This is a genomic window from Kineosporia sp. NBRC 101731, from assembly GCF_030269305.1.
GTDB lineage: Bacteria > Actinomycetota > Actinomycetes > Actinomycetales > Kineosporiaceae > Kineosporia.
The window spans coordinates 57672-114456 of record NZ_BSTC01000017.1 but is presented as its reverse complement, the minus strand read 5'-3'; the positions used below and the strand labels follow the sequence as shown (position 1 = coordinate 114456).

The window sequence follows — 56785 nt, the reverse complement described above, 5'->3', positions numbered from 1 at the left end:
GCGTGAGGGCGGGCGACCGGCGGTTCGAGGAGACGGAAGAGGCCTTCATCCGGGGGCTGGACCGGCTCGGGCTGCCGGTGATGCTGGTACTCACCCAGGTGCCGATGCGCGACGGCCGTCACCACCCCGACGCCCTGGCCCTGCGCGACGTGATCGCCGAGCGCGACCTGCCTCTGGCCGCGCAGCCGATCTTCCTGACCAACGCCAAGTCCGACGACTTCGCCGGGCTCGAGGCCCACGGGCTGCAGGAACTGCTGGATGCCACGTTTCTCGTTGCCCCGGCAGGAGTTCAGGAAGCGCTCGTGGCTGCGCAGAAGATCGACCTGAAGCGCAAGCGTGAGCTCGCGGACAAGGCGATCCGCGCCGCGGTCGGAGCGGCCGCGGCGGCCGGAGCCACCCCCATTCCGTTCGCCGACGCCGCGGTGCTGGTACCCATCCAGCTCACGATGATGGCCACGATCTCGCACATCTACGGTGTCGGGGTAGACCGCGCCACGGCCGCCGCCCTCGCAGCCACGGCAGCCGCCACGGCGGGTGGCCGGTCCCTGGTCACCAGCCTGATCAAGACGGTGCCGGGGGCCGGAACCCTGGTGGGCGGCGGCATTGCGGCCGTGGTCGCCTCCGGCGTCACCTGGGCCGTCGGTCAGGCCTGGACCACGGTCTGCTCGCGCCTGTCCCAGGGCAAGCTCACCGGTGTGTCCGGTGCCCTCGACAGCGACGCGATCCGGGAGCTCTTCCTCGACGAGTTCCGCGGCAACATGCGCAAGAAGCTGCCGGGCGGTTTCAAGACCTTGGACAAGTAGGCGCAGATCACGCCCAGTTCTGCAGAGCAAGAAAGCGGTTCAGGGTCGGCAGATACAGCTGCCGCCGAGCTCGAGGTCGTCTCGTCGGCGTGGGCGAGGAACGTCGTCAGGGGCCTCTGATCCCGGGCATCGATCCGCGCTGCAGAGGCTGCAGAGTATGCAACCGGACGATGTCAGCGATCTGTGGTGATGGGCGGCACAACAGAAACGGCCCGGATGTCCGAGGACGCGGGCCGCTTCTGTTCGTTCAGCCCAACCACGGTTGTTCTCCTGCGGGACGCGGTCGAGCGATTCCATCTCATCCGTTCAGTTCTTGCGCCTCCACCATGCCTGCTCGGGCTCGGAGATCGGCACCCGTGAACCGGGCGCGGTCGCCTTCTGCGTGAGCTTGCGCTCGGACGGCGCGAAGATGATCTGGGAGATCTGCTGGTAGTGCAGGTCGGAGTCGGGGATGTAGTTGATGGTGCTCAACGCCTGGTCCTGACCGGCGGACTCCATCACGAACTTGCCGTATCCGAACAGCTGGCCCGTCACCGTGCGGTCGTACCGCATGTCGGTGACCTTGGACATCGGCATGATGTCGACCTGGCGGGTGACGATGCCGTGCACCAGCATCAGCCGGCGGTCGGTGGCGATGAACAGCTCGTCGTACCACTCCCAGGCCTTGAGCAGCAGCCGTGCGAGCAGCAGCAGCCAGAGCACCGTGAGGATCTGGACGAAGAGGCCGCTGGTGTGGTTGCTCACCCAGGCCAGGATGATCAGGCCGAGGACGCCCGTGGCGGTCGGCTCGGCGAGCACCACCCAGTGCCGGCGCAGCATGAAGATGATCTGCTCGCTCGGGATGAGGTAACGGTCCAGTTCCTTCGGAACACCCGGGCCGAAACGTTCTGAATGCCCCACCATGCGGACCACTCTAGGCGAGCGGCGAGCAATTGTCGGGCTTCAACTCGGGAAAGTCTTGTCTCGTTATTCCCAGGAAGTGACTGCTGCCACTGCCGTGACGCCGCACCGGCTGGCAGGGGCGCTGCGAATGCGGTCGGGAGGCCCCACGAACGGGTTTCTATGCTGGTGACGGAACCATCGCTACCAGGAGGCAGTCATCAGTACGTCACCCGCCGACCGACTCGCAGCACTGGAACGCGCACTGCCCGGGGCCAAGCTGGTGGTGGACGTCGATGTGCTCGCCGGCCTGAGTCATGACGACGCGGAATGGGCTCCGGTGGGGATGCCGCTCGCGGCCCTGCGCGCGCAGTCGACGGATGAGGTCAGCCGGGCGGTCGCGGTCTGCGCCGAGCTGAACGTGCCCGTGGTGAGCCGGGGCGCGGGCACCGGGCTGTCGGGCGGCGCGAACGCGGTCGACGGCTGCCTGGTGATCGACCTGTCACAGATGAACAAGGTGCTCGAGATCGACGTGGACAACATGATCTGCGTGGTGCAGCCGGGCGTGATCAACGACGACCTGAAGGCCGCGGTGGCCGAGCACGGGCTCTGGTACCCGCCGGACCCGGCCAGCGCCCCGTGGTCGACGATCGGCGGCAACGTCAGCACCAACGCGGGTGGTCTGTGTTGCCTGAAGTACGGCGTCACCCGCGACTACGTGCTCGGTCTGGAGGTCGTGGTGGGCGGCCCGGCCGGGGAGTACGGCACGGTCACGCGGCTGGGCCGGCGCACCACCAAGGGGGTGGCCGGGTACGACCTGACCGGGCTGTTCGTCGGTTCGGAGGGCACGTTCGGCGTGGTCACCGAGGTCACGCTGCGACTGCGCCCGGCCCGCCGGGAGGCCCCGCGGACCGTGGTCGGCGCCTTCCCGAGCCTGGTCGCCGCGGGTGACGCGGTCGCCGCGGTGACACGGGCCGGCCTGCTGCCGACCGCCCTGGAACTGCTCGACCGCGCCTGTCTGCAGGCCGTCGAGGACTGGAAGCACCTGGGTCTGGAGGCCGACGCCGAGGCGCTGCTGCTGGCCCAGATCGACACCCCGGGGGAGTCCGGGCAGGTCGAGGCCGCGACGATGGCCGAGGTGTTCGAGAAGGCCGGCGCGCTGTGGGCGGCCGTCTCCACCGACGAGCAGGAGGCCGAGGCCCTGTTCGCCGCCCGTCGCCTGGCCTATCCCGCGCTGGAGCGGCTCGGCCCGGTGCTGACCGAAGACGTCTGCGTGCCCCGCTCGAAGGTGCCGGACATGCTCGGTGCGGTCGTCGGGATCGCCCAGCGGCATGGTGTCTCCATCGCCACGATCGCCCATGCAGGCGACGGCAACCTGCATCCGCTGATCCTGGTGCCGGCCGGCGACGACGCGGCCAGGGTCGCGGCCCAGGCCGCCTTCGAGGAGATCCTCGACGCGGCGATCGGGATGGGCGGCACGGTCAGCGGGGAGCACGGCATCGGGCTGCTGAAGCGGGAGGGCCTGCGCAAGGAACTCCCGGCGCCGGTGCAGGCCATGCAGGCCGCGATCAAACAGACTCTCGACCCGCTCCATCTCTTCAACCCGGGCAAAGCCGTCTGAGAACTCTTCCGTGACCCACGTCACCCGCGTGACACTGAGGGACATGCGGAGTTTCGTGGTCACCGGCGGTGGACGAGGTGTCGGGCGGGCGGTTGTCGAGCGACTGCTGGCGGACGGTCAGGCGGTGGTCGCGATCGAACTGGATGCCCGGGCCCTGGCCTGGGTCGCCGGTCATCCGGCGGGGGCGCGGGTCGTGGCGGTGCGTGGCGACGCCGCCCTGGAAGACGTCGCCGAGCACGCCGCGAAGCTGGCCGCCGCGATCGCACCACTGAGCGGCTGGGTCAACAACGCCGCGCTCTTCCGTGACGCCTCGCTCGACACCGACGACGCGGCAACCATTCTCGATCTGATCACGTCGAACGTCGCGGCCGCGGTGACCGGCTGTGCGGTGGCGGTCAAGCACTATCTCGCGACCGGCCGCGGCGGGGCGATCGTCAATGTCTCGAGCCACCAGGCCCAGCGTCCGGTGCGGGGCGCACTGCCCTACGCCACGGCCAAGGCCGCGATCGAGGGTCTGACGCGGGCCGCGGCCGTCGACCACGGCCCGGCCGGGATCCGGGTCAACGCGGTGGCCCTGGGCTCGATCAACACCGAGCGCTACGCGGCGTTCCTGGCCGGGCGGGACACCCAGGAAGTGGCGGCGGTGACGCAGCAGATGGCCGAACTGCACCCGCTGGGACGCGTCGGGCTGACCGCCGAGGTCGCCGACGCCGTGGTGTACCTGCTCTCCGACGCCGCGTCGTTCGTCACCGGCGCCGTGCTCCCGGTCGACGGGGGGCGGGCGGTCCGGGGGCCCGATCCGGAAGAAAACTGACCCTGGGTACGGCATCGGTCACGCCCGGTGGTTTAGGATCGCCGCGTAACGGGTGACCAGCCCGATAAACCGCATACCGGACGCTGTCCAGGGGGAGAGCAACCGTCATGAGCGCAGATTCGACCGTGGGACCGGACCTGACCGTCGACACTACGAGCGCCGATGCCCGGCTCGAGGCCGTGCACAAGTACACCGATGAGCTCGGCGCCCCGGAAGACGGTGCCTTCGACCGCATCGCGCAGATGGCGGCCAAGATCTTCGGCACGCCGATCGCGACCGTGAGCATCGTGGACGACGACCGGGTCTGGTTCGCCGCCACGCAGGGGCTGGACGGTGTGCGTCAGGTCGGCACCGAGCCCGGGCTCTGCGCGTCGGTCGTGCACCAGGCGGGGCCGTACGTCGTGCAGGACGCCGAGAACGACCCGCGCACCGCGGATCATCCCCTGGTGACGGGCGATCTCGGACTGCGTTTCTACGCCGCGGCCCCGATCGAGGTGGAAGGGCACGCGCTGGGCACGGTCAACGTGATCGATCAGGTCAGCCGTCCGCAGCTCGACCCGATGCAGATCAGCCTTCTCGTCGACCTCGCCGCCACCGTGGCGCAGCTGATGGAGATCCGCCTGGTCGCCCTCACCGCGATGAAGGAACGCAAGGTCGTCCAGGTCTGAAATCACCCGAATTTCGGGGCCGTCTGACGGGCGAGTGTTAAGAGCCCGTCAGGCGGCATATATAAAGTCTCCATATGAATTGACCGCGGCGGTCGGGCGGTATTACATGAGCACCGGGTCCGCTGGTAAGCGGTCGATCAGTGGGTTCCGCAGCCTCGGAATTCCACTGTTTCCGGCCGGTTTCATCGCGACTCACGATGCCGGCGGCGTGGCCCGGTCCGCGCGACGACCCTGACCGTCTCGTGTGCGGGAGGCGTCGCCGGCATCACCACGACGTCCCGGCCGGTTCAGTACTCGTCTTCAGTACTCGTCGGGTTCGCGGCGCTCGAAGGCGCTTTCGCGCTGGGCCCGGGTGAGGTCGACGATCAGGCCCAGCCCCTGGGCCTGATCCGGGGCCGCGCTCCGGCCGAACGCCGTGTGCAGCACCGACCCCGGGTCGCCCTCGCCCGCCCGCCGGGACACGCTCAGCCCGTCGGTACCCACCCCGTTCGGCCCCCGGCGCAGGTTGCTGAAGATCTGCGGCAGCACGCCCGGCCCGGTGTAGCGGATCAGCTGCCGCAGGATCGCGATGCGCCAGATGTCCTGATGTCCGGTGTCGTCGCGCAGCCGGCCGAAGAGGGCATCGAAAAGTGCCAGCAGCTCGGCGAACCGGTCGGTGTCGAGACCCTGACCGTGCTGCCGCGGCAGGAACGCCACCGCACTCTCGATCCTCGTCCTCAATTCGTCGTCCGTCATCCGGCGGGCCTGCGGCAGCAGCGCGTGCGCGAGATCCGCGACCTGGTCGCGCGCGTCCTGCTGGCCGGCGTGCGAACGCATCAGCAGCGCCCGGTTCAGGATCTCGAACTCCGAAGGACAGTCCGGATCGAGAAAGGCGTACGAGGACAACGGCAGCAGCCGTCGGGCCAGCCGGGCCACCAGCAGTCGCGGGCGGCGCCCGGGGTCGTGGGCGAGCAGGTACAGCAACAGCCCGAAACCCCCGACCACGGCCGCGGCCGGCGCGTAGGGAAGCCAGCCCAGCGGGGCGAGAGCTCCCGGCCCGGTACCCCGTGAGGAGCGCAGCCACCACAGCGCGGTGCTGGTCAGCACGGCCAGGACGGCGATCCAGGCGAGCAGGTCGAGCACGATGACCGCATAGCCGCGGCGGCCGCGTCGCACGTGACGCTCGCTGATCACCTCACCGGCCAGGGCGGCCCCGGGGTCGAGGTCGGCCAGCCGGTAGGGCCGGATCACGGTCCCGACCGCGTCGGCGGCCAGGGCCCGGCACAGCCGCCCGATCCCGAAGGTGCACACCGCGAAGACCGGCAGGGCACAGGCGGGCACGAGCCCCAGCCAGATCGTTCCGCCGGCCGTCAGGTGCCCAGCCAGGTCGCTGAGGAGATTCGCCAGGCCGGTGAGCTGGGTGGGCATGGTGAGCTGGGTGGGCATCGTCAGGTCGCCACATAGGAGTAGCAGACCCGGTCGCCGCGCAGGTGGCTCCGGATCCGGCCGGCCTGCTGCAGCACGATCAGCGCGTGCGCCACGTCATCGCGGTCGAACTGGGTGCCCAGGATGATGTCGACGACGTCCAGCTGCAGCCAGGGACGGCGGGCCAGATAGGTCATCACCTCGCGGGCCGTGTCCACCCGGTCCTGGCTGGGCACGAAACCCCGGGCCGCGACCATGGGCCGACGCTGCGCCTGACGGCGCAACTGGGTTCCCCCGAACGGTGTCCGCCCGGGTTTCGGGGCCGCCTTACGGGCGGGGGTCGGCGGGGGCGTCAATGAGGGACGAGGTGCCTGGCGCTGCGTCGGGATCGGCCCGGTGAACGGCGTCTGGGTCGCCGAGAACGTCGGGCGGTTCGCCGGTGGGGGAGTCCAGGCGCGGGGGCGCTTCGCGGTGGTGGCCGGGATCTCGCCGGGGTTTCCAGCCGGGGACGACGCAACCGGCGCGGCTGTCTGCGTCGGCTGGAACCGGTGGTCGGGCGAAGAAGACCGGGAGGACCGGACCGGCTGGAGCGATGCGGCCGGGGCCGACCGGGCGATGTCGTCACTCATCCCGTTCAGGGCATAAGCCTGCTGGGCGGTACTGCGCCGCCCGGTCTGCAGACCGGGGTCGTAACCGGTGGCCCGGACCGGGTCCGGCTCGTCCTGCAGGTCGTCCTCCAGATCGTCCTCGGGTTCGTCGTCGAGGGCGTCGAACTCCTCGAACTCGCCGTCCCCGAAGTCTTCGCCGAAGTCGTCCTCGTCGAAATCCTCGAAGTCCCCCGGATCCTCCTCGTACCCGGCGCCGGCCACCGGACTGTCCGCCCGGTCCGGCTGACCCGGTTGATCCGGCCCGTTCTGGCCACGCTGCACCGTGCGCCGGAAGTCGGCCTGGTACGCCGCCCGCTCGTCCTCGCGCAAGCTGTACGAGCCGTAGGCGTCGTACAGCACCTCTTCGTCGCCGGTCTGGGCGTTCCCGGTGGGTGCGTACCCGGTGTGGGCGTCGGGTTCCACGGTGGGCCACGGATAGGCGTACTGCGGCTGAGGATCCTCGTACGTCCCGTACTGCTGGGCGTATCCCTGGTCCAGCACCTCGGCCGGGGCGGCACCGTAGGCGCCCGGGGCCGGGTCGAAGGCGACCGGGTCGAAGGCGACCGGGTGGAAGGCGACCTGATTGAAGGTGACCTGATCGTCGGCGACCGGGTCGACGTGGTGCCCGTACGCGTCCTCAATTCCCGCGCCGGAGGCGACAACACCGTCCGTCCCGGGCGCCGGCTCCGGACGACGAAGGGCACGACGGTCCCGGCGGCGCTGATAGGGCGGACCCGAAGCGGGCGCGGGGTACTCCGACACGCCGCGACTATAGCTCTGGGTATTTCAATCGTGGCGTTGTGTGTTCGCGACACAGCTACAGGTTTTCTGTGCACCCGTCGAAAAGGCCGGTACTACTCGACGCTCACGGGAGGACATTCGGTGCTGGCCGGCCGTCGTGCCTCGTATCTCGTCGTCGTGGTCGGCGTCGTTCTCACGGGTATCTATGCGCTGGACCTGGGTTCCGGCGTGAACAGCCGGATCAGCGGCGTGATGGGCTTCGGCACGGTCGCCGCGCAGATCGTGGGGGTGTGGCGCAACCGCCCCTCCGACCGGCTGCCCTGGATCTGCCTCATCCTGTCCAGTCTCAGCTTCTGCACCGGAATGGGCGTGCGCGGCTGGGCCACCCGGCAGAGCGGCCTGGCCACCTTCACCGGCGACATCTTCTCGATCGGCGGGTACCTGCTGGCCGGTCTGGGGATCAGCGTCATCCTGCGCCGGCGGGTGGGCGCGCAGCGGCACGCCGTGGTCGACGGCATCATCGTCGCGCTCGGGGCCGGACTGGTCGCCACCGAGTTCTTCGCGCTGCCGGCCGTCCGGATCGGCGACCGCCCCCAGCTGGTCTCGCTGCTGGCCGGCCTCTACCCGCTGTGGGACATCGTTCTCCTGCTGCTCGTGCTCAATCTGGGCTTCTCCACCGCGTCGGGTCTGGCGAGCTTCCGGTTCATCGCCCTGTCGATGACCGGCCTGCTGGTCGGCGACATCGGCTACGCGATCATCGGCGCCCAGGGCGACCTGGTCGGCCCAACCCTGCTCGATCTGCCGTTCCTGCTCGGTTTCACCGCGCTCGCGGCCGCCGCCCTGCACCCGTCGATGACCGAGATGAGCTCGGTGCGGCCCCGCCCGGTGCAGTCCTGGTCGGCGACGCGTCTCAGCCTGATCGTGCCCGCCCTGGCCACCCCCGTCGCGGTCCTGCTCGCCACCGGCGGCACCGCCCACAACAACGTCCCGCTCGCCCTCACCACCGCCGGCCTGATCGGGTCGCTGGTGTTCCGCTCGGTCTCGGCCGTGCGCAGCAACGCCGAGATCCAGCGTGGCCTGCTCTACCGCGCCACCCACGACCCGCTCACCGGTCTGCCCAACCGCGATGCGCTCACCCAGCACATGGCCGAGATGATGTCGTCCCGGCGGGCGGACGGCGTCTGGGTGGTCTACCTCGACCTGGACGGCTTCAAGCTGGTCAACGACCACTGGGGGCACGAGGCCGGCGACCTGTTGCTGGTCGAGGTGGCCAAGCGGCTGGGCCGGCTGACCCGGGACAGCGCGATGTTCGCCCGGATCTCCGGTGACGAGTTCGCGGTGGCCGACAGCGGGCAGGCCATTCACGCCTCGGCCCTGGCCGAGCGCATCCAGGCGGAGTTGAGCCGGCCGATCGAACTGCCCGGCATCGAGCTGATGACCGTCGCCTCCATCGGTATCGCCCCGCTCACCGATCAGCGTGACGCCGAATCCCTGCTACGTGACGCCGATCTGGCGATGTACCGGGCCAAGGCCGAGGGCCGGGTCCGGGTGTTCGACTCCGGAATGCGCCAGACCGTGAACGAGCGGGTCGAGATCGAGCTCGCCCTGCGTCAGGCCGTGCAGCGCAACGAACTCTGGGTCTCTTACCAGCCGATCGTCGACACCTGCACCGGCCGGGCGATGGGCGCCGAGGCGCTGGTGCGCTGGACGCACCCGGTGCGGGGGCCGATCTCGCCGGTCGAGTTCATCCCGGTCGCCGAGGAGACCGGCCTGATCGAGCAGATCGGCACCTTCGTGCTCGAGGAGGCGCTGCGGCAGATGGCCCTCTGGCGGGACGAGGGCCTGCTGCCCGAGAGCTTCTACATGTCGGTGAACGCCTCGGCCCGGCAACTGCGCGACCACAGCCTGCGCCGCACGATCTCGGACGGTCTGCGGGTGTACCGCCTGGGTGGCGACCGGCTCACGATGGAGATCACCGAGTCGATCCTGATGGGCGATCACCAGCAGGTCATCGAGGTGCTCACCGGCCTGCGCGGCCTGGGCATCGGCCTGTCGGTCGACGACTTCGGCACCGGGTACTCGTCGTTGAGCTACCTCAGCCGCTTCCCGGTGACCACGGTGAAGGTGGACCGGGCCTTCGTCACCGGGCTCGGCGTGGACCCGGGTGACGAGGCGATCGTGCGGGCCATCGTCGCGATGTCGACCGCGCTGCACCTGAACGTGATCGCCGAGGGCGTGGAGACCGAGCAGCAGCGTGACGTCCTGGCCGGTCTCGACGTCACCCGTTGCCAGGGCTGGTTGTGGGGAAAGGCCGTGGCCCACGACGAGTTCGCGACCAGGCACCTGAGGACGATCGTCCAGGGGGCCCAGGAGCCGGCTGTCCCGGCGCCCCGGGTCGGCTGATGCGATGACCATGCGGGCCGGCCCCCTCGTCCGTCCGTGATCATGCAGTTCCCCAGCCTCCCCGCTTCCCGGGGAAGGTCTGCCTGATCACGAACGAAGGAGGGGGGACGACGAGCGCCGCACCCGGGGTCAGACGGCGAACAGCGGGGGCAGGGTCAGCATCATGATGGCCGACCAGGTCACGTGCGTCGCGATCGGGGCCAGGATGCCGCCGCTGGCCCGGCGTTCCAGCCCCAGCGCGGCGCCGAGCAGGAAGGCCGCGAACACCAGCATCGGGTTGCGGGTGGCGATCGTGGCCACGGCGTAGACGACCGTCGAGATCAGCACCGGGTGCCGCCGGCCGATGGCCGCGTACAGGGCGCCGCGGAAGAACACTTCCTCGGCCAGGCCGTTCAGCAAGGTCACCACAGCGATGAGCCAGGCCGACCCCTCCGTCTGGTGGGCCAGCACATGCGTCACGAAGTCGCGCAGCGGGGGGATCTCGCGCACGATCAGTGCCCCGGCCACGAAGATCGCCCCGGCGACCAGCCCGAGCGCGACCCCGTGCAGCAGAGGGCGTCGCAGAGCTCCCCGGTACGACGTCCAGCCCAGGTGGAGAGGGCCGGAGGCGAGGCCACCGGCAATCCAGACCGCCGCCACGAGCAGCGTGAGCGGATAGAACACGGTGGCACCCGGTTCGACCGACAGCGAGATGCCGAGCAGCGCGGCGCCGAGCACCAGCGTGACAGCGGTGACCACGCGACGACGCCGGAACCGGTCGTCGGACTCGGTGTGGTCGCGTGGCACCTGTTCGATCAGCGTCGAGCGCAGCAGGTCCTCCACCGCCCGTCCGGTCGCGGTGCGGCGCAGGGTCGACGCGGCGAAGCGTTCCAGCCGTCGGCTGGCCCGGGCCTCGAGAGCGGTCCTGGTGGGGCGTTCGGTCATCGGATCAGTGGACGGGGTGCTCGCCGGCGTCGGGAGCCACCGCTTGCGCGGCACTCTCCTCCTCGGCCCGTTCCCGATCGGCCAGGGCCAGACGCACCGAGTCGTCGTACCCGATCGTCGGGCCGGGCACGACCTCCTCGATCGAGTGGTCGTGCACGACCACCTCGTTGATCATCGAGTCCACCAGGTTGCGGGCGGTGGCGGTGTCCACGTCGGTGACCAGGGCCAGCCAGTGGGACGACAGGCCGGGGGTGAGCAGCGGGACGGTGAAGTTCGGCAGTCGCTTGCCCATCACCGCGGCCGCCCGGGCCAGCATGTCCTTGTAGCGCAGCACCTCGGGCCCGCCGATTTCGAACACCCGGCCTCGGGCGGCCTCGGGCTCCAGCACGCCCTCGAGGTAGCGGATCACGTCGGGCAGGGCGATCGGCTGCGTGCGGGTGCTGACCCAGTGCGGCGTCACCATGGCCGGCAAATGGTCGACGAGCTGGCGGGTGATCTCCCAGCTGATGCCGCCGTGGCCGATCACCACGGCCGCGCGCAGCACGGTCACCGGCACCCCGGCCAGTGGCAGCAGCTGCTCGACCTGGCGCCGGGAGCGCAGGTGGGGAGAGAGGCTCTCGACATCCTCGCCCAGGCCACCCAGATAGATGATGCGCTCGAGGCCGGCCCGGTGCGCCGCCTCCCCGAAGTTCAGGGCGGCCTCGGCGTCCTTCTCCTCGAAGTCGTCCGACTCCAGCGAGTGCACGAGGTAGTACGCGGCGTCGCAGCCGGCCATCGCGGTGGCCAGACTCTCGACGTCCGAGACGTCACCGAAGACCGGTTCGCCCGCTCCCGCATAACGTTCCGGGTGCCGAGTCATCGCTCTGACGGTGTGCCCCTGGCGCACCAGACGCTGCGCGAGATGGGAACCGATGAAACCGGAAGCGCCTGTGACCAGGACTGTTCTCGCCATGGTCCCAGTGTCGCCGGGTTGGGCGCAGGCGCCAGCCGGGGTTCCCACCTCGTCCGCCGTTGACCCGAAAGGTCCCGGAACCACAAAGACTGGTGAGCTTGGTGCGGGCTGTGAGGCACAATAGTTCGCTCACCGGACATACCTCGTTCACCGTGCCGCCACGGATGGTGTTTGCGTTGAACATGAGGCGTGACCTGGCCCGATGCTGCCCCTGCCCTCTTACGGAGCTCAGTTCAATGACGACAGTGATCACCTTCGGCACCTTCGATGTCCTGCACATCGGTCACCTGCGCATCCTCGAGCGGGCGAAGGCGCACGGCGACCGGCTGGTCGTCGGGGTGTCGTCGGACGCGCTGAACATGAGCAAGAAGGGCCGTAACCCGATCTTCAGTGAGAACGAGCGCACCGCCCTGATCCAGGCGCTCGAGGTCGTGGACGAGGTCTTCATCGAGGAATCGCTGGAGCTGAAGGCCGACTACGTGAAGAAGTTCGGTGCCGACATCCTGGTGATGGGCGACGACTGGACCGGTCGCTTCGACTGGATCAAGGAGCACTGCGAGGTCGTCTACCTGCCCCGCACGCCCTCCATCTCCACCACTGCGGTCATCGAGAAGATCTCCAAGCTGCCCTCGGCCTGACGAGTTCAGCCGCATCGAACCGGCTCGAACCAGCTCGAACCTGATCGGCCGGCATCGGGCACGGAGTGTGGGCCAGCCACTCCGTGCCCGATTTTCTCGTTTGCGACGTATTTATAGCCGTTGAGGTGGACGCCGGTGGGGGCCGGGCGTAGATTTCAGGGACAGCGAAAAGGCGCGGCGCGGGGGCGTGTACAGGGGGTTGTGGCCGGGCGTCAGCGCTGTTCGACGGGTTTCTCCGTGGGCGTGGCGAGGGCTGATTCGGCTTCATCCAGCCTGGTTCCTACAAGCCCTCGGGCGGTGCTCCGACCCCTCCCGGAGCACCGCCCGAGTCTGTGCCCACGAACTGAACCCTCAGGACCGGGCGAGGACGACGTCCACCGTCTCGGTCTACGTATTCGGAAGACGGCGGCCCACCAGGTGCTGCCAGACCCAGCTCTCGGGCATCCGGATGCCGGTCACCACGTACTGCGCGGTGCCCTCGCTGAGCAGGATGGTCTGCAGCTCACGCTGGGCCACCCGGGTACCGGCGACCAGGAGCTCGTCGTCGAGGTGCAGCTCGGTGTCGTCGGGCGGGGCGATCGTCGCCGCCCCGTCGCGCAGCAGCATCAGGGGCACCACCGGCAGGCGCTCGTCACGGTCGTCGGGATCGCGGAACAGGTTGCCGATGGTGAGGGGCACCCGGCCGGTCTGCCCGGCGTGGCGGCGCTGACGTTGCCGTGGCGACACCGACCCGGGATCCAGGTAGCCGGCCAGCGCCGGGGCCTGCCAGGCCGTCAGCTCGACGTTCCAGACGTCTTTCATGTACTGGCCGCATCGGTCCTGGATGCGGTGGACGAGGGCGATGGCCTCTTCCTCGCCGCGCTGGGGCATCTCCTCGAGGAAGCGCCAGAGCAGCGGCGTGGAGAGCCGGGCGTAGGCCTCCCGGGCCACGATGTCGGCGGGTACGAGCAGCATGTCCAGGTGCATCGCGGCGAACAGCGAGCGATTGGTGGGCAGGTTCTGGCGCCCGGCTGCGTAGAGGTCGGGGTTGCGACGCCGGGCGGCGGCGATCAGCGACAGGTTGGTGGTGTCGTTGTCGGTGCCGGCCACGAAGCCGACGGCCTGCTCGATGCGGGCCTCGTCGAGCACCTCCGGTTCGGACCCCTCACCGTGGATCACCCGGGGGAGCTGCTCGACCGGCAGGCCCAGTTCGGCGGCGAGGAATGCGTCCGAGGGCGGGTCCGGCTCGATCACCACCACGTCGAGCCCTTCGGCGAGCAGGTCACCCACCACCTCCTGCCCGAACCGGCCGTACCCGCAGACCACCCACAGCCCTTTGGCCGGGGGCGAGCCGGGCGGCGGCTGCTCCGAGCCCGGCCCGGCCTCCAGCCAGGAGTAGAGCCGGAACGAGGCGGGGGAGCGCAGGGCCATGCGCAGGTGGTCGCCGAACCGGTCGAACGGGTTGATCACGGTCGGCGTGCCCCAGGCCAGCATCAGGTCTTCCACCGGTGCCGAGATGGTGCGGGCGATCACCGGCAGGTCGGGCCGCAACAGGGCCGCGGACATCGTGATGGCCAGGTTCACGTCGTCGTCGTCCGTCAGCGCCAGCACGGCCTGGCAGTGCGGGTTCTTCAGCCCGGCGAGCTTGAGGTTGAACGGGTTGGACGCGTCGGCGGTCAGGCCCGGCGGGTCGGCGAAGTACTGGTCCACCTCGAGCGACTCGATCTGGGAGGGCTCGATGTCGAGGGCCACGAAGTTGCGGCCCAGGTGGTCCCAGGCCCGGCCGAGGCGCTGGCCGGTGTGCCCGTAGCCGGCGATCAGCAGGAACGGGTCGCGCAGCCGCTCCACCCGGCGGGTGAAGCGGCGCATGTCCAGGGCGTTGCGGAAGCCGCGGTCCTGCAGCAGCGAGAGCAACGTACCGAGCGCGTACGCCCAGCCGATGACGGTCAGGTAGATGCTGACCGTCATCCACATCCGCTGTGCGGCGGTGAACGGGAACGGGATCTCGCCGAAACCGATGGTGCTGGCGGTGTAGCTCATCACGTAGAAGGCGTTGAACAGGCCCATCCGGTGCGGTTCGCCCTCGGGCGTCTCGCCGGGGGCCAGCGCCAGCCCGAGCGTGGTGATCGCGAAGATGATGATGAGCACGATCAGCGGCGTGCGCATGCGCCGCATGATCAGGAAGATCGGGGCCGAGCCGGTGTCCGCCCCGCGGGAGCTGAGGGGGCCGCCCTCCGGGCCGGGCACGTCGCCGGCCTGCCGGAACCGGGAGACCGCGGCCCAGCGGTGCTCACCGGTGATGAGCGCGTTCGTGGCGGCCGGGTCCTGCCCGGTGAGCTGGGGGTCGAGCGGTTCACCGGGCTTGCGGATGCGGGTGGCGGCCCGGCCCTGGCCGTGCCGCCGCCCCGGATGCCGTTCGTGCCACTGCTCCTGGTCGGAGCGGGATCGCTCGGGCGGATGCATCAGCGGCGGTGGAAGGACACGGTCTCGATCACGAGGAGCACCACCGAGACCAGGTTGGCCAGCAGGGCTCCACCGGACAGCGACACGATGCTCGACATCGCGTGCTCGTCCAGACCGGAGCTGGACACGTAGTCGGCGTAGACCCAGACGATCGTGGCCGCGATCAGCTGCAGGTCGGCGACCAGGCTGGTGGCCAGGTGCACGGCGCCGATCTGGGTGCGGTCGCCGAACTTGAGCACGGTGGTGATCAGGCTGACCACCACGGCCGCGTAGAGCTCGTACTCGCTGTGCAGGTTGGCGTCGGAGATGTCACCGATGAAGAACCCGAAGTTCATCGTGGCGGCCAGCAGGACGAAGAAGCCGAAGATCACTTTCTCGAGGTTCATCGACCCCTCCGGTCGGTGGCACTGCTCTGAGTACTGCTCTGGGGTGCTGGACCCCAGCATCCTGCACCCTCACGGGTCTACGACGCTCGGTGCCCCGTCGGAGTGCCCGATTCGCGCCCCCGATCGCCGTCAGCGCGATCATTCCCGCGAGGACGGGTACCGGCACGTTCCCGGTGCCGGCCGCGGGCCACTGAACCGGCAGATTCATCGGACGAATTGGCCGGTTGGTCGCCCCCGGGACACCGCGTCGTAGTCTTCGGTCATGCCCGTGAGTCCCCGATGACCTACCTGCACCCCAGCTGGGAGTTGTCTGCGACCTGCGCCGTGCTCCTGGCCCTGCTCTGGGGCGCCCTGTCGCTGGCCCCGCGGGCCGGCCTGGTCGAGCTGGTGCGGTCGTTCGCCCGTGAGTTCGCCGTGGTGATGACGCTGCTGGGGGTCTGGCAGTACGTCGGCCGGTTCGTGCGCACCCACGTCGAGGGTGCCTACTCGCACGCGGTCCGGGTGCAGAACGCCCAGGCCTGGCTGCACCTGCCGGACGAGCTGGAACTGCAGCACCTCGTCCTGCCGCACGAGTGGCTGGTGCGCTCGATGAATTCCTACTACGCCTTCGCCCACCTCAACGGCATGGCGCTGTTCCTGATCTGGGTCTGGTGGCGGCGCCGCTCCTCGTTCCGCTCCGTGCGCAACACGGTCGTCGGCACCACCCTGATCTGCCTCCTGGTGCAGAGCGTCCCGGTCGCCCCGCCACGTCTGCTGCCGAACTCCGGTTACGTCGACACCGCCCTGCTCTACGGCCAGTCGGTCTACGGCGAATACGCCACCGGGGTCGCGTCGCAGCTCACGGCCATGCCCTCCGTGCACGTGGCCTGGGCGGCGATCGTCGGCTGGTACGTCACGAAGCTCGGGCGCGGTCCGCTGCGCGTGATCGGCGCCGTGCACCTGGTGCTCACGGTGCTCGTGGTCGCGGCGACCGCCAACCACTGGTGGCTCGACGGCATCGTGGCGACGGCGATCATGCTGGTCGTCATCGGTGGTCAGTGGCTGGTGGGGCGGTGGTGGGCCTCGCGGTCGATGGTGGACGTCGGTGAGCCCCTCCCGGGGCGGGCGGCGGTCCCCGAGACCTCAACCCACTGAGCCGAGCAGCGCCCGGCTCCCTGGCCTCCCCATCCCTTCTTCATGATCAGGCAAAATGTCCCCGGTGTTCTAGAACGACGGGGACACTTCGCCTGATCACGGAAGGTTGTAGAGGTCCTTGGCGAGGGTGGTCAGGGCCCGCGTCAGTGCGGGAGCCTCGTCCTTCCACCAGGCCAGCCACACCGGTAGCCGGGGAGCGTCGCGCACCGGGCGGTAGACGACTCCGGGCCGGGGGTACTGGGCGACCGTGGCCTCGGCGGTCATGCCGATCGCCTGACCCGCGGCGATCATCGTGAGCCAGTCGTCCACCGAGTTCGAGTCGACGAACCTCTCCGGCCCGGTGCCGGCCGGCCAGAGGCCGGGCGTGGTGGTGCCGGTGCGGTGATCGATCGAGACGGTGCGCCCGGCGAAGTCCGCCAGGCGCACGAAACGGCGGCGGGCCCAGGGGTCGTCGGCGGGCACCGCGGCGTAGCGGGCCTCGGTGGCGATCTGCTCGGTGGCGAACCGGGTGTCGTGCAGAGGACGCCGCACCACGGCGAGGTCGGCGGCGCCCTCGCTGAGCCCGGCCGTCGGGGTGTTGGACTGGATCAGCAGCAGGCGGGTGGTGGGATGGTCACGGGCCCAGGTGCGCTGCAGGGCGGTGGTGTGCCGGCCCAGGGCCGACCAGGCATAGCCCAGGCGCAGTTCCGAGCGGGTCTCGTCGACGGCCCGGCGCAGCTCCGCCACCTCGGCCAGGATCCGCCGCGCGCGGGTGATCACCGCGGCCCCGGCCGGGGACACGTCGACCCGGCGGGTGGTGCGCCGCAGCAGCGTGACCCCGAGCTCGGCCTCCAGGGCGGCGACGGAGCGGGACACGGCGGCCTGTGACACCCCCAGCTCGATCGCGGCGTCGGTGAACGTGCCGCCATCGGCCACGGCGACCAGGCAGCGCAGCTGACGCAGCTCCAGACTCATGAGCAGATCGTATGAATCCTCCGGGCGTCGCATTTCCCGGATCACCGATCGGCGTCGCACATTGACCCGTATGACGACGCTCGAGGCACGTCCGCAGGCCCGCCCGACCGGGTTCCCGGCCTCGATCGCCACCATGCTCTTCAGCGGTACGAGCACCCAGGTGGGCGCGGCGGTGGGCGCTCACGCGTTCGGGACGATCGGGCCGGTCGGGGTGGTCGCGGTGCGTCAGCTGGTGGCGGCCTGCGTGCTGCTGCCCGTGGCCCGGCCGCCGATGCACCGCTTCACCTGGCGGCAGTGGTGGCCCACGCTGCTGCTCGGCCTGGTGTTCGCGGTGATGAACCTCGGGCTCTACACGGCCGTCGACCGGCTCGGGCTGGCCCTGGCCGTCACCCTGGAGTTCCTCGGGCCTCTGGGCGTGGCGCTGGTGCGCTCGCGCACCCGGCTGGACGCGGTCTGCGCGGTGTTCGCCGGGGCCGGGGTGGTGGTGCTGATGGCCCCGGGACCGAGCACCGACTGGCCCGGGATCGCGGCGGGGCTGGTCGGGGCAGCCTGCTGGGCCGCGTACATCCTGCTCAACGCCGAGGTGGGCGCCCGGATCCCCGGACTCCAGGCGCCGGCCGCCGCGTCCACCGTCTCGGTCGTGCTCTGTCTGCCGGTGCTGATCGCGCTGGGCGTGCAGGGCCGGTTCTCCACCACCGCACTCGCGGCCGCGATCGGTGCGGGCATCTGCTCGTCGGTGGTGCCCTACGCCTGCGACGTGATGATGCTCCGGCGCGTGCCGGCACAGTTCTTCGGGGTCTTCATGAGTGTCAATCCGGTGCTGGCGTCACTCGTGGGCATCGTGGTGCTCGGGGAGGTGCTCGAGGCCCGCGAATGGCTGGGGGTGGTGATGGTGATCGCGGCCAACGTGGTCACGACGAGCCGGACGGCGATCGGCGCCCGAACGTAGTCGGGGCCACCCGTACGGCCCAGCCGGGCTCACCGACCGGGGTGACGCTGAACAGGTCGGTCCACCGAGCGTGCCCGGATCCCTCAGGACCGCACCGGTTCCGGCCGATGAAAACCTCTGGCAGCTCCGGTGCGCTCCTGTACACGGGTCGGGCCGGCGGCGGTGTGCGGCGAGTGAGCGAAAGGCAACTCAGGTGGTGGATTCGCGACGAGACGGAGAAGCAGACTTCGTCACCGCTGCCCGAGGCGTTCTTGCGGACCTTCAGGGCTGGATCGGACTGGAGTCGTGGGCGATCCTGCGCAAGGACGACGAGGAACTGGTCGTCATGCTCACGAACGACGAGACATTCGGCATGCACGACGGTCTGACGCTCCCCTGGGCGGACTCGTACTGTTCCCAGGTGGTGGAGTGGGGCCGCCCGGAAGTGGTCTCCGACTCCAAGGACTCCTTCATGCTGACGCGCGGTGCCGAGAGCCTGATCTCCGGGGTGCGCGCCGTGATCATGGTGCCGCTGCGGTCACCGGACGGGAAGAAGCACCTCGGCGCGCTCACCGGGGTGCACTCCGAACCGGTGCCCGACCTGGAACGTCATCTGCCCGCGATCCGCCGTCAGGCCGCCCTGCTCGGTGCCCTGCTCGGCCACGAACTGTCCGTCCAGCGGGACGACCGCCGCGAACAGACCCCGGAGGCCGAGTTCACCGACGTGCTCACCGGCCTGGCCAACCGTCGCGCCTGGGACGACGCGCTGCGCTCGGAGGACGCCCGGGCCGCCCGCTACGCCAGCTCGGCCGCCGTGCTGGTGCTCGACATCGACGGCCTGCGCCGGGTCAACGCCGGGGCCGGGCACACCATCGGCGACGACCTGCTGATCACCACCGCGGCCGTGCTCTCCGGCCGGATGCGCTCGGTGGACTTCATCGCCCGGATCGGCGGGGACGAGTTCGGGGTGCTGATGCCCGAGACCACCGCCGAGGAGGCCGGCACCGTCATGGGCGACCTGCGCAAGCAACTCACCTCGGCGGGCATCTCGGCCTCGTTCGGCATCGGCCAGCGCCGCAGCAACACCGGGCTGCCGGCTGCCTGGCGGGCCGCGGACGTCGAGATGTACGCGGACAAACTGCAGGCCGCGGGCCGCCGGATCCCGCGTCAGACCTCGGTTCCGGTGGACGGCGAGGAACGTCCGGCCCCGGCCGACCAGAAGGACCGGGAGCCGTACAACGGTCCCGAGCGGCGCAAGGGCCGTCCCCGTCGCGACGGGGACCTGATGGGACCCGAGGAGATCGAGGCCGCGGTCACCGAGCTGACCGACGCGGAGGCCGAGTTCCTCGACCCGCAGGCCAAGACCGTCAACGTCGAGGCGCAGGACGAGAAGGAGGGCAAGGAGGCCGTGGTCGCCGCGGCGGCCGTGCTCGGCCGCCGGCTCACCAGCGTCGACGCCCTGCTGCAACTGGCCAAGGACCAGCTCGGCATGCAGGTCGCCTTCCTCAGCACGTTCGAGGGCACCACCGGCCAGCAACGGGTACGCAACCTGATCGCCTCGATCTCCGTGCCCCTCACCGTGGGCCAGCTGCAGTCCGTCGACGACACCTACGGCAAGGCCATCACCGACGGACGCATGCCGGCTGTCATCCCCGACACCACCAAGGACCCGCACGCCCGGGCCATGCAGGTCACCCGCGACCTGAACATCGGCTCGCACGTGGGGGTCCCGCTGCACCGCCGGGACGGGCGCCTCTACGGCACCCTCTGCACCTGGTCGCCCGGCGCCGACGAGGCCCTGCGGGACCGCGACGCCGACGTGTTGCGCGCCATCGGCAACGTGGTGATGGACCTCGTCGACATGGAGGACCGCACCGAGCGTGACCGGCACAAGATGCTCGACCGGATGGACCGGCTGATGGCCAACGGCGGGCCGGGCGTGGTGTTCCAGGCCGTGCACTCGCTGGACGGCCTGGCCACGGTCGGGGTCGAGGCGCTGAGTCGCTTCCCCGTCGGCAGCGGCCGCCCCGACGAGTGGTTCACCTCCGCCACCCGGGCCGGTGTCGGCCTGGAGCTGGAGCTGGCCGCGGTGCGCAACGCCCTCACCATCCTGCCCGCGCTGCGTGGTTTCCTCGGCATCAACGTCTCGCCGCGCACGCTGGTCTCGCCCGCGTTCGGCCGCCTGGTCACCTCCCTGCCGCTCAAGAGCATCGTCATCGAGGTCACCGAGCACGAGGCCGTCGACGACTACGACGCGCTCAACGAGGTGCTGCGGCCCTGGCGCGAGCGGGGCATGCGGATCGCGGTGGACGACGCCGGCGCCGGTTTTGCCAGTATGCGGCACGTGCTCACCCTGGTGCCGGACTTCATCAAGCTCGACATCTCGCTGGTGCGCGGCGTCGACACCGATCCGGCCAAGCGTGCCCTGGCCGGAGCCCTCGCGGCCTTCGCCCAGAAGATCGGCAGCAGCGTCATCGCCGAGGGCATCGAGACCGCGGCCGAGCTGAGTGTGCTGCGGGGCCTCAAGGTCGAGTTCGGCCAGGGATACCACCTGAGCCTGCCCGGTCCGCTGGCCAACGAGATGCGTAAGGACGACGAGGTCGTCCCCGAACCCGCCTGAGTGTCGTCCCGCGACCTTCGTGGTCCGGTCGTGCCCCCGCCTCGGGGAGGGTTTGCATGATCACGGCAGGTTGGCCGGGGTGCGGCGAACCAGCTATGGACAATCTCTATCGAATAGGTAGAGTAATTGCCATGGAACGGTGGGTCGCGTCGGCGGGGCCGGGGAAGCTTGGCCTGATCACGGACAGGGTGAAGGGTAGTGCCGCACCGTTACCGGCCCACCCGTGAGGAAATTCGATGCATCCCCTGATCACCGTCGACGAGCTGCTCGCCCTGGAGAACCCCCGCCTGCTCGACGTGCGCTGGAAGCTGGGCGGCCCGCCCGGGGCCCAGGAGTTCCGGGCCGGGCACCTGCCCGGCGCCGTGTATGTCGACCTGGACGAGCAGCTCGCCGCCCCCGGCGGGCCGGAGCTCGGGCGGCACCCGTTGCCGGACGCCACGAAGTTCCAGCAGGACGCCCGTGGCTGGGGCCTGAACGACGGTGACACGGTCGTGGCCTACGACGACTCCGGGCTGCTGTCGGCCGCCCGGGTGTGGTGGCTGCTGCGCTGGGCCGGGTTCGACGGCGAGGTGAAGCTGCTGGACGGTGGCCTGCGGGCCTGGAAGGAATCCGGGCGGCCGCTGGACGAGGGTGACGCGCCGGCCCCGACCCCGGGGAACGTGGCGCTCGGCGAGGGACATCTGCCGACGATCGACGTGGACGACGTGCTGACGTTCGTGGCCGACGGCGGACTGCTGCTCGATGCCCGCCCGGCCGGCCGGTACACCGGCGAGGTGGCGTCGGTCGACCCGCGACCCGGGCACATTCCCGGTGCGGTGAGCGCCCCGGCACCCGGAAACCTCGGTGAGGATGGGCGTTTCGCCCCGGCGGCCGAGCTGGCCGAGAAGTTCGGGAGTCTGGGCGCGGACGGCGCCAGGCCACTGGGCGTCTACTGCGGGTCGGGGGTCACGGCCACCCACGATCTGCTGGCCCTGGCGGTCGCGGGCATCGACCCCGACCGGGTGGTCCTGTATCCCGGTTCGTACTCGCAGTGGGCGTCCCGGTCGGGCACCCCGGTCGTCGCGGGCAGCGAACCAGGCTGACCAGTAAAAAGTTTCACGAACCCACAAGGAGAGATGATGAGTGAGACCGGGCCCGGTGCCCCCCTGGTGGACGCGGCGCAGGCACGTGAGCGCGTGGCGGCGGGGGCGGTGCTGCTGGACACCCGCAGCCCGGGTGGCCGGGAGAAGAGCGGGCCGATCGACGGCGCGATCATCGTCGACCGCGACAACCTCGACGCCGAGTTCGGTTTCGACTCGCCGGGGCGGCATGCCGAGGTGACGTCGCTGGACACGCCGATCGTGGTGATCTGCGGTTCGATCGCCGGGTCCGGCCCGGTCGCGGCGAACCTGATCGCGCGCGGTTTCACCGACGTGGTCCACGTCGAGGGCGGGGCACCGGCCTGGCACGAGCTGGACCGGTAGCGAGATGCCGACGATCACGCCGATGCGCCCGGCGGAGCTGGGACGGCGGCTGGATGCGGGGGAGTGGGTCTTCGACGTCCGTGACCCGCGGTCCTTCGCCGAGGAGCATCTGTACGGAACGGTGAACGTCACCGTGCCACAGCTGACCCATCTGGTCGGGGTGCTCCCCGCGGGCGCGACGTTCTCGGTGATCGGCGGCACCGTGCCCGAGCTGGACGAGGCGCTGGACCGGCTGGCGGTGCTCGGGCGGGCACCCCGGGAGACCGCCGTCGGCCGGCCCGCCGACCTCGGCCCGGCACTGGCCACCTACCCCCGGGTGACGTTCCGTGATCTGGTCCGGGCCCGCCGTGAGACGAACCGTCCGGATCCGGCCGGCCGGGGATGGGACGACGAGCCGGTCCGGCGCGCCGTGGTGGTCGACGTCCGGGACCCGGCCGAGTACGCCCGCGGTCATCTGCGCGGAGCCGTCCACGGATCGCTGCCGATCGAGGCATCCATGATCAGAGAAGGTCTTCCGGGCAGAATTCGCCGTCCGCTCAGGAAGACCTTGCCGCCGCCCACCGCCGGGGTCCGGCTCTGGGTGCACTGCGCGGATGGCACCCGGGCATCGGTGGCGGCCGGCCTGCTGGAACGCGCCGGGCACGAAGTGGCCTGGCTGGACGATGATCTCGAAGCCGCTTGCCGGAACGGCGTGGTGCGACTGACCTCGCTCTTCTGACCCGGAGCGATGCTTCGTGCGCTCACCGTCGCGCACGTCGAAAGGCGGTGCATAGGGTCCTTCGGCACCATGGGGGATCATGACGAGCACTGCCGGGTGGACCACTCGTACCGAGGGCGGCGTTCGTGGCCGCACGTCCGCACCCTCCCGGCCCGGATCGGGCCAGCGGGCGGACATTCAGGGGCTGCGGGCGGTCGCCGTGGTGCTCGTTGTCGTCTACCACGCGAATTTGCCGTTGCCGGCGGGCTTTGCCGGTGTCGACGTGTTCTTCGTGATCTCCGGATTCGTGATCACCGGGCAGCTCGGGCGGTTGCGTGAGACCGGCACCTTCTCGTTCGCCGGCTTCTACGCGCGCCGCATCCGGCGCCTGCTGCCGGCCATGGTCGTCATGCTGCTGGTCGTCCTGCTCCTGGCTTTCCTTCTCCAGTCACCGATCGGCGCGCAGTCCTCCACGGCCGGCACGGCCCGCGCCGCGATCCTGCTGGTCGGGAACGTCGACATCCTCAGCACCTCGGGCGACTACTTCGCGGCCGGCGCGGTGATGAATCCGCTGCTGCACGTCTGGTCGCTGAGCGTCGAGGAGCAGTTCTACCTGGTCTTCCCCCTGCTGATCGCCCTGGCCTGGAAATTCGGCGGCCGGGCCCCGGCGATCGGGCTGGGCCTGCTCACCGCGGCCAGCTTCGCGGCGTCGATGTGGTTGTCGTTCGGCCTGTTCCGCGTCCACAGCTATCCCTCCGCCGACGTGGCGTTCTACTCCTCGCCGACCCGGGCTTGGGAATTCGGCGCCGGGGCGCTGCTCGCGATCTGGGTCGCTTCCCGCGCGAAGCGTGAAAACACCTCTTCCACCTGGCTTCCCACCGCACTGGGGGCCGCGGGACTGAGCCTCCTCGTCGTCCTCAATCTGACCGTGGACAGCACCACCATCTGGCCCGGCGCCGCCGCACTGATCCCGGTGGCCGCCACGACACTGCTCATCCTGGCCGGAAGCCTGGGCAGCGGGCCGATTCAGCGGCTGCTCTCCTCGAAACCCTTCGTGGTGACGGGAGATCTGTCGTACAGCATCTACCTGTGGCACTGGCCGCTCATCGTGATGGCCACCCTGCTGTGGCCCGGCACCTGGACACCGGTTCTCGCCGCGCTGTTCTCGTTGGTCCCGGCCTACCTGAGCTACCGCTACGTGGAGCAGCCGCTGCGCCACGGCACGGTGCGCCTGCCCCGGGTCTACCTGGGCGGTGCGGTCTCGGCCGCGGTGGTCGTGCTGCTGGCGGTGACCCTGCAGGTGGCCGGTCCGTGGGCGATTCCGAACGCCGCCGCGTACGCCGGTCAGCGGGGTGAGCTCACCTACGGCCGGGAGAACGGCTGCCTGGTGCGCAACCGCGCGTTCGACGAGTCCGACCTGGCCAAGTGCACTGTCACGGTGCCCGACGCCAAGGGCTGGGTGATGCTCGCCGGTGACTCACACGCCGAGGCCCTCTCGACCGGCCTGATCGAGGCCGACAAGGAGCTCGGCTACAGCACGATGGCCCTGACCGGAGCCAGCTGCCCGTTCATGCGCACCGCCGCGGCCAGCCGGGAGGTCTCCAACTGCGGTCCGCTGGCCTCGGCCCTGCTCGACCGCGCGACCAGCGGTGACGACCCGCCCTCGCTCGTGGTGATCGCCGAGTGGGCCCTGCCCCGGTACGACACCGACGGCCAGTGGCCCGCGCAGCTGAAGCCCGCGCTCAAGGAACTCACCGACGCCGGGATCCCGGTCATCTACGCCATGGACGTGCCCAACTACGCCACGCAGGACATGAACCGCCAGACCGCGTGCAGCGGCGGATTCCTGAACTTCGTCTGCGACAAGAGCGAGAAGGACATCCTCGACTACCAGGCGGACTCCCGGCAGGCCGAGTACGACGTGGTCAGCAGCGTGCCGGGCGTCACGATCTACGACCCCTGGGACCGCTTCTGCACCGGCAACACCTGCAGCCCGCTGATCGACGGTCAGCTGGCTTACTGGGACTTCAACCATCTGAACCGCATCGGTTCGCAGGCCCTGACCTCCGACCTCAAGGAAGCCGCAGGCCAGGTTCTCAGCCATCGCGGGTGACGTCGCTCTGCGTCGATCGGGCATTGCGCCGAACGGTGGTCGCCGGGCCCGGACCACTCAACTGGGCGTCCGGTCCGGCGATGAACCTCACTGTCAGCTACATCGCTCCACGGCAGAACTGAGGGTTTGCGGATGGCACGGGTGCTCGTTGTCGAGGACGACCCGGACAACAGACTGCTCCTCGAGCTGAGGCTGCAGCGCATGGGTCACGACGTGCAGAGCGTGGCCACCGCGGGTGAGGCCCTGGCCCTGATCGGGATGCACGGCGTGCCCGACCTGGCGCTGCTCGACATCGTCATGGAAGGCATCGACGGTCTGGATCTGCTGACGATCCTGCGCCGGATGCCGATCACCGTGCGGATGCCGGCGATCATGCTCACCGCCCGGCAGATGGCGGGCGATCAGGAGACCGCACAGGAGCTCAACGCTGCATACCTGCTCAAGCCGGTGGTCACGGCCGACCTCAACCGGGTGGTCGACCGGGCGCTGGCTCTGGCGCGGTGAGCTGCGGGCGTGATCAGCTCGCCAGGATCTCGCCCAGATGGGCCATCGGATCATCGGCCGGGCGGGGAGAGCTCGCCTCCGCGGGATCCAGCACGTCTTGCATCCAGATCCGCAGGGCCGCCAGCCCCTGGGCGACGAGCAGGCGGGTGCGCCAGTCCGGCTCCCGCATCTGACCGCCCGGTGACATCGCCCGGTTGACCAGGTCGGTCGCCAGCCGGCGCTCGCGGTCGGCCAGCCGCAGGTGCGGACTGACCCGGGAGGCCTGGACCGCGGCGTCCTGCAGCACGACGAGCTGCTCGCGGTGCTCGAGCACGTAGTCACCGAGGTCGCGCAGCGCCAGGGAGAGTACCGCGGCGTCGTCGAGCTCCAGCGGCGCGACGGCGAAGATCTCCCGGATGCGCGCGGCCATCACCCGCGCCGGCTCGGCCAGCAGCTCTTCCTTGGTGGCGAAGTACCGGAAGAACGTGCGGGGCGCGATGTCGGCGGCGGTGCAGATATCGGCCACCGTGACGTTCTCGTAGCCGTGCTCGGCGAACAACCGCAGGGCCGCCTCCACGGTGAACGCCCGGGAGGCCGCACGCTTCCGCTCGCGTAGTCCCTGGCCAGTCGCCACCGCTCGTCCTCACTCCCGATCGTCGTCCCGTCGTGGGTGCACGACGGATCGAAGGGTGAAACGAGTTGGAGGGGTTTGTCGTCCCCAGGCTGTTTGTGACGGCGGTCACGTCACGGGCTACTGGGTGGCCTCGGTCAGCAGGTCTTTGATCACTCCCACACCCATCAGGTCGCCGGTGTATTTCAGGTTCGCTCCCGCCGCGCGGTTGTAGAGCCACAGCTCCAGGTCTGGTGCCGGTCCCTGGATCACGGTGGCGGCCCGGCCCTCGTCGCTGACCCGCAGACTCCCGGGCTCGAAGTGGACGAACCAGGAGCGGGTGGGGGAGCGCAACTCGATGTCGGGGCGGCCGATCTGGTACTCGTGCGGCTCGATGTCGGCCACCAGCATGACCGCGAGCAACTCGTCCAGGCCGTCCTCGGCGAGTTCGGCCCCGATCTCACTCGCGTCGTTCACGGCCAGCTCGGCGTCGACGCGGTGCACGGCGGTCTCGTGGGCCATGCGCCGGATCCAGAAGCCGACGCTCTGGTCGGGAGCGAACCAGGTCCAGGCGGCGTCCTGCGGCTGATGCTCGTCGAAAGTCTGGTTCAGCAGCGCGAACCCACGCTCGAGCACGTCGAGGGGGCCCAGGCCCGCCAGGTCCGGCTCCTGGGTGGGGCGGGCGTTCAGGCGGATGCAGTCCACCTTGTGCAGATACACCTCGCCGACGTGCTGCACCAGGTCGGCGAGCGACCACTCCGGGCAGGACGGCACGGTGATCCCGGTCAGGTCCGGGGCGTCCGGGATCACCGACCGCAGGCGGGCGTACTCGGCGTCGAGATGGCGCCGTAGCTCGGAAGTCTCCATGGAGGACGATCCTGGCAGCCGACCGGGGTGCGAGCACCCCATTATTCGTTCGTGATCATGCGGAGTGTCCCCGGGAGTGAGAGAACTCCGGGGACACTCCGCATGATCACGGAAAGGTTTGCGGGGGTCAGCGCGGGAGGCCGACCAGGCCGTCCTCGATGCGAATGCTGTTCAGGTTGCTCGTGAACCAGCGGTAGGTGCTCTCCACGCCGTCGCGCAGCGAGACCTCCGGCGCCCAGCCCATGCCGCGCAGACGCGACACGTCGAGCAGCTTGCGCGGGGTGCCGTCGGGCTTGGAGGTGTCGAACCTCAGGTTGCCCTGCCAGCCCACGACATCGGCGATGGTCTCGGCCAGTTCGCGGATGGTGACGTCGGTGCCGGTGCCCACGTTGACGGTGTCGGGCGAGTCGTAGTTCTCCAGCAGGAAGACCAGGGCCGAGGCCAGGTCGTCGACGTGTAGGAACTCGCGCCGGGGCGTGCCCGATCCCCAGATGGTGACCTCTTGTGCGCCGGTCAGTTTCGCCTCGTGGAAACGGCGGATCAGGGCCGGCATCACGTGCGAGTTGGTGGCGTCGAAGTTGTCGCCCTGGCCGTAGAGGTTGGTCGGCATGGCGCTGATGTAGGGCAGGCCGAATTGCTTGCGGATCGACTGCACCTGCAGGATGCCGGCGATCTTGGCGATGGCGTAGGCGTCGTTCGTCGGCTCCAGGGCGCCGGTGAGCAGCGACGACTCCTTGATCGGCTGCTCGGCGAACTTGGGGTAGATGCACGAGGAACCGAGGAACAGCAGACGCTGCACGCCGAACTGCCGGGCGGCGTCCATCAGGTTGACCTGGATCCGCAGGTTGTCGCTGAGGAAATCGGCCGGGTAGGTGTCGTTGGCCAGGATTCCGCCGACCCGGGCCGCGGCGACGACCATCACGTCGGGCCGGTTCGCGGAGACGAAGTCCATCGTCGCGGCCCGGTCGCGCAGGTCCACCTCGGAGGAGGCGGCGCCGATCAGGCCGGTGAATCCACGCTTGCTCAGCGCGCGCCAGACGGCGGAGCCGGCCAGGCCGCGGTGGCCGGCGACATAGACGCTCAGATCGGGGGTGAGGCGCGCGGGGGCGTGCTCGACCGAGAGGTCCGCCGAGGTGGGGGAGGACGGAAGCGTGGTCATGACGCGGAACGGTACTGCAGAACGAGCACCTTGCGTGCCCGTTCGATCACTAACGGTGCATCTCGTCCTTGCGGATCGCCTCGCATCGGGCAAACGCCGGAGGTTGCCGGAACCTGTCGGCAATGCCCCTCCGTGATCGTCCCATCACGCTACGGTACGGACTGAATCGGCTACTGAGCGAGTCCGGCGCATTGCCGTCAGTGACGACGGTAGGGGCGGTCTTGCGTCCACCATCTCTGGGGGCGGCACGTTGCAGACACCTAAGAAGGCCCTGATCACCGGGATCACCGGTCAGGACGGTTCGTACCTGGCCGAGCTCCTGCTGGAGAAGGGCTACGAGGTGCACGGCATCGTGCGCCGGTCGTCCCAGTTCAACACCGGCCGGATCGACCATCTCTACGTCGATTCCCACGACCCGCGGGCGCGTCTGTTCCTGCACTACGGCGACCTGACCGACGGTTCGCGTCTGGTCACGTTGCTGGAGAAGGTGCAGCCGGCCGAGGTGTACAACCTGGCCGCGCAGTCGCACGTGCGGGTCTCGTTCGACGAGCCGGAGTTCACCGGTCTCTCGACGGGGGTGGGTAGTACGCGTCTGCTCGAGGCGATCCGGATGATCGGCCTGGAGTGCCGCTATTACCAGGCCTCCAGTTCGGAGATGTTCGGTGCGACCCCGCCGCCGCAGAACGAGGCCACGCCGTTCTGGCCGCGCAGCCCGTACGGCGCCGCGAAGGTGTATGCGTACTGGATGACGCGTAACTATCGTGAGGCGTACGGGATGTTCGCCACCAACGGCATCCTGTTCAACCATGAGAGTCCGCGCCGGGGTGAGACGTTCGTGACCCGGAAGATCTCGATGGCGGTCGCGAACATCGTGGCGGGCAAGCAGGACTACCTCTACATGGGCAACCTCGACGCGGTGCGCGACTGGGGGTACGCCAAGGACTACGTCGAGGCGATGTGGATGATGCTCCAGGCCGACCAGGCCGAGGACTTCGTCGTGGCGACCGGAACCGCTTACACGGTGAAGGATTTCCTGCAGTTCGCCTTCGAGCACGTGAATCTGGACTGGGAGAAGTACGTTCGCTTCGACGAGCGGTACCTGCGCCCGACCGAGGTGGACTCGCTGATCGGTGACGCCTCCAAGGCCCGTGACGTGCTCGGCTGGACCCCGAAGGTGCTGCCCCCGGAGCTGGCGAAGCTGATGGTGGACGCCGACATGAGCACCATCGACCTGCGCACGAAGCTGCCCGCGCAACTGTGACCGGACCGGCCGTTCAGGGCACGTCACTGACGGCCGGGGAGGCGACCGTTCAAGACCGGGCCCGCCGGGCGCTGGGGGTCGAGAACCTGTGGCCGGTCCGCGTGATCGACGAACGCGGGCCGGCCCGGCTCTCTTCCCGTATCCGATTGTCGCCCAGGCTGTTCCGGCGTCTGACCGATTCCCTGCGGCCGGTGGTGGAAGCCCGGCCCGATCTTCGCGAGGTACCCCCGCGCACGGTGCTGATGATTCGCACCGACGAGGTCGGCGACCTGATGATGACCCTGCCGTTGCTGACAGCGATGCGCGTGGCCTGGCCGCAGGCCCGCGTCACCCTGGTCACCCGGGGTCTGCGGGGAGAGGTCATGCGGGGTGGGTCAATGGTGGACGACGTGGTCACCTGGCCCGCGAAACCCTGGCGGGAGTCGCTGGCCGGGCAGTTGCGGTGCTGGCGGTTCGCCCGTCGGCTGCTGCGCCGGTCACGTCCTGCCCAGGGCCGGTACGACCTGGCCGTGCTGCCGCGCCGCGACGCCGAGCACTTCGGCTCCCGGTACGTCGCCGCCGCGGCCGCCGACCGGGTGATCGCCTTCGACCCCGCCGACCGGCTGGGCCCGATCGGGCCGATCGATCAGGAGAGTGAACGCGATCTCGTCTCCGACCTGGTCTGTGCCGGCGAACCGCTGACTCATGTTCTGCGGCAGGGGGAACGGCTCGCCGCGGCGCTGGGGGTGACGATCACGCCGGATGCCTACGACGCTCCCGGTCTGGCCCTGATCGGCCCGGCCGACCATGCGGCGGCCCGCACGCTGCTCTCGCCCTTGAACGCTCTGGCCACTCTGAACCCTCTGACCTCGGTGCCCGCTCCGCTGGTTGCGGTGATGCTGAACAGCCCGCACGCCCGGGGAGCCTGGCCCGGCTATGCCGAGGCCGTCAACCAGGTGCACCAGCGTCTCGGGATTCGCGTGGTGCTGCTGGGCGGTCCGGACGACGAGCTCCTCGCCGACGACTTCGTGCGCACCCTGAATCCGTCGGTGCCGATCGTGAGTGCCGTCGGCCGGGCTCCATTGCGAACCACCCTGGCCCTGCTGGCCACCAGCGACCTCTATCTCGGGGGCGTCTGCGACGCGATGCACCTGGCCTGCGCGGTGGCGACCCCGTGCGTGGCCGTGACCTGTCATCCGGCCGGCGGCAACCCGGCGGACGACGACGCCCCGAACCGGATCGGCCCGTGGTCGGCCGATTCCCGGGTCGTGGGACCGGCCCGGCCGGCGTCGGGGTGTCAGGACACATGTGTCTCGGACGTCGCGCACTGCATCACCGGGGTCGGTACGGCGCTGGTGGCCCGGACCGTCACCGACGTGCTGCTCGGCACGGCCTCCCGGGCGGTGGTTCCGTCGGCGGCCCAGGTGCCTCAGCAGACTCGCCACGCCGAGCAGGCCGGGTTCGCGACCGCCTGAGGTGCGTGGACGCGTCCTCACTTCGAGCCGCTCCCCATCGGCCGGGTGATGAGCGAACTTGAGCACGGCGCGTCACCCTTCACCCGAACGGCGGTCGCCCGCCCGGGGGTCGCCGGGTGAACCTTGGCCGGACAGCACGACGACGGCAAGAGGGGTGAGGACTTCGATGGGGGCACGACAGTGCGTCGTCATCCCGGTCATCGAGCGTCCCAACGGGATGATCATGACTCCGTCCTCGACGGACGGTGGGTACTTCCCGCGGGTCATCGTCGAGGGGCAGGTGCGGTACTCGCGCCTCGTCGTCGACGGGACCGACGAGGTCTGGGGTCCGACCCTGGCCGACGCCCAGGAGCGCGCGGCCGCCCAGAATTCCGCCTGGGGTCTGAGCAGTGACGACGTCCTGCAGATCCTGCTCGGCTGGCAGGTGGCTCGCGACCAGGAGGATGCCCGGGTGTTCTGCCCGTCCTGCCATCGTCAGTACGACTGGGGTTCCGGCGACTCGTGCCGCGCCTGCGGGGGCGACGGGCCGGTCTCTAGGTAGCAGCTAATTTTCCTGGCGTTTTCCTTCCGTAACCGGATCAGCGCGTAGGGTGGGCGGCCTGCCAAGTTGGAGGGACTTGTCGTGGGTGCTCTGATGGTGTCCGAAGGTCGATGGGTGAAGATCGCGCTGATCGCTGCCATGGCCATCGTGATCGGCTCGACCATGCTGGTGACGTCGCACCGGGCCAGAACCGGGGCCGTCGACTTCGACCAGCAGTCGGACCAGTGCGCACTGCCGATCGAAGAACGCGTCGGCGGCTGGGTGTGCCCGGCCGACTGATCGTTCCAGCAGGTCAGGGCGTGGGCACGCAGAACCCGAAAGGTAGCTCCAGCCGGTATTTCGCCAGCTGGTCCGCGTCTGCGAGCAGCTGCGCGGTCGGTGCGTCGGCCTGGATGCGGTGGTCGGCCAGCACCACCGAGCGTGGGCACAGCTGCAGCGCGTAGGGCAGGTCGTGGGTGATCATCAGGATGGTCACGTCCAGGCTCAGCAGCACCTCGGCGAGCTCGCGGCGGGCGGCCGGGTCGAGGTTGCTGGAGGGCTCGTCGAGCACCAGGATGTCGGGGTCCATCGCCAGCACGGTCGCCACCGCGGCCCGGCGGCGCTGCCCGAACGACAGGTGGTGCGGCGGGCGGTCCGCGACGTCGTGCAGACGCACCTGGGCGAGGGCCTGGTCGACCCGCCGCGCGACCTCGGTCTTGCCCAGGCCGAGATTGCGGGGTCCGAAGGCCACGTCGTCGCGCACGGTAGGCATGAACAGCTGGTCGTCAGGATCCTGGAACACGATCCCGACCCGGCGCCGGATCTCCGCGAGATTGCGCTTTTCCACGGGCATTCCGCTGATCTCGACGGATCCGGAGGTGGCGGTGTGGATGCCGTTCAGATGCAGGGCCAGGGTGGTCTTGCCGGCGCCGTTCGGGCCGAGCAGGGCCACTCGCTCACCCGCCCTCACGGTCAGGTTCACGCCGTCCAGGGCCAGGTGGCCGTCGGGGTAGCTGAAGCTCAGGCCTTGCAGCCGTAAGGCGTCGCTCATGTCCGGGCTGCTGTCAGGGCTGCGGTCAGGCTCACAGCAGCGAAGAGTACCGGCAGGCTGAGTGCCAGGCTCCAGGTGGCCATCGTGGCGCCGTCGCCCTCGGGCTGGGGCATCCGGCCGGTGTACCCGCGCGACAGCATGGCCAGGTGCACCCGCTCGCCACGCTCGAAGCAGCGTACGAACAAGGCGCCGGCGCTGCGGCCCAGCACCGGCCAGTGACGGATGTTGCTCGCCACGAAACCTCTTGATTCCCGGGCGATCCGCATCCGTCGTAGCTCGTCGGCGACGACGTCGGCATAGCGAATCATGAAGCTCATGATCTGCACGATCAGGGTGGGCATCCGCAGCCGTTCCAGGCCGGTCAGTACCTCGCGCAGGGGAGTGGTGGAGGCCAGCAGGATCGAGACCGAGACGCCGAGTGTGGCCGTGGCCAGCAGTTCCCAGGCGCCCCAGAGGCCGTCGGTGCTCAGCTGCAGCCCGAGCACGTCGGTGCGCTCACCCCGCGCCACGAAGGGCAGCAGGAGGGCGAAACCAATGAAGGGGATCTCGATCAGGAGGCGCCGGGCCATCACGAGCAAGGGAATGCCCGCAGTCACCGCCAGAATCACGATGACGACCGCGAAAACCCCGAAGGCCCAGAATTGCTCACGGGGAGCGGCGACGATCGCCAGCACCGCCAGCACTGCGGCCACGAGTTTCACCTGAGCCGGAAGACGATGCAGGACCGACGTCCCCGGCAGGTAGAGCGTGTGGTGTGTGTGCCCGCCACTCACGGGCGGGGAGCAGAGGACGACACGGTCGTGTCGGTGTGGTCGCTCGTCTCGGGTTCAGGCTCGGTACCGGGCTCGGTATCGGCTTTCGGTGCGGTGAGGTCGAGGGACGCGCGGCGACGGGTCACGAGCACGAGCGAGGAGGCGGCCACGAACACCACGGCGACACCGATCACACCCGCCAGGCCACCGGACAGCCGGGCGTTGTCCACGCCGCTGACCCCGTAACCGGCCAGGGGCGAATCGTCGAGGTCGTGGTCCTGGGCGTTGTCCGCGATGCCGTGGTCCTGGGTGACCTTCTCCAGGCCGTCGGGAGAACTGCTGGCGTAGTAGCTGACCACGCCGGCGAAGAGCAGGCTGACCACGAACAGGCCGATCAAGAGGTTCCGGGTGCGCATACCGGTCAGAGCTCCCGGATCATCGAGACGGGCTGTGGCACTTCCGGCGCCAGGGCGGCCGAAGGGGTCTTCCGCTTGCGGAAGCGGTTGAGATACACCAGGTCCGGCCGGGCCGAGGCGATCGCCGCGACCGTCATCCCGGTGATCAGCCCTTCACCGATGCCGATCAGCGCGTGCGTGCCGACCATGGCCGCCGCCACCGTGCCGAGCGCGACGTCGGTGGTGCCGCCCAGGGCGTAGAAACCGACGAAGGCCAGCGACGCGGTCACCACCGAGATCCCGGCCGCGACCCCCGCCGCGATCGGGGTGGCCAGACGGGACCGGTTCAGCAGCCGCAGCAGGAGCCGGGCCAGGGGATATCCGACGAGCACGGTGGCCAGCGCCATGGTCGAGATGTTCACACCCAGGGCGGTCAGCCCACCGTCGGCGAACAGCAGACCTTGGACGAGGAGCACCACCGCTACGCATAACGCCCCGGTATAGGGCCCGACCAGCACCGCGGCCAGGGTGCCACCGAGCAGGTGGCCGCTGGTACCGGCGGCGACGGGGAAATTCAGCATCTGCACGGCGAACACGTAGACCGCGACGAGCCCGGCCAGCGGGGCGGTGCGGTCGTCGAGCTCGCGGCGGGCGCCCCGCAGGCACAGGGCCAGACCGCCGGCCGCGACGACACCGGCCGCGACGGAGACCGGGGCATCGATGAAGCCGTCAGGTGCATGCATGAAGGACAGGTTCGCTCAATTGCAGACTCTTGGCAATAACAGCCGGGCGCAACCCCCTGTTCGTGATCATGCAAAACCTCCCCAGCGTTCTAGAACTCCCGGGTGCACAGTTCTAGAACTCCGGGGAGGTTTTGCATGATCACGGAAGGTTTGGGGGTTTCGGGGTGGCCTGGGCGTGCTTGCGGAAGGCCGTCACCAGACGGCTGTTGTCGCCGGCGCGGGTGGCGAGGACCACGTGGCTGGGCGGGGCGTCGCTCAGGGCGCCACGAAGTACCGCACGAGGCGCAGGTCGAGATCGGTCATGTCCGGAAGAGTAACTCCAGGTGGTGGCCGAACAGCCAAGATGGGCCTGCTGGCCTGCAGTGATGCCTGATCTACATGTCGCCATGAGAAACCGGCCTTGGACCCCGGGCCGACGCCGAACCCACAGTGAAGGCACCTAACCAGAAGGAGCATCATGCGCGTCTTCGTCACCGGGGCCACCGGTTTCATCGGCAGCCACGTCGCCCGTGAACTGCTGGCCCACGGTCACCAGGTGCTCGGTCTGACCCGATCCGACGCCGGGGCGGCGAAGCTCGAGGCCGCCGGCATCGAGCCCTATCGCGGCACCATCGACGACCCGGACGGTCTGCGGGAGGGCGCCCTTCAGAGCGACGGCGTCATCCACACCGCCTTCGACCACAGCAACCTGGCCGACCTGCCCGCCGCGGCCGTCAAGGACCTGGCCGTGGTGCAGGCGCTGGGCGAGGAACTGGCCGGCAAGCCGTTCGTCACCACCTACGGCACCACGGCGCTGAACCCCGGGCACCTGCTCACCGAGGACTTCCTCCCGACTCCGCCCCAGGCCCGGGGGATCGTCGAGGCCCACACCCGGCAGCTGGCCGAGAAGGACGTGCGCGCGGTGTCGGTGCGGCCCTCGACCGTGGTGCACGGTTTCGGCAACGCGGGTTTCGTCTCGATCCTCATCGGCCTGGCCCGGGAGAAGGGTATGTCGGGATATCCCGGCGACGGGTCGAGCCGCTGGCCGGCCGTGCACGTGCTGGATGCCGCGGTGCTCTACCGCCTGGCGCTCGAGAAGGCCCCGGCCGGAAGCGTTCTGCACGCTGTGCAGGACGAGGGGGTGACCGTTCGGCAGATCGCCGAGGCGGTCGGGAGGGGCACCGGCCTGCCCGTGGGATCCGTTGCGCCGGAACACTTCGGCTGGTTGGGGCAGCTGATGTCGCTGGACGTTCCGGCCTCGTCGGCCACCACTCGCGAGCTGACCGGCTGGACGCCGGTACAGCCCGGCCTGATCGAAGACCTCGACGCCGGGCTGCCTTTCCAGGGCTAACCAGGGCTAAGCCGAATGACGGACGACGAGGTGGGTCGGGAGGATCACGTCGGGTACCGCTTCGGCCGGCTTCTCGATCAATTGCCCGAGCATCTCCACCATCCGGATGCCCATGTCCTCGACCGGCTGGTGCACCGTGGTCAGGCTCGGCACGGTGTGGCGGCTGATGGGGGAGTCGTCGAAGCCGATCACGGCGACGTCGTCCGGCACCCGGCGCCCGGTGGCGGCCAGTTCCGCCATCGCGCCGATCGCCATCTGGTCGGAGGCGCAGAAGATCGCGTCCAGGTCGGGAGCTCGTTCCAGCAGGGCCCGGGCTGATCGTCGTCCACTGTTCTCGCTGAAATCCCCGGACTCGACCAGCGGCTGGAAGTCGTGGCCCACCAGCGCCTGGTGGTACCCCTCCAGCCGCTGGCGGCCGGCGCTCATGTCCACCGGACCTGTGATCGAGGCGACCCGGCGTCGTCCCCTGCTGATCAGGTGATCCACCGCGAGAGCCGCGCCGCCCTCGTTGTCCATGTCCACGAAGGGCAGCGTGACCTCGGAGTGCGGCCGGCCCCCGAGCACCGCGGGCACCCCGCGGGCCGTGAGCTGACCCGGCAGCGGGTCGTCGTCGTGCAGCGAGAGCAGCAGCACGCCGTCGACGTGCTGCCGGCTCAGGTAGTCGTTGAGCCGGCCCCGGTCGGCCTCCCGGTGGGTCATGGTCAGCAGCAGCTGCCGTGGCGTGCGCGCCATCGCGTTGGTGACCCCTCGCACCACCTGCGCGAAGAACGGTTCGCCGAACAGCCGGTCTTCCGACTCCGAGACCACCAGCGCCACCACGTCGGTGTGCTGGGTGACCAGGGAGCGGGCCGCCCGGTTGGGCACGTAGCCGAGCTCTTCCACAGCCTGCAGCACGGCATTCCGGGCGGCATCGCTCACCTGCACCGAGCCGTTGATCACCCGGGAGGCCGTGCCCCGCCCGACCCCGGCCCGCTCCGCCACTTCTTCCAGCGTCGGGGGCCGGTTCGGGCTTCGCCTGTTCATCTGGAGAATTATTACTGCTGTTCCAGTGAACGGGTCCGTATCACCGACGAATACCAGTGCGCGCTGTCCTTCAGCGTGCGGACCTGGGTCTCGTAGTCCACGTGCACCGCACCGAAGCGCTTGGCATAGCCCTCGGCCCACTCGTAGTTGTCGAAGATCGACCAGAGGAAGTACCCCGTCAGCGGCACTCCCGCGGCGATCGCCCGCTCACAGGCGGCGAGGTGACCCCAGACGAAGTCGATGCGGTCGGCGTCGTGCACCACACCGTCCTCACCGATCGGGTCGGCGAACGCCGCACCGTTCTCGGTGATCACGATCGGTACGGCGGGGTACTCCCGCTTCAGCCGGGTGAGCACGTCGACCAGGCCATCCGGATCGATCTCCCAGCCCAGGTCGGTCAGCGGCATGCCGTGCCGCACCTCGCGGGCGTTGGCCGCGCCCGGGTAGGGCGAGTGGAGCTGGCCGGTGCGCTCACCGACCAGGTCGGGGTGGTCGTCACGGCCGGTGATGACGTACCGGGTGTAGTAGTTGACACCCAGCAGGTCGAGCGGCCGGCTGATGATCTTCAGGTCGCCGTCCTGCACGTCGCCCATGCCGCCGAACTCCGCCACATCGTGCAGGATGTCCTGCGGGTAGCGGCCTTTCAGCACCGGGTCGAGGAACAGCCGGTTGTGGAAGCCGTCCACGCGACGGGCGGCATCGGTGTCCACGGGCTCGTCCGAGGCCGGTTCCACCGCGTACAGGTTGAGTGTGATGCCGATGTTCTCGACGTTCTGCGCCCGCAGTGCGTCCACTGCCAGGCCGTGGCCCAGCAGCAGGTGGTGCACCGACTGCAGTGCCGCCGACGGGTCTTCCAGACCGGGTGCGTGCCGGCCCGAGGCGTGTCCGATCAGACTGGAGCAGAACGGCTCGTTCAGCGTGATCCAGTGCTTCACCCGGTCGCCGAGATGCTCGTGCACGATGGCTGAGTAGTCGGCGAAACGGTAAGCGGTGTCGCGGTTCGGCCAGCCCCCGGCCTCCTGCAGAGCCTGCGGCAGGTCCCAGTGGTAGAGCGTGATCCACGGGTCGATACCGGCGGTGAGCAGTTCGTCGGTCAGCCGGGAGTAGAAGTCCAGGCCGGCCTCCAGACCCCGGCCGCGGCCGTCGGGCTGGATCCGCGGCCAGGAGACGGAGAACCGGTAGGCCTCCAGGCCGAGCGAGGCCATGATCGCCACGTCGTCCTTGTAACGGTGGTAGTGGTCGATCGCGACGTCGCCGGAGTCGCCGTTCACCGTGCGGCCCGGGGTGTGGGAGAAGACGTCCCAGATCGACAGACCACGGCCGTCGGCGGCGGCCGCGCCCTCGATCTGGTAGGCCGCGGTGGCCCCGCCGAAGACGAAATCCTCGTTGAAACTCATGACTTGACTGCTCCATCCATGATTCCGCTGATCAGCTGCCGCCCGAAGAGCACGACGACGACGAGCAGCGGGAGCGTGGCCATCAGGGTGCCCGCCATGACCAGGGACTGGTCGGTGTAGTAACCGCTCGACAGCCGGGACAGCGCGACCTGCACGGTCGGGTTCTCCGGGCTGAGGGCGACGTACGGCCAGAGGAAATCATTCCAGTACGTCATGAAGGTGAACAGGCCCAAGATCGCCGCGGCTGGGCGCAGGGCCGGGAGGACCACCGACCAGAAGATCCGGATCGTCGAGGCACCGTCCACCCGGGCCGCCTCGATCAGTTCGTCCGGCACCGCCTGGGAGGCGTACTGCCGCATCAGGAAGACACCGAAACCACTGGCCAGGTAGGGCAGGATGACGGTGAGCAGAGTGCCCTGGATGCCCAGCCAGTCCATCATCATGTACAGCGGCACGGTGCCCAGCTGGATCGGGACCATCATGGTCAGCACGACCAGCCCGAGCAGCACCCCGCTGCCGCGGAACCGCAGCTTGGCGAAGGCGAATCCGGCCAGCGACGAGAAGATCACCACGACGACCGTGATGCTGCCCGCCACGATGAACGAGTTCAGCAGGGCCTGCGCGAACATCACGTCGGGGTTGTCGAACAGGGAGGTGAAGTTCTTCCCGAGGTTCCCGCCGGGGGTGAGGACCGGCGGGATCTGCACGATCTCGTCGTTGGTGCGGGATGCCATCACGAGCATCCAGTACAGCGGGAAGACCGAGAGGAAGAACGTGACGACGAGGACCAGGTAGTTCAGCGGGCTGGCCCGGAACAGCTGGTTGTTGCTCTCGACGACCTTGGTGCGGAGTGGTTTCCGGGGCGCTTCGGGCTCCGGATCAGCGATGACTGCGGTCATGGTGGTTTCTCCCTGTCCTCAGTCGGCGCCGCTGATCCGGCGGACGAGCAGGATGTTGATGAGCGAGATGATCAGCACCAGGACGAAGATCATCCAGGCGACGGCCCCGGCGTACCCGAACTCGAAGCGGGTGAACCCGTTCTCGATCAGGTACATGGTGAGCGTCTGGAACTGCCGCAGCGATCCGCCCTGGATCGCGCCGGCCCCCGGTGCGAACAGCAGCGGCTCGGCGAACAGCTGCACGCCACCGATGATCGAGGTGATCGTGGTGAACAGGATGGTCGGCCGCAGCAGCGGCATGGTGATCGACCAGAACTGACGGGTGCGGGAGGCCCCGTCGATGGCCGAGGCCTCGTAGAGCTCGGCCGAGATGGCCTGCATCGCGGCCAGGAAGATCAGCGCGTTGTAGCCGGTCCAGCGCCAGTCGACCATCACCGAGATGGCCAGCCACGACGACCAGGTGTGGGCGGTCCAGTCCACGGCGTCCAGGCCGAACCAGCCGATGATCCAGTTGGCCAGGCCGAAGCCCTTGGCGAAGATCATCCCGAAGATCAGGGTGACCGCCGCGACCGAGGTGATGTTCGGGATCACCACGCCGACCCGGAACAGGGTGCGGGCGCGGATCTTCCGGTTCAGCGTGACGGCCAGCCAGAGCGCCAGCACGTACTGCGGAACGGTGGAGACCACGAACAGGCCGAGCGTGTTCTTGGCGGCGTTCCAGAACTGCGGGTCCTGCAGGAGCTTCTGGTAGTTGTCCAGGCCGGTGAACGTGTGTTCACCCAGGAGGGGCCAGGCGTGCAGCGACACCCAGAAGGTGTAGAGCAGCGGGAAGGCCCCGAAGATCCCGAAGAGGATGAAGAACGGCGAGACGAAGGCGTAGGGCGACCCCTTCTGGTCCCACCGGCTCAGGCGGCTCCGCCAGGGGGAGCGCGCCCGAGCCGGTGTCACCGGGGCGGTGATGTCAGACACCCGCCGCGGCCTTGGCGCTCTTGATCGCGTTCTGCCAGCCCTCTTCCGAGGTGCGCTGGCCCTGCTCGACGGAGCGCAGGTCGTTCTCGATCGCGTCCCGGACGGCCTGGTTCTTGGCACCCAGGTAGACCGGCTTCAGGTTGACCGCACCCTCGACGAAGATCTCTGCCACCGGGGCGTTGCTGAAGTACTCGTTCTTGAAGTCCTTCAGAGCCGGGTCGGCGTGGTCCTGCGGGGACGACGGCAGGTTGCCCTCGGCCTTGAACGACTCCAGCTGACCGGCCGGGCTGCTCAGGAACTTGGCCAGCTCGACGGCCTCCTTCTGGTGCTTGCTCTGGGTGGGCACACCCAGGAACGAGCCGCCCCAGCTGCCGCTGCCGCCGGGCACCGTGGCGATGTCCCACTTGCCCTCACCGGCATCGCCGGCCTGACCCTTGATGTAGCCCGTCATCCAGGCGGGGCAGGCGATGGTGGCGAAGGCGCCGTTCTTGAAGCCGGCGTTCCACTCGTTCGTGAACGACTTCAGGTTCGACGAGAGCTTCGAGTCCAGCAGCAGGTTGGTGGTGTCCCAGGCCTTCTTGATGGCCGGGTTGCTCTCCATCGCGAAGTTGTTGCTCTGGTCGAAGTACGTGTAGCCGGGGGCCTTTCCGGCTTCCTGCATGAGGATGGAGTTGTAGGTGTTCGTGGCCGAGTCGACGAACTTCGCGTCACCCTTGGTGCCGGCCAGGAACTTCTTGCCGGTCGCGATGTACTCGTCCCAGGTGGGCCACAGCTTCGAGACCTCTTCGCGGTCCGTCGGCAGGCCGGCCTCCTTGAAGAGGTCGCTGCGGTAGCACATGGCCAGACCGCCCACGTCGGTACCGAGACCGATCGTGGTCTTGCCGTCGGCCGTGGTGCCCTGCTTGTACTTCCAGTCCAGCCAGTTCGCCTTGTCCGCCTCCGAACCGAAGTCCTGGAAGTTGACGAACTTGTCGGGCGCCTGGAGGAACTGGATGATCGCGCCCTCTTCGATCGCGACCACGTCACCGGCACCACTGCCTGCCGCGATCCGCTGGGTCAGAGCGTTCGTGTACTTGCCCAGGTCGCCCTCGTTGGACTCAACGATCTTGATGTTCGGGTGATCTGCCTGGTACTGCTTGTAGAGCTCGTCGTACCCGAACAGCCCGAACGTGGAGACCTTCAGGGTGATCTGCTCGTTCGAGCCGGATCCACCTTCGTCGTCCGAGCCGCACGCGGCCATCGTCAGCGCGACTCCTGCGACTGCGGCGATGGCGATCATCCGCCGGGTGCCGCGCATGGAGGGGCTCATGGCTTTCTCCTTTCGGGGCCTCTTCGACCCGAGGTGGTTATGGGAGCGCTCCCAAAGGTGCGCCCCGGGCATGAGTGGCGTCAAGAGGTCCGTGGGAACGCTCCCATGGTGTTACTTACTTGTAATAATTGGGGGACGTTGTCAGTCCCCGGCGTCTTGTCGCACGTTGTCGAGGTGGTTGGCTATGACCGATTGGTGCTGCGTCTCAGTACTTTTCGCTAGCGGCGAGGGGGTCGGCGCCGGTGGATCCACTGGCTGCGGGTTCTTCCGCAGCGCGGGGGGCCTTTCCGCGGCCGGGCCCGGGACGGATCGGCGTTGTTCGAGGTCAACCACCCTTCGCGCTACGGGGGATGCAGTGCGGGGGCGGGCCTGCGTTGATGAAGGGCCACCGGCCCTCCGGGGTGATCAGTCCGTCCTGACCCGTCCTGACCGGTCCTGACCGGTCCTGACCGGTCCTGACCGGGAGGTCCTTACGCTCGCAGGCGCTCTTCGAGCCAGTCGACCGCCTCGGCCACCTGCTGCACGACCGGAACTCCATCGGGAAGGGGCGGGCGCTCGATCATGATCACCTCGGTGCCCTGCTCGCGCGCCGCGGTCAGCTTGGCCGCCGTCATCGGGCCCCCGCTGTTCTTGGTGACGAGAACGTCCATGTGCCGCATGAGCTCCCGCTCGGCGTCGAGGGTGAAGGGCCCCCGGTCGAGGATGATGTCGCAGTGTTCTGGAAGGGGCCCGTCGGGCGCTTCGACAGCCCGCAACCAGAACCGCTGGGGGAGTTCGGCGAAGGCCGCTGTCTCCTGGCGGCCGGTGGTCAGGAGCACCCGGGCGCCGGCCGGGTAGCGGGCAAGATGTACTGCAGCAGAGAAGATGTCGGCGACCCGAACCCACCGGTCACCGGCCTGGGCCCGCCATTGGGGCCGCCGCAGCACGAGAAGCGGAACCCCGCCGTGATCAGGCAAACCTTCCCCGTCCGGGATGTGGGCCTTCTCCCCGACCCCGCTGTGATCGGGCCAAGCCTCCCCGGGGGAAGGTCGGGCGGGGCATGGGGCCGGGTTGGTCGCTCGGGTTGCGACGACAGCATGGGCCGTGATGCGCGCCGCAAACGGATGAGTGGCGTCGACGACCGCGGAAATGCTTTCGGACCGGAGGTATTCGGCCAGGCCCGCGGCCCCGCCGAACCCACCGACGTGCACCTCCCCCATCGGTAGTCGTGGTGAGGAGACCCGGCCCGCCAAGGACGAGATCACCGGGACTCCACGGGCAACGAGCACGGCGGCCAGCTCCCGCGCCTCGCCGGTCCCGCCCAGAAGGAGAACCCGGTGGGTTGCACCCGACCCCGTCATGGTGCCGACCGCTCCACCCGTGTGCATTCATTGCGCTCCACCCGCAACGAATGCCCGCGATCTTTCGTCGCGACCCTCACGCCCGGCGACGGCGCAGCAGGTAGGTGTCCATCACCCAGCCCTTGCGTTCACGGGCCTGCGCCCGGGCCTTCTCGATCTGCGGCCCGACCTCCACCACCGGCCCGCTGAAGAGGATCTCGTCCTTCGTCCCGAGGTAGGCGCCCCAGTAGATATCCACGTCCGGATCGTTCACGTGCCGGAAGGCGCAGTCGCCGTCGAGCATCACCACCACGTTGTCCTGGCCGGCGGGCATACCGTCGGCCAGCAGCCGGCCGGGCGTGATGTGGATGGGCTCACCGATGCGGTTGAGTGGGATCCGGTGCCGCGCCGTGAGGGAGTGCAGGCTGCTCACCCCCGGGATCACGTCGTACTCGAAGGCCACGTTGCCGCGGTCGAGCAGCTCCTCGACGATGCGGATCGTGCCGTCGTACAGCGAGGGGTCGCCCCAGACCAGGATGGCGCCCACCCCGTCGTCCGTGAGCTCGTCCGCGATCATCCGCTCGAAGATCTCGGCCCGGCGGTGGTGCCAGTCCTTCACCGCATCACCGTAGGCGTCGGCCGCGCGGTCCCGCTCCGGGTCGGCGGCCTGCACGAACCGGTACGGGTGCCCGGTGATGTGCTGCCCGCAGATGTCCCGGCGCAGCTGCACCAGATCGTCCTTGGCGCTGCCCTTGTCGATGAGGAAGAAGACGTCCACGGTGTTCAGAGCCTTGACCGCCTGCACGGTGACGTAGTCCGGGTCACCGGCACCCACCCCGATGATCAGTACTTTCCGCATCAGTGCCGGCACCTTTCGGTCGAGTAGAGATGGCTGTCGGGAAATTCGCTCGCGGTCAGCACCGGCCCGACGACAATGACCGCCGTGCGCCGGATCCCGGCCTCGTGCACCTGGGCGGCGATGGTGGCCAGGGTGCCGCGCAGGATCTCCTCGTCGTCACGGCTGGCCTTGGCGACCACCGCGACCGGACCCTCGGGGCCGTAGAACGGCACGAGGGTGGTCACCACGTCGTCGATCTCCTGGACGGCCAGGTGCAGCACCAGGGTGGATCGGCTGGCCGCCAGCGACGCCAGGTCCTGGCCCGCCGGCATCGCGGTGGCGCGGCGGGAGATCCGGGTGAGAATGACCGACTGTCCCACCCCGGGCACCGTGAACTCGCGCTTCAAAGCAGCGGCTGCGGCGGCGAAAGCGGGTACGCCGGGCACGATCTCGTACGGAACTCCCAGCTCGTCGAGGCGTCGCATCTGCTCGGCCACCGCACTGAACACCGACGGGTCGCCGGAGTGCAGCCGGGCCACGTCGTCCCCCCGCCGGTGGGCCTGATGCAGTTCGGCGACGATCTGGTCGAGGTCGAGGTTCGCCGTGTCGATCAGCCGGGCCCCGGGAGGGCATTCGTTCAGCAACTCGACCGGTACCAGTGATCCGGCGTAGAGGCAGACCGGGCTCTTCTGCAGGATCCGCAGCCCGCGAACGGTCAGCAGATCGGCGGCTCCCGGCCCGGCTCCGATGAAATGAACTGTCATGTCGCAACCTTCCAGGAGACCCACTGGGTGACCGGCATGGCGGGGCGCCAGCCGGTGAACCGCCCGATCGCCGTGGCTCTCGTGATGTCGATCTTCGTCAGGGTTCCGCCGTAGTTCGAGCGGGCCTGGGCCAGAACCATTTCAGACTCCAGCGTGGTCACGTTCACCACCATCCGCCCACCCGGCGCCAGCGCCTCCCAGCAGAGGTCCACCAGGCCCGGTGCGGTCAGCCCGCCGCCCACGAAAATCGCGTCCGGAGTGGGTAGTCCGTTCAGCTCGGCGGGGGCCTCACCGGTGCGCACCTCTAAATGAGGGACGCCCAGAAGCTCGGCATTGCGGGCGATCCGGGCCGATCGTTCCCCGTCGCGCTCGATACTGACGGCCCGGCACGACGGATGGGACCGCAACCATTCGATACCGACGCTCCCCGCGCCACCACCGACGTCCCACAGCAACTCTCCGGGCTCGGGGGCGAGGGCCGACAGTGTGACCGCACGCACATGGCGTTTCGTCAGCTGTCCGTCGTTCTCGTACGCATCGTCGGGCAACCCGGGCACCCGCGAAAGTCGTTTCGCCGCAGGGCCGGGTCGGCACACCACCGCGAGAACGGTCAGCGCCTTCGACCCTTCGGGGGCGTGCGACGGATACCCCGCGGCGGGCCATTCGTCGGCGGAAGCCGATACCCGAGACGCGTCCTGTGCTCCCAGATTGCTCAGCGCCGTCAACTCGCTGGGACCGAACCCACGCTCCCGCAGCAGCGCCGCGACCTGGGCCGGTGAATCCTCGCCGGGCACCAGCACGAGCAGCCGCCGGCCGGGGGAGACCGCGGGCTGCAGGGTCGCGACAGGCCGGCCGACCAGGCTGATCACCTCGGTGTCCTGCTGTGCCCAGCCCATCCACGCGCAGGCCAGGGACACGCTCGAAGGATGCGGCAGTACGTCGAGCTCGAAGCCGGGCACCACCCGGGCAATGGTCGTCGCGATGCCGAAGAACGTCGGATCGCCGCTGGCCAGCACCACCTTGCGTGCACCGGGAGTCTTCACCAGCAACAGCGGCAGCGCCCGGACCAGCCCCGGGGGCCACGCGACCTGCCGCCCGGCGACCTCACCCGGCAGCAACGCGAGCTGACGATCCCCGCCGAACACCACGTCCGCCTGTCGCAGTACTTCCTGGGCCGCGGGCGAAAGACCGGGCCACCCGTCGGCCCCGATCCCGACGACGACGAGACGTGCGGGGGCGGGCGGCGGAGCGGTGGACACCCCGTCACCCTATTTGAACCACTCCCGATGGCCCCGACCCGGGACGAGGTCCCTCCATCCCAACCTCCGTGATCACGAAAGAGGGGGAGGCGCGCCTTCGGACACCCGGGCAACCAGCTACCCGCGTAACCGGCTACCTGGGCACGCCGAAAGGGCCCCCGACGCCTACGGCGTCAGGGGCCCCGTGCCTACGGTGCTGTCCTACGGTTCACGGCGCTCAGCTGCGGGCACTTCCGTGCCGCGGCGTGGCCCCGTAGCCACCTGTTCGAGCTGTCAGAACATCGGTTCCGGTCTGCCCGGAGGCGCCGGAGCCGGATCCGTGCCCGGCCCCGGAATCGGGGGCGTGGGGCTCGGCGGCCCTGGAACCGGCCCCGGACGGGGCGGTTCCAGCGGCGGTTCCGGCTCAGCGGGCGGCAGGGTGCTGTCGCCCGGGGCCAGCCCGGGCCGCGGCAGGACGGTGTCGTCCGGGGGCAGGGTGATCCCGTCGTTCGGAACGGTCATTTTCATTTCCCCCTTTCGTTGGTGCGAAGCCGGTGGGAACGCTCAGTCCGTCACGATCCACGCCGCCGCGTCGGGCGGCAGCAGCCCACCCTCGACCGGTGAGCTCGACAGGACCACCCTGCCGGGCGGCAGCGGGATCGCAACCTCACCCGTGTTCAGCAGGCAGATGAATCCGGTGCCGCGGGTCAGCCCGAGCACCTGGTTCTCCTCGCCCGTCCAGACCAGCGGCCCACCGCCGGCCCCCAGCTGCGGCAGCTCGTGGCGCAGGCGCAGGGCCTCGCGGTACAGCGAGAGCATCGAGCCCGGGTCGGCCTGCTGGGCCTCGACCGAGAGCCCGGCGAAGCCGGACGGCTGGGGCAACCAGCCCTCCACGGCGCCGAAACCCAGGGACGGCCCGGTACGGCGCCAGGGCAGTGGCACCCGGCACCCGTCGCGCCCCCGCTGGGTGTGGCCGGACCGTTTCCAGGTCGGGTCCTGCAGCAGCTCGTCGGGCAGATCTTCCACCTCGGGCAGCCCGAGTTCCTCGCCCTGATAGAGGTACACGCCGCCGGGCAAGGCCAGCACGTAGAGAATCACCGCCCGGGCCCGGCGGGTGCCGAGCTCCAGGTCGCTCTCACCCTCCGGCCAGGCGTGCGGATCGGCGCCGGGCGTGCGCTGCTGGGGCCGCCCCAGCCGGGTGACGTGCCGGGTGACGTCGTGGTTCGACATCGTCCAGGTCACCGGCGCACCGACCGAGTCGTGGGCCTCCAGCGACCGCCGGGCGGTCTCGCGCAGCTCATGCGCGTTCCACCGGGCCCGCATCAGCTCGAAGTCGAACGCCGTGTGCAGACGGTGCGGCCGCAGGTACTCGGCCAGCCGGGTCGAGCTCTCCACCCAGGCCTCGGCGACGAACACCTTGGGCGGGTCGTAGGAGTCGCCCACGTGCCGCCACTGCTCCCAGATCTCGAGCACGCCGGGCCGGTCCCAGTACGGGTGCCCGGTCGCCTTCACCCGGTCGAGCATCTGCGCCTGGTCGAGGTTCAGGTCGGGCAGCGCCGGGTCTTTGATCAGGCCGTGCGCCACATCGATGCGGAAGCCGTCGGCGCCGAGGTCGAACCAGAACCGCAGAACGCTCTCGAACTCGGCCCTGACCTCGGGGTTCTCCCAGTTGAGGTCGGGCTGGCGGACATCGAACAGGTGCAGGTACCAGCTGCCGTCGGCGACCTGCTGCCAGGCACTGCCGCCGAACACGGACTGCCAGTCGTTGGGCGGCAGCTCACCCTTCTCGCCCTGGCCCGGCCGGAAGACGAAGCGTTCGCGTGCCCCGGGCTCGTCGGCGAGCGCGGCGACGAACCACGGGTGCTCGTCGGAGGTGTGGTTGGGCACGATGTCGAGCAGGACCTTCAGCCCGGCCGCGTGCGCCTCGTCGATGAGGGCCGTGGCCTGAGTGAGGTCGCCGAACGGGGCGTACACGTTGCGGTAGTCGGCGACGTCGTAGCCGCCGTCGGCCTGGGGGGACGGGTACCAGGGATTGATCCAGACCGCGTCGGCGCCGAGCGCGGCCAGGTAGGGCAGGCGGGAGCGGATACCCCCGATGTCTCCCAGGCCGTCGCCGTCGGAATCCGCGAACGACCTGATGTAGAGCTGGTAGGTGACGGCGGATCGGTACCAGTCGGTGGGCTCTGCGCTAGTCACGTCAGGGACGCTACCGGCGCCCACCGACAGGACCACCGCAGATCGAACCGGACGGCAGATCTACCGGGTCCACCCCGATATCTACCCGATCGGAGTAGTCAGATGCTGCCGTAGGGAACCTGCCGGTCGAGCCACTGCAGCCGGAACTCGTGTTCCTGTTGCAGACGCTGGCTCAGCGACTCGGCCACCTCGGGCCCGCCCTTGCGACCCAGCCGGCCGTGCGTCTCCAGCTGGACGGCGATGGAGAACCGCGTGCCCACCGTGCCCGCCGGCTCGAGGGCCAGCTGGCCCACGATCGTCACCTGGGGCGCTGAGGCCAGCTGGACGGAGTACTCGCCCGAGCGTGCCCCGCTCCATTCCGGCTGCTGCCAGATCAGGGACTCGGTCAGCATCGACTTGCCGCCGAAGAAGCGCCGGGCGGGCACGATGTCCGCCGCCTGGCGTTCGGAGACCTGACGGAACTCTCCCGCGCGTTCCCTGAGTTCGAGAACGTGGAAGTCTTCGTAGTTGAGCTGTCTCGCCTTCTCGGCGAGGTGCTCGAGCCGGGTCATCATCCGGAACGTCACCACTGGTGAGACGCCGTAGACCCAGCCCAGTTCGAACTGCGCTGACATGGCTGAGTGTCCTCCTTGACGCGGACTCTAGGACATGATCGCCAGGTGTGGGACAACAGGGCATGGCCAAGGCCTGCACAGTTACGGTCATGGAACCGCCAGTCACCGGTTGATGCGAGCGGCGGACGGCTGTCACTGGGATAGCCTGTCGGCCGTGGCTGAGTACATCTACACCATGCGTAAGGCGCGTAAGGCGCACGGCGACAAGGTCATCCTCGATGATGTGACGCTGTCGTTCCTGCCCGGCGCCAAGATCGGCGTGGTCGGGCCGAACGGCGCGGGTAAGTCGAGCGTGCTCAAGATCATGGCCGGAATCGACCAACCGTCCAACGGGGACACCCGTCTGGACCCTGACGCCACCGTCGGCATCCTGATGCAGGAGCCGGAACTCAACGAGAGCAAGACCGTCCTCGGCAACGTCGAGGAAGGGGTCGGCGAGATCAAGGCCAAGCTCGACCGGTTCAACGCCATCTCCGAGGAGATGGCCTCGCCCGACGCCGACTACGACGCGTTGCTGGCCGAGATGGGCGATCTCCAGGAGGCGCTCGACCACGCCGACGCCTGGGACCTCGACGCCCAGCTCGAGCAGGCGATGGACGCACTGCGCTGCCCCCCGCCGGACGCCGACGTGACCGTCCTGTCCGGTGGTGAGCGCCGTCGGGTGGCCCTGTGCAAGTTGCTGCTGAGCAAGCCTGACCTGCTGCTGCTCGACGAGCCCACCAACCACCTGGACGCCGAGAGCGTGCAGTGGCTGGAGCAGTTCCTCGCGGCCTACCCGGGCGCCGTCCTGGCCGTGACCCACGACCGGTACTTCCTCGACAACGTCGCCGAGTGGATCCTCGAGCTCGACCGCGGCCGGGCCTACCCCTACGAGGGCAACTACTCCACCTACCTGGAGAAGAAGGCCCAGCGTCTGGCGGTGCAGGGCAAGAAAGACGTGAAGCTCGCCAAGCGCCTGGCCGACGAGCTGGACTGGGTCCGGCAGAACGCCAAGGGCCGGCAGACGAAGAGCAAGGCGCGTCTGGCCCGGTACGAGGAGATGGCGGCCGAGGCCGAGCGCACCCGCAAGCTCGACTTCGAGGAGATCCAGATCCCGCCGGGCCCGCGTCTGGGCTCGCTGGTGATCGAGACGCAGAAGCTGGGCAAGAGCTTCGGCGATCGCGACCTGATCAAGGACCTCTCGTTCAACCTGCCCCGCAACGGCATCGTCGGTGTGATCGGCCCGAACGGTGTGGGTAAGACCACGCTGTTCAAGACCATCGTCGGGCTGGAAGAGCCGACCACCGGCTCGGTGCGGGTCGGTGACACGGTGCTGACGTCGTACGTCGACCAGAACCGCGGCGGGCTCGACCCGAAGAAGAGCCTGTGGGAGACAGTCTCCGACGGTCTCGACTACATCAAGGTCGGGCAGGTCGAGGTGCCGTCCCGGGCCTACGTGGCGGCCTTCGGCTTCAAGGGCCACGACCAGCAGAAGGCTACGGGCGTGCTCTCCGGTGGTGAGCGCAACCGCCTCAACCTGGCGCTGACCCTGAAGCAGGGCGGAAACCTGCTGCTGCTCGACGAGCCCACCAACGACCTCGACGTGGAAACGCTGGGTTCGCTGGAGAACGCTCTGCTGGAGTTCCCCGGCTGCGCCGTGGTCATCTCCCACGACCGGTGGTTCCTCGACCGGGTCACCACGCACATCCTCGCCTACGAGGGCACCGAGGAAGACCCGGCCAACTGGTACTGGTTCGAGGGCAACTTCGATTCGTACGAGAAGAACAAGATCGAGCGTCTCGGTGAAGACGCGGCGCGCCCGCACCGGGTCACGCACCGCAAGCTCACACGCGACTGACCCGAACACAGATGGAGGACGAGGTTGCGCACCCATGGGTGCGCAACCTCTGGGGGCACCTCCCGGCCCGCTAGGGCTGGGGGACCTCCATCTTGTTGGTTTTACACCGCTGCCTGACGCCTCAGCGCCACCAGGGCCAGCCACCCGATCGGCACTCTCAGCCAGAAGGTGAACACGCGGAACAGCACGGCGGCCGACACGGCGACTTCGTAATCCTCCACACCGGCGACTTTCAACCCACCGGCAAGAGCGGCCTCGGCCGCACCGATCCCACCTGGCACTGGCACTGAACCCGCGATCGCCGAACCCGCGATCACCACGATGGCCAGCAGCACCAGGGGAACACCTTCGTTGAAAGCATGGAGCGCGGCACCCAGCACCCCGACGAACCCCAGCGTCACGGTCAGATGCCCGAGCGTGGCCAGGGCCAGGCGCTTGCGGTTCGTGACGATGTCACGCAGCTGGGGCCCGGCGTCGCGGAACGGCTTCACCACGTACCGCACGGCCAGGGCCCGGCCCCACGGCCAGAAACGCAGCAGCCCCACCGCGATCAGAAAGATGCCGGCCGCGATCAGCACGGTCAGCCAGGGAACGTGCGGGGCATCGCTGAACGACCGCCCCGAAGCCCCCAGCAGCACCACGACCAGCACCGCGGTGACCACGATCGACATGGTCTGCACCAGCCCCACCACCGTCACGGCGACGGCCAGCGGGATGTCCCGCCGGGTCAGGTAACGCACGTTCAGGGCCAGGCCCCCGGCGCTCGCCGGGGTGATCAGGTTCACGAAGGATGTAGCCAGCTGGACCAGCGTCATCTGCCCGAACGGGACGCGCCCGGGCGCGAAGGCGAGAAAACTGAGGGCGCTACCGACGACCGGCAGCACCGCGGCCAGGGCGGCCAGCAGCAGCCAGAGCGGGTCGGCGCTGCGCAGGCGCTGCCAGAGATCGGCGAAATCGACCTGCTGCGAGAGCACGTACACGGCCAGGACCGAGGCCACGACGAGCAGGGCCCGCCCCGCCAGAGTGCGCCAGCGAGGCGCCGGCGACTGCCCCGGCGCAGGTAGAGGCTGCGCGGCGGGTGTTTCGGGAACGGACGACACGCTCACACCTTCGCACAGCGTGCTCACGGCCAGGAAAATAGGGGCAGAAGTTCAGGGTGGAACCAGGGTGGGTGAACGCGAGCCCGGCCGTTGGGGGCAGATCGTGCCGCTGAACCGGGCTCAGCGGAGAATGTGTGCAGGTGTTGCGGCCCAGGCGCACTTTCTGCACACGATCAGGATTCCGCGACCAGCGCGGCCAGTTCTTCCATTCGGTCGTAGAAGGATTCACCGGCCTCGGGGAGCGCTGTTCTGGCCAGGCTGGGGAGTCGCTGAGCAGAGATCGCGAAATCCTGCTGCTGCGCCTTGGAGAGCTGTTTCACGTCGAGAAGGCCGACATTGTTCTCAGACAGCTCACGGAGCCAGGACGCCAGGTCCTGGTCCTGGACCTGCTCGGCGAGGGTGTCGAGAGCCCAGAAGAAGATCCCGGACCGCACATCCCAGTCACGGCCGTCGGGCAGAAAAATTGTTCCAGCCACTACCTACCCACCATGAAGACTCGGGGGCCCAGCGGTGCGATGAACCTCTGAACCCGTTCTATTTGGTCTGCCCGAAACTGCGACACATCGACCGGCACCAGCTCGGCCTTACCCAGGTGACGCCGGATCTGCCCGCAGAAATGGTCCCACTGCCCGTCCAGGTACTGCCCGGGGAAACCGCCGACGGCGTCGTACGTGCGACCGTCGACGTCGACCCAGTCCCAGCTGTCGTCGCGGCCCGCCCGGACGAGTCGCACGTCCCGTTCCTCCATGACCCGGATTGCCGTGCGGTACTCACCGTTGCGGAACTTCTTGATCTGTGGATCGAGGCCGAGGCTGTGCTCCCACGTTCCCGGCACCGGCGCCTTGGGCCACGGGTATCCCGGGCCGGGCGCTCCCCCTCCCTGGGGAGCACCCGCGCTCAGTTTCCCGGTGCGCGTCCTTCGTTCTGGTCGTCGTCCTGGTCCCTGCCGTCTCTGCCGTCCCGGTCGCGGTCCTGGTCCGGCTTCTGGTCGCGCTGGGTCTCGTCGCCCTCGCCCTGACCCATGTTCTGGGCTTCCTCGTGCTCGGCCTCGATGTCGGAGCGGGACTGGGCCAGGCGCTCGAAGAGGCCTTCCACGTTCTCGCGCAGGAGCTGGAGGCGGTTGGCAAGAGCCTCGTGCTCGGCCTGCTCGGCACCCTGCATCGCCTCGTCGACGAGGCTGACCGTGTTCTCCAGTGTCTCCTGCGTGCCCTCGAGCGCGGTCAGGCTGAGGGAGAGGTGCTGGGCGACCTCGGAACGGCTCATCTGCTCGGTGATCTCGTCGAGTGTGGAGGCCGCGCTCTCGAAGGCGTCGTCGAGTCCGGACAGTTCCGCGGCGATCTTCTCCAGCGCCTCACCGGCGATGTTGATGGACTGACCGACGCCGTCCCAGCCGTGTTCGACGGAGATCTCGATCTGCTCGCGGGCGTATTCCAGGATCTCGTCGGCGCGGGTGCCGGCCTCGGTGGCCGCCTCGTTCACCGCCTTGACCTCTGAGCTGATTTCTTCGGTGCGCGACATTGGTCTCCCTTGGGGCGAGTTGGGAGGAAGTTTAGGACGCCGGCAGGGGTAGTTGGGCGGCCACGCCGGGGCGGTGCTCCACCACGACACCGCCACTGATCGCCCCGGGGTGGAACAGGGTCACTGCGGGACGCGGAACATGCCTTCCTGACCGACCGTCGCGACCAGGGTGCCGTCGGTGGAGTAGATCCGGGCCAGGCCCAGGCCCCGCGCACCGGAGGCCGAAGGGCTCTCCTCGACGAACAGGAACCAGTCGTCGAAGGTGACCGGCCGGTGGAACCACATGGCGTGATCCAGGCTGGCGGTCTTCATGCCCGGGGTGGTCCAGGCCAGACCGTGGGCGCGCAGGGTGGGCTCGAGCACGGTGTAGTCACTGACGTAGGCCAGCACCACGGCGTGCAGCAGCGGGCCGGGCGGCAGCGGCGCGGTGGGCCGGATCCACACGGCCTGCTCGGCGATCTTCTCCGGGCCCGGGGCGAAGAACAGCGGACTCTGCACGTGCCGCAGCTCGAACGGCTGCGATCTCAGCAGGGGCCCGAGGTCTTCGGGGCGGTGCCCGGCCTCGGCCAGGCGCTCGGTGAACGTGGGCAGGTCTTGCGGACGCGGCACCTCGGGCATGGGGGCCTGGTGATCCAGCCCCTGCGCGGGGGTCTGGAACGACGCGATCATCGACAGGATCGGCTTGCCGTGCTGCACGGCCTGCACCCGGCGGGCGCTGAACGACCGGCCGTCCCGCAGACGTTCCACAGCCAGCTCGATCGGCACCGAGGGGTCGCCCGGGCGCAGGAAATAGCCGTGGAAGGAATGCGGTGGACGGTCACCCTCGACCGTCTTGGTGGCCGCGGCGAGAGCCTGTGCCAGGACCTGCCCGCCGAAGATCCGGCCGTGCGGTGCGTGGTAGTTGTGCCCGACGTACTGGTCCTCGCCGGCGTCCTGGAGTGCGAGGATCCGCACCAGTTCGTCGATCGGGACGTCCGATCCGTGGTTCACGTACGTTCTCCTTCGGGCGGGGCCGGCGGCCGGGCACTCACCATCCGGGTGGCCAGGTCCGCGTACAGGTCCCCGATCTGCGCGGCGGTGCGGCTGCCCCGGGGGTCGTACCAGCGGGCCACGTCGACGCTCAGGGAGAGCAGGGCCCGCGCCACCGCCCGGGTGTCGGGTACGTCCATCTCACCACTCGCGTTACCGGCGCTGAGCTGGGCCTCCACCACGCCCTCGATCCGGCGGCGTACGTCGAGCACCCGGCTCTGGTCGGTGTCGGCCAGCGCGGCGATCTCGTGGTGCACGACCCGGGCCACCCGGTAGCGCTCGGCGTGCCAGGCGGTGAAGTCGCGGATCACCGCCCGCAGCCGGTTCACGCTTCCGGTCCCCGAGGCCGCGGACCGCTCGACCAGGTCCAGCGCGGCCTCGTGCCCGACCACACTGATCTCGGCCAGCAGCGCCTGCTTCGAGGGGAAGTGCACGTAGAGCGCGGCCGGGCTGAGTCCGACCCGGGTCGCGATGTCACGGGTGGTGGTGGCGTGGAAGCCGCGGTCGGCGAAGGCCTCGATCGCGGCCTCGATCAGTCGCCGCGACGAATCACCCGACCTACTGGGCGCCACTTCGCCGCCCGGGTCGTCGTTCGGCTCGTCGCCGTCGTCCGTCCAGCTCATCGCCGACCGGGTCGCCATGGCGGGAGCATGTCACGAACGGGCGTTCCGTCAAGAACAGGGGCAAGCTCCTTGCAGGCCGAACGGCCCGTGATGTGACGGTGATCATGTGCCAGGCTGGTGAAGGAATCGTGCAACTCGGGCGCGGTGCGACGGAGCACCGGCGGGACGAGGAGGGGCCAGATGCGTCTCGACGAGGAGACGGGCATTCGGGTCGAGCAGGGCCCACCGGCCGATCGACGGTTCGACGGGCGGGTCGCCGTGGTCACCGGCGCCAGCCGGGGGATCGGGCTGGCGATCGCGCGCCGGCTGATCTCCGAGGGTGCGCGGGTGTGCGTCACCGCCCGCAAGTCCGGTCCGCTGGAAGACGCGGTGGAGCAGCTGGGTGGCGCGGCCGTCGCGGTCGGGGTGGCCGGCCGGGCCGACGACGCCGAGCACCGCGCCCATGCCGTGCAGGCCACCATCGACGCCTTCGGGCGGATCGACGTGCTGGTCAACAACACCGGCATCAATCCCGTCTACGGGCCGATGGCGGGGACGGATGCCGGGGCCGCGGCCAAGGTGTTCGACGTCAACGTGATCGCGGCGCTCTCCTGGACCGACGAGGTGCGCAAGCTCGGGCTGGGGCATCACGTCGGGGCCTCGATCGTGAACGTGGCGTCCATCGCCGGGCTGCGGCCGTCGCCAGGAATCGGTGTGTACGGCGCCAGCAAGGCCGCGCTGATCCACGTCACCTCCCAGCTGGCGCTCGAGCTGGCCCCGCGGATCCGGGTCAACGCCGTGGCCCCGGCCGTGGTGAAGACCCGCTTCGCCACCGCTCTCTACGAGGGCCGGGAGCGGGAACTGACAGCCGGTTACCCGCTCGGCCGGCTCGGGGTCCCGGACGACGTGGCCGCGGCGGTGGCCTTCCTCGCCAGTGACGACGCCTCGTGGATCACCGGGCAGACCCTCACCCTGGACGGTGGGGTCGGGCTGGGCGGGGCCATCGGCTAGCCCTGTTCGTGATCGGGCGAAACCTCCCCGGGAGGCTTCGCCCGATCACGAACGAGGTGGTGGGGGCTTGGTCCCAGTTGACCCGGCATGTGACTGGACGGTTCAGTGTGTTCCGGCACGATGCCGTGAGCCACCACCAGGCGGAGGATTGAGTGAGCACCGAGGCCATCGAGTCCATCGAGCCCGGGGACCGCTCGACGACCCTGGACACCGGCAGCACGATGCGGGCCTGGCGGATCGTCGGAGCCGGGGACCCGTTGCAGGTGATGCGCCTCGACGAGGTCCCGTTGCCCTCGCCGGGCCCGGGGCAGGTGCTGGTGCAGGTCGCTGCGGCCGGTCTCGGTCTGACCGATGCCACGCTGGCACAAGGACTTTCGGTGAACGCCCCGCCGCCCCCGTTCACGCCCGGCCTGGAACTGTGTGGCGAGATCGTCGGGGTCGGGCCGGGGGTCTCGCAGTACCGGCTGGGCGAGCGGGTGGTCGGCCAGACCACCCTGCCCAGCGGTGCGCTCGCCCGCTACGCGATCGCTCGGGCCCAGGACGTCTTCCCGGCCCCGACGGCGCTGGACGACGAACCCGCCTCGGTGTTCCACCTGGCCTACCTGACGGCCTGGCTCGGCCTCTACCGGCGGGCCGCCGTGCACGTCGGTGAATGGGTGCTGGTGTTCGGCGCGGCGGGCGGCCTGGGCAGCGCCGCCGTGCAGCTCGCCCTGGCGGCCGGGGCCAAGGTGATCGCGGTGGTGGGATCGGACGAGAAGTACAAGACGGCCCGGTCGCTGGGTGCGCACGTCGTGCTGCACCGCCACCAGCAGGACATCGAGGGGGCCGTGCGCGAGCTGACCCGGGGCCGGGGCGTGCAGGTCGTCTTCGATCCGGTGGGTGGGCCGATGTTCGAGCTGTCCTGCCGCCTGATCGGGTTCGAGGGCCGCATCGTGGTGGCCGGGTTCGCCTCCCAGCAGGCCGTGCCGGTGGCGCCCGAGCAGGTCCGGGCCGCGAACTTCACCGTGCTGGGAGTGAACTCGGCGCTCTACCGGGAGCGCGAGCCGGAGCTGGTGCAGCGGGCCCACGCCGACCTGATCCGGCTGCTCGACGCCGGCGCGCTGCGTCCCCTGCTGGCCGAGACCCTGCCGTTCGATCAGGCCCCGCAGGGAATCGCCCGGCTCGTGGCGGGGGAGACCACCGGGCGTCTGACCGTCTCGGTGAATGCCCTGGGCTGAGGGCCCGGCAGCACTGCGCACCCGCGCCGGCAGGCCCCTCCTCCGTCCC

General features: G+C 69.5%; 53 protein-coding genes and 1 pseudogene (1 of these 54 running past the window's edge). 22 read left to right on the top strand and 32 right to left on the bottom strand.

Translation table 11 applies throughout. From position 1 onward, the window contains the following. Positions 1 to 803, top strand: the 3' portion of a protein-coding gene (locus QSK05_RS31960; protein WP_285601127.1) for a GTPase family protein. The gene continues 349 nt to the left of window position 1, outside the view; the window shows 803 of its 1152 coding nt (coding positions 350-1152); the start codon falls outside the window, past its left edge; it ends in the stop codon at positions 801 to 803. A 306-nt stretch (positions 804 to 1109) separates the two neighbouring features. On the opposite strand, the gene QSK05_RS31955 is transcribed toward QSK05_RS31960, so the two are convergent. Further along, on the bottom strand, positions 1110 to 1706 hold the full coding sequence (locus QSK05_RS31955; protein WP_285601126.1) for a PH domain-containing protein: 597 nt from the start codon (positions 1704 to 1706) through the stop codon (positions 1110 to 1112). A 196-nt stretch (positions 1707 to 1902) separates the two neighbouring features. Between QSK05_RS31955 and QSK05_RS31950 the strand changes: the two genes are divergently transcribed. The 3 genes from QSK05_RS31950 (at position 1903) to QSK05_RS31940 (ending at position 4785) form a co-directional block, all read left to right on the top strand. Continuing rightward, complete coding sequence (locus QSK05_RS31950) at positions 1903 to 3303, top strand: FAD-binding oxidoreductase (RefSeq protein ID WP_502879847.1); 1401 nt, start codon at positions 1903 to 1905, stop codon at positions 3301 to 3303. A 43-nt stretch (positions 3304 to 3346) separates the two neighbouring features. Then, complete coding sequence (locus QSK05_RS31945) at positions 3347 to 4117, top strand: SDR family NAD(P)-dependent oxidoreductase (RefSeq protein WP_285601124.1); 771 nt, start codon at positions 3347 to 3349, stop codon at positions 4115 to 4117. Between the two features lie 107 nt (positions 4118 to 4224). Continuing rightward, positions 4225 to 4785, top strand: coding sequence for a GAF domain-containing protein (locus tag QSK05_RS31940; RefSeq protein ID WP_285601123.1), 561 nt, complete (start codon positions 4225 to 4227; stop codon positions 4783 to 4785). Between the two features lie 300 nt (positions 4786 to 5085). Here the strand turns inward: QSK05_RS31940 and QSK05_RS31935 are convergent, their stop codons facing one another. Together QSK05_RS31935 and QSK05_RS31930 are read right to left on the bottom strand one after the other, a co-directional pair. After that, on the bottom strand, positions 5086 to 6210 hold the full coding sequence (locus QSK05_RS31935) for a hypothetical protein (protein ID WP_285601122.1): 1125 nt from the start codon (positions 6208 to 6210) through the stop codon (positions 5086 to 5088). A 2-nt stretch (positions 6211 to 6212) separates the two neighbouring features. Further along, complete coding sequence (locus tag QSK05_RS31930; protein ID WP_285601121.1) at positions 6213 to 7598, bottom strand: hypothetical protein; 1386 nt, start codon at positions 7596 to 7598, stop codon at positions 6213 to 6215. 120 nt (positions 7599 to 7718) lie between these two features. Here QSK05_RS31930 and QSK05_RS31925 point away from each other — a divergent pair, with 120 nt between their 5' ends. Further along, positions 7719 to 9980, top strand: coding sequence for a putative bifunctional diguanylate cyclase/phosphodiesterase (locus QSK05_RS31925; RefSeq protein WP_285601120.1), 2262 nt, complete (start codon positions 7719 to 7721; stop codon positions 9978 to 9980). A gap of 129 nt (positions 9981 to 10109) precedes the next feature. Here the strand turns inward: QSK05_RS31925 and QSK05_RS31920 are convergent, their stop codons facing one another. Beyond that, a complete protein-coding gene (locus QSK05_RS31920; RefSeq protein WP_285601119.1) occupies positions 10110 to 10904 on the bottom strand; it encodes a CPBP family intramembrane glutamic endopeptidase in 795 nt (264 codons plus the stop codon). Between the two features lie 4 nt (positions 10905 to 10908). Further along, positions 10909 to 11856: an NAD(P)H-binding protein gene (locus QSK05_RS31915; RefSeq protein ID WP_285601118.1), complete on the bottom strand. Its 948-nt coding sequence runs from the start codon at positions 11854 to 11856 to the stop codon at positions 10909 to 10911. 236 nt (positions 11857 to 12092) lie between these two features. Here QSK05_RS31915 and QSK05_RS31910 point away from each other — a divergent pair, with 236 nt between their 5' ends. After that, a complete protein-coding gene (locus QSK05_RS31910) occupies positions 12093 to 12494 on the top strand; it encodes an FAD synthase family protein (protein WP_231480952.1) in 402 nt (133 codons plus the stop codon). 387 nt (positions 12495 to 12881) lie between these two features. On the opposite strand, the gene QSK05_RS31905 is transcribed toward QSK05_RS31910, so the two are convergent. Continuing rightward, positions 12882 to 14936 carry a potassium channel family protein gene (locus QSK05_RS31905; RefSeq protein ID WP_285601117.1) on the bottom strand — a complete coding sequence of 685 codons (2055 nt, stop codon included), beginning with the start codon at positions 14934 to 14936 and terminating at the stop codon, positions 12882 to 12884. Then, the gene (locus QSK05_RS31900; protein ID WP_285601116.1) at positions 14936 to 15322 is read right to left on the bottom strand and encodes a DUF6394 family protein; all 387 of its coding nucleotides are present in this window, start codon (positions 15320 to 15322) and stop codon (positions 14936 to 14938) included. Before QSK05_RS31900 ends, QSK05_RS31905 begins: the two co-directional genes overlap by 1 nt. Positions 15323 to 15601: 279 nt before the next feature. On the opposite strand from QSK05_RS31900, the gene QSK05_RS31895 reads away from it, so the two are divergent. Beyond that, on the top strand, positions 15602 to 16456 hold the full coding sequence (locus QSK05_RS31895) for a phosphatase PAP2 family protein (protein ID WP_285601115.1): 855 nt from the start codon (positions 15602 to 15604) through the stop codon (positions 16454 to 16456). A gap of 96 nt (positions 16457 to 16552) precedes the next feature. Here the strand turns inward: QSK05_RS31895 and QSK05_RS31890 are convergent, their stop codons facing one another. Beyond that, the gene (locus QSK05_RS31890) at positions 16553 to 17410 is read right to left on the bottom strand and encodes a LysR family transcriptional regulator (RefSeq protein ID WP_285601114.1); all 858 of its coding nucleotides are present in this window, start codon (positions 17408 to 17410) and stop codon (positions 16553 to 16555) included. Between the two features lie 70 nt (positions 17411 to 17480). On the opposite strand from QSK05_RS31890, the gene QSK05_RS31885 reads away from it, so the two are divergent. The 7 genes from QSK05_RS31885 to QSK05_RS31855 all read left to right on the top strand — a co-directional run bounded on the left by QSK05_RS31885 (position 17481) and on the right by QSK05_RS31855 (position 25735). After that, positions 17481 to 18359 (top strand): EamA family transporter, encoded by an 879-nt coding sequence (locus tag QSK05_RS31885; protein WP_285601113.1) that lies wholly within the window; start codon positions 17481 to 17483, stop codon positions 18357 to 18359. 196 nt (positions 18360 to 18555) lie between these two features. After that, the gene (locus QSK05_RS31880) at positions 18556 to 20958 is read left to right on the top strand and encodes an EAL domain-containing protein (protein ID WP_285601112.1); all 2403 of its coding nucleotides are present in this window, start codon (positions 18556 to 18558) and stop codon (positions 20956 to 20958) included. A gap of 236 nt (positions 20959 to 21194) precedes the next feature. Beyond that, positions 21195 to 22040, top strand: a complete 846-nt coding sequence (locus QSK05_RS31875) for a sulfurtransferase (RefSeq protein ID WP_285601111.1) — start codon at positions 21195 to 21197, stop codon at positions 22038 to 22040. Between the two features lie 36 nt (positions 22041 to 22076). Then, positions 22077 to 22421 (top strand): rhodanese-like domain-containing protein, encoded by a 345-nt coding sequence (locus QSK05_RS31870; protein ID WP_285601110.1) that lies wholly within the window; start codon positions 22077 to 22079, stop codon positions 22419 to 22421. Positions 22422 to 22425: 4 nt separating this feature from the next. Then, positions 22426 to 23139, top strand: a complete 714-nt coding sequence (locus QSK05_RS31865; RefSeq protein WP_285601109.1) for a rhodanese-like domain-containing protein — start codon at positions 22426 to 22428, stop codon at positions 23137 to 23139. Positions 23140 to 23218: 79 nt separating this feature from the next. Then, entirely contained in the window at positions 23219 to 25231 is a 2013-nt protein-coding gene (locus QSK05_RS31860) for an acyltransferase family protein (RefSeq protein ID WP_285601108.1), read from the top strand. 132 nt (positions 25232 to 25363) lie between these two features. Next, positions 25364 to 25735 (top strand): response regulator, encoded by a 372-nt coding sequence (locus QSK05_RS31855; RefSeq protein WP_285601107.1) that lies wholly within the window; start codon positions 25364 to 25366, stop codon positions 25733 to 25735. Positions 25736 to 25748: 13 nt separating this feature from the next. Here QSK05_RS31855 and QSK05_RS31850 read toward each other — a convergent pair whose 3' ends face one another. The 3 genes from QSK05_RS31850 to QSK05_RS31840 form a co-directional block, all read right to left on the bottom strand. Further along, a complete protein-coding gene (locus QSK05_RS31850; RefSeq protein ID WP_285601106.1) occupies positions 25749 to 26348 on the bottom strand; it encodes a TetR family transcriptional regulator in 600 nt (199 codons plus the stop codon). A gap of 117 nt (positions 26349 to 26465) precedes the next feature. After that, the gene (locus QSK05_RS31845; protein WP_285601105.1) at positions 26466 to 27191 is read right to left on the bottom strand and encodes a maleylpyruvate isomerase family mycothiol-dependent enzyme; all 726 of its coding nucleotides are present in this window, start codon (positions 27189 to 27191) and stop codon (positions 26466 to 26468) included. Between the two features lie 127 nt (positions 27192 to 27318). Continuing rightward, positions 27319 to 28350, bottom strand: coding sequence for a GDP-L-fucose synthase family protein (locus tag QSK05_RS31840; RefSeq protein WP_285601104.1), 1032 nt, complete (start codon positions 28348 to 28350; stop codon positions 27319 to 27321). Between the two features lie 250 nt (positions 28351 to 28600). On the opposite strand from QSK05_RS31840, the gene gmd reads away from it, so the two are divergent. The 4 genes from gmd to QSK05_RS31820 all read left to right on the top strand — a co-directional run bounded on the left by gmd (position 28601) and on the right by QSK05_RS31820 (position 31885). Continuing rightward, a complete protein-coding gene (gene gmd / locus QSK05_RS31835; RefSeq protein WP_285601103.1) occupies positions 28601 to 29611 on the top strand; it encodes a GDP-mannose 4,6-dehydratase in 1011 nt (336 codons plus the stop codon). Continuing rightward, entirely contained in the window at positions 29608 to 31065 is a 1458-nt protein-coding gene (locus QSK05_RS31830; protein WP_285601102.1) for a glycosyltransferase family 9 protein, read from the top strand. The genes gmd and QSK05_RS31830 overlap by 4 nt, the downstream gene beginning before the upstream one ends. A gap of 166 nt (positions 31066 to 31231) precedes the next feature. After that, on the top strand, positions 31232 to 31606 hold the full coding sequence (locus tag QSK05_RS31825) for a hypothetical protein (protein ID WP_285601101.1): 375 nt from the start codon (positions 31232 to 31234) through the stop codon (positions 31604 to 31606). An 81-nt stretch (positions 31607 to 31687) separates the two neighbouring features. Continuing rightward, on the top strand, positions 31688 to 31885 hold the full coding sequence (locus QSK05_RS31820) for a hypothetical protein (RefSeq protein ID WP_285601100.1): 198 nt from the start codon (positions 31688 to 31690) through the stop codon (positions 31883 to 31885). 13 nt (positions 31886 to 31898) lie between these two features. On the opposite strand, the gene QSK05_RS31815 is transcribed toward QSK05_RS31820, so the two are convergent. The 3 genes and pseudogenes from QSK05_RS31815 to QSK05_RS36545 all read right to left on the bottom strand — a co-directional run bounded on the left by QSK05_RS31815 (position 31899) and on the right by QSK05_RS36545 (position 34526). After that, positions 31899 to 32636, bottom strand: coding sequence for an energy-coupling factor ABC transporter ATP-binding protein (locus QSK05_RS31815; protein WP_285601099.1), 738 nt, complete (start codon positions 32634 to 32636; stop codon positions 31899 to 31901). Next, positions 32633 to 33409 carry a cobalt ECF transporter T component CbiQ gene (gene cbiQ / locus QSK05_RS31810; protein WP_285601098.1) on the bottom strand — a complete coding sequence of 259 codons (777 nt, stop codon included), beginning with the start codon at positions 33407 to 33409 and terminating at the stop codon, positions 32633 to 32635. Before cbiQ ends, QSK05_RS31815 begins: the two co-directional genes overlap by 4 nt. Next, a pseudogene (locus QSK05_RS36545) lies at positions 33406 to 34526 on the bottom strand (energy-coupling factor ABC transporter permease). The gene cbiQ and the pseudogene QSK05_RS36545 overlap by 4 nt, the downstream one beginning before the upstream one ends. 457 nt (positions 34527 to 34983) lie before the next feature. On the opposite strand from QSK05_RS36545, the gene QSK05_RS31795 reads away from it, so the two are divergent. Next, on the top strand, positions 34984 to 35856 hold the full coding sequence (locus QSK05_RS31795; RefSeq protein ID WP_285601095.1) for an SDR family oxidoreductase: 873 nt from the start codon (positions 34984 to 34986) through the stop codon (positions 35854 to 35856). Positions 35857 to 35862: 6 nt separating this feature from the next. Here QSK05_RS31795 and QSK05_RS31790 read toward each other — a convergent pair whose 3' ends face one another. From QSK05_RS31790 to QSK05_RS31735, 12 genes are all read right to left on the bottom strand, one after another. Then, on the bottom strand, positions 35863 to 36888 hold the full coding sequence (locus tag QSK05_RS31790; protein ID WP_502879845.1) for a LacI family DNA-binding transcriptional regulator: 1026 nt from the start codon (positions 36886 to 36888) through the stop codon (positions 35863 to 35865). 2 nt (positions 36889 to 36890) lie between these two features. Then, positions 36891 to 38276 (bottom strand): GH1 family beta-glucosidase, encoded by a 1386-nt coding sequence (locus tag QSK05_RS31785; protein WP_285601093.1) that lies wholly within the window; start codon positions 38274 to 38276, stop codon positions 36891 to 36893. Further along, on the bottom strand, positions 38273 to 39175 hold the full coding sequence (locus QSK05_RS31780) for a carbohydrate ABC transporter permease (protein WP_285601092.1): 903 nt from the start codon (positions 39173 to 39175) through the stop codon (positions 38273 to 38275). The genes QSK05_RS31785 and QSK05_RS31780 overlap by 4 nt, the downstream gene beginning before the upstream one ends. Before the next feature lie 18 nt (positions 39176 to 39193). After that, positions 39194 to 40144 (bottom strand): carbohydrate ABC transporter permease, encoded by a 951-nt coding sequence (locus QSK05_RS31775; protein ID WP_285601091.1) that lies wholly within the window; start codon positions 40142 to 40144, stop codon positions 39194 to 39196. Further along, complete coding sequence (locus QSK05_RS31770) at positions 40137 to 41453, bottom strand: ABC transporter substrate-binding protein (protein ID WP_285601090.1); 1317 nt, start codon at positions 41451 to 41453, stop codon at positions 40137 to 40139. The genes QSK05_RS31775 and QSK05_RS31770 overlap by 8 nt, the downstream gene beginning before the upstream one ends. Before the next feature lie 470 nt (positions 41454 to 41923). After that, on the bottom strand, positions 41924 to 42820 hold the full coding sequence (locus QSK05_RS31765; RefSeq protein ID WP_285601089.1) for a precorrin-6A/cobalt-precorrin-6A reductase: 897 nt from the start codon (positions 42818 to 42820) through the stop codon (positions 41924 to 41926). A 49-nt stretch (positions 42821 to 42869) separates the two neighbouring features. After that, a complete protein-coding gene (gene cobF, locus QSK05_RS31760) occupies positions 42870 to 43631 on the bottom strand; it encodes a precorrin-6A synthase (deacetylating) (RefSeq protein ID WP_285601088.1) in 762 nt (253 codons plus the stop codon). Beyond that, the gene (gene cobM / locus QSK05_RS31755) at positions 43631 to 44374 is read right to left on the bottom strand and encodes a precorrin-4 C(11)-methyltransferase (protein ID WP_285601087.1); all 744 of its coding nucleotides are present in this window, start codon (positions 44372 to 44374) and stop codon (positions 43631 to 43633) included. The genes cobF and cobM overlap by 1 nt, the downstream gene beginning before the upstream one ends. Continuing rightward, a complete protein-coding gene (gene cbiE / locus QSK05_RS31750; protein WP_285601086.1) occupies positions 44371 to 45633 on the bottom strand; it encodes a precorrin-6y C5,15-methyltransferase (decarboxylating) subunit CbiE in 1263 nt (420 codons plus the stop codon). The genes cobM and cbiE overlap by 4 nt, the downstream gene beginning before the upstream one ends. 273 nt (positions 45634 to 45906) lie before the next feature. Further along, on the bottom strand, positions 45907 to 46134 hold the full coding sequence (locus QSK05_RS31745) for a hypothetical protein (RefSeq protein ID WP_285601085.1): 228 nt from the start codon (positions 46132 to 46134) through the stop codon (positions 45907 to 45909). Between the two features lie 42 nt (positions 46135 to 46176). Then, positions 46177 to 47808: a glycoside hydrolase family 13 protein gene (locus tag QSK05_RS31740; RefSeq protein WP_285601084.1), complete on the bottom strand. Its 1632-nt coding sequence runs from the start codon at positions 47806 to 47808 to the stop codon at positions 46177 to 46179. A 98-nt stretch (positions 47809 to 47906) separates the two neighbouring features. Beyond that, positions 47907 to 48422 (bottom strand): DUF2505 family protein, encoded by a 516-nt coding sequence (locus tag QSK05_RS31735; RefSeq protein ID WP_285601083.1) that lies wholly within the window; start codon positions 48420 to 48422, stop codon positions 47907 to 47909. A gap of 154 nt (positions 48423 to 48576) precedes the next feature. On the opposite strand from QSK05_RS31735, the gene ettA reads away from it, so the two are divergent. Then, a complete protein-coding gene (gene ettA, locus QSK05_RS31730; protein ID WP_285601082.1) occupies positions 48577 to 50259 on the top strand; it encodes an energy-dependent translational throttle protein EttA in 1683 nt (560 codons plus the stop codon). A gap of 101 nt (positions 50260 to 50360) precedes the next feature. On the opposite strand, the gene QSK05_RS31725 is transcribed toward ettA, so the two are convergent. The 6 genes from QSK05_RS31725 to QSK05_RS31700 all read right to left on the bottom strand — a co-directional run bounded on the left by QSK05_RS31725 (position 50361) and on the right by QSK05_RS31700 (position 54547). Beyond that, complete coding sequence (locus QSK05_RS31725; protein ID WP_285601081.1) at positions 50361 to 51359, bottom strand: lysylphosphatidylglycerol synthase transmembrane domain-containing protein; 999 nt, start codon at positions 51357 to 51359, stop codon at positions 50361 to 50363. Positions 51360 to 51532: 173 nt separating this feature from the next. Further along, positions 51533 to 51835: a hypothetical protein gene (locus QSK05_RS31720; protein WP_285601080.1), complete on the bottom strand. Its 303-nt coding sequence runs from the start codon at positions 51833 to 51835 to the stop codon at positions 51533 to 51535. Next, on the bottom strand, positions 51835 to 52194 hold the full coding sequence (locus QSK05_RS31715) for a hypothetical protein (RefSeq protein ID WP_285601079.1): 360 nt from the start codon (positions 52192 to 52194) through the stop codon (positions 51835 to 51837). The genes QSK05_RS31720 and QSK05_RS31715 overlap by 1 nt, the downstream gene beginning before the upstream one ends. A gap of 62 nt (positions 52195 to 52256) precedes the next feature. After that, positions 52257 to 52877 carry a hypothetical protein gene (locus QSK05_RS31710; protein ID WP_285601078.1) on the bottom strand — a complete coding sequence of 207 codons (621 nt, stop codon included), beginning with the start codon at positions 52875 to 52877 and terminating at the stop codon, positions 52257 to 52259. Between the two features lie 120 nt (positions 52878 to 52997). Beyond that, a complete protein-coding gene (locus tag QSK05_RS31705; protein ID WP_285601077.1) occupies positions 52998 to 53867 on the bottom strand; it encodes an acyl-CoA thioesterase in 870 nt (289 codons plus the stop codon). Beyond that, complete coding sequence (locus QSK05_RS31700) at positions 53864 to 54547, bottom strand: TetR/AcrR family transcriptional regulator (protein WP_285601076.1); 684 nt, start codon at positions 54545 to 54547, stop codon at positions 53864 to 53866. Before QSK05_RS31700 ends, QSK05_RS31705 begins: the two co-directional genes overlap by 4 nt. Before the next feature lie 162 nt (positions 54548 to 54709). Here QSK05_RS31700 and QSK05_RS31695 point away from each other — a divergent pair, with 162 nt between their 5' ends. Together QSK05_RS31695 and QSK05_RS31690 are read left to right on the top strand one after the other, a co-directional pair. Beyond that, entirely contained in the window at positions 54710 to 55519 is an 810-nt protein-coding gene (locus QSK05_RS31695; RefSeq protein WP_285601075.1) for an SDR family oxidoreductase, read from the top strand. A gap of 152 nt (positions 55520 to 55671) precedes the next feature. Then, positions 55672 to 56736, top strand: a complete 1065-nt coding sequence (locus tag QSK05_RS31690) for an NADPH:quinone oxidoreductase family protein (RefSeq protein WP_285601074.1) — start codon at positions 55672 to 55674, stop codon at positions 56734 to 56736. Positions 56737 to 56785 lie beyond the last annotated feature (49 nt).

What these genes read in the sequence shown, in the direction of transcription:
- QSK05_RS31780 (WP_285601092.1), bottom strand. Translation starts at nt 39,175, where the DNA reads ATGACCGCAGTCATCGCTGATCCGGAGCCCGAAGCGCCCCGGAAACCA.
- QSK05_RS31710 (WP_285601078.1), bottom strand. Translation starts at nt 52,877, where the DNA reads ATGTCGCGCACCGAAGAAATCAGCTCAGAGGTCAAGGCGGTGAACGAG.
- QSK05_RS31815 (WP_285601099.1), bottom strand. Translation starts at nt 32,636, where the DNA reads ATGAGCGACGCCTTACGGCTGCAAGGCCTGAGCTTCAGCTACCCCGAC.
- QSK05_RS31905 (WP_285601117.1), bottom strand. Translation starts at nt 14,936, where the DNA reads ATGCATCCGCCCGAGCGATCCCGCTCCGACCAGGAGCAGTGGCACGAA.
- QSK05_RS31745 (WP_285601085.1), bottom strand. Translation starts at nt 46,134, where the DNA reads ATGACCGTTCCGAACGACGGGATCACCCTGCCCCCGGACGACACCGTC.
- QSK05_RS31870 (WP_285601110.1), top strand. Translation starts at nt 22,077, where the DNA reads ATGAGTGAGACCGGGCCCGGTGCCCCCCTGGTGGACGCGGCGCAGGCA.
- QSK05_RS31785 (WP_285601093.1), bottom strand. Translation starts at nt 38,276, where the DNA reads ATGAGTTTCAACGAGGATTTCGTCTTCGGCGGGGCCACCGCGGCCTAC.
- QSK05_RS31875 (WP_285601111.1), top strand. Translation starts at nt 21,195, where the DNA reads ATGCATCCCCTGATCACCGTCGACGAGCTGCTCGCCCTGGAGAACCCC.
- QSK05_RS31770 (WP_285601090.1), bottom strand. Translation starts at nt 41,453, where the DNA reads ATGAGCCCCTCCATGCGCGGCACCCGGCGGATGATCGCCATCGCCGCA.
- QSK05_RS31865 (WP_285601109.1), top strand. Translation starts at nt 22,426, where the DNA reads ATGCCGACGATCACGCCGATGCGCCCGGCGGAGCTGGGACGGCGGCTG.
- QSK05_RS31700 (WP_285601076.1), bottom strand. Translation starts at nt 54,547, where the DNA reads ATGGCGACCCGGTCGGCGATGAGCTGGACGGACGACGGCGACGAGCCG.
- QSK05_RS31840 (WP_285601104.1), bottom strand. Translation starts at nt 28,350, where the DNA reads ATGACCACGCTTCCGTCCTCCCCCACCTCGGCGGACCTCTCGGTCGAG.
- QSK05_RS31855 (WP_285601107.1), top strand. Translation starts at nt 25,364, where the DNA reads ATGGCACGGGTGCTCGTTGTCGAGGACGACCCGGACAACAGACTGCTC.
- QSK05_RS31825 (WP_285601101.1), top strand. Translation starts at nt 31,232, where the DNA reads ATGGGGGCACGACAGTGCGTCGTCATCCCGGTCATCGAGCGTCCCAAC.
- QSK05_RS31735 (WP_285601083.1), bottom strand. Translation starts at nt 48,422, where the DNA reads ATGTCAGCGCAGTTCGAACTGGGCTGGGTCTACGGCGTCTCACCAGTG.
- QSK05_RS31920 (WP_285601119.1), bottom strand. Translation starts at nt 10,904, where the DNA reads ATGACCGAACGCCCCACCAGGACCGCTCTCGAGGCCCGGGCCAGCCGA.
- QSK05_RS31910 (WP_231480952.1), top strand. Translation starts at nt 12,093, where the DNA reads ATGACGACAGTGATCACCTTCGGCACCTTCGATGTCCTGCACATCGGT.
- QSK05_RS31955 (WP_285601126.1), bottom strand. Translation starts at nt 1,706, where the DNA reads ATGGTGGGGCATTCAGAACGTTTCGGCCCGGGTGTTCCGAAGGAACTG.
- QSK05_RS31765 (WP_285601089.1), bottom strand. Translation starts at nt 42,820, where the DNA reads ATGCACACGGGTGGAGCGGTCGGCACCATGACGGGGTCGGGTGCAACC.
- QSK05_RS31915 (WP_285601118.1), bottom strand. Translation starts at nt 11,856, where the DNA reads ATGGCGAGAACAGTCCTGGTCACAGGCGCTTCCGGTTTCATCGGTTCC.
- QSK05_RS31695 (WP_285601075.1), top strand. Translation starts at nt 54,710, where the DNA reads ATGCGTCTCGACGAGGAGACGGGCATTCGGGTCGAGCAGGGCCCACCG.
- QSK05_RS31845 (WP_285601105.1), bottom strand. Translation starts at nt 27,191, where the DNA reads ATGGAGACTTCCGAGCTACGGCGCCATCTCGACGCCGAGTACGCCCGC.
- cobF (WP_285601088.1), bottom strand. Translation starts at nt 43,631, where the DNA reads ATGCGGAAAGTACTGATCATCGGGGTGGGTGCCGGTGACCCGGACTAC.
- QSK05_RS31860 (WP_285601108.1), top strand. Translation starts at nt 23,219, where the DNA reads ATGACGAGCACTGCCGGGTGGACCACTCGTACCGAGGGCGGCGTTCGT.
- QSK05_RS31795 (WP_285601095.1), top strand. Translation starts at nt 34,984, where the DNA reads ATGCGCGTCTTCGTCACCGGGGCCACCGGTTTCATCGGCAGCCACGTC.
- QSK05_RS31900 (WP_285601116.1), bottom strand. Translation starts at nt 15,322, where the DNA reads ATGAACCTCGAGAAAGTGATCTTCGGCTTCTTCGTCCTGCTGGCCGCC.
- QSK05_RS31945 (WP_285601124.1), top strand. Translation starts at nt 3,347, where the DNA reads ATGCGGAGTTTCGTGGTCACCGGCGGTGGACGAGGTGTCGGGCGGGCG.
- QSK05_RS31885 (WP_285601113.1), top strand. Translation starts at nt 17,481, where the DNA reads ATGACGACGCTCGAGGCACGTCCGCAGGCCCGCCCGACCGGGTTCCCG.
- QSK05_RS31890 (WP_285601114.1), bottom strand. Translation starts at nt 17,410, where the DNA reads ATGAGTCTGGAGCTGCGTCAGCTGCGCTGCCTGGTCGCCGTGGCCGAT.
- QSK05_RS31940 (WP_285601123.1), top strand. Translation starts at nt 4,225, where the DNA reads ATGAGCGCAGATTCGACCGTGGGACCGGACCTGACCGTCGACACTACG.
- QSK05_RS31935 (WP_285601122.1), bottom strand. Translation starts at nt 6,210, where the DNA reads ATGCCCACCCAGCTCACCATGCCCACCCAGCTCACCGGCCTGGCGAAT.
- cobM (WP_285601087.1), bottom strand. Translation starts at nt 44,374, where the DNA reads ATGACAGTTCATTTCATCGGAGCCGGGCCGGGAGCCGCCGATCTGCTG.
- QSK05_RS31895 (WP_285601115.1), top strand. Translation starts at nt 15,602, where the DNA reads ATGACCTACCTGCACCCCAGCTGGGAGTTGTCTGCGACCTGCGCCGTG.